Source organism: Streptomyces sp. NPDC006012, from assembly GCF_042871185.1.
Taxonomy (GTDB): Bacteria; Actinomycetota; Actinomycetes; order Streptomycetales; family Streptomycetaceae; genus Streptomyces.
Window position 1 is genome coordinate 57,672 of record NZ_JBIAIE010000001.1, and the last position, 57,671, is coordinate 115,342.

The following is a 57,671-nucleotide window of genomic DNA, read 5'->3' on the forward strand; positions in this document are numbered from 1 at the left end:
GGTCAGGGTGGAGTGGCGGTTGGCGGACAGGACGTAGTCCCAGGTGTCGACGTCGGCCAGGAACGCCGCCGGGTCCGTGCCGCGGGCGGCGGCCGGCCGGTCGTGCAGATCGAGGCCGGTCCGCTTGAGCGGCGTGCCGTGCCGGGTCTGCACCCGGACCTGCCCGCGCCGCTTGACCAGCCGCGGGTCCAGAGCGGAGTTGTCGATCAGGTACTTGGCGCGGGCCAGCGCCGTCCAGTAGGCCGCGGAGCCGGGCCGCAGCCGGCGCGTGCCCGGCGGGACCGTGTGCCGGTGCTCGGGCCGGGCGATCCACGCCGTGCGGACGTGCGGGGCGTACACGCGGAACGCGGCCTCCAGCGCACCCGGGTTGCAGCCGTGACCGCGACCGTCGTACGCGGCGAACACCGCCCGGTCGGCGCGCACGGGCAGACACCGCTGGACGCGGTAGTGCAGCCGCAGGACACCGGTGCGCACCGCCTCGCGGAGCCCGGCGGCGAGCCCACGCGTACGCCGGTACAGGGCCGCCGCCGCCCGGAGCGTGCGCCAGGTGCGGTGCGCACCCAGCCGGACCAGGGCGTGGCGCAGCCGGGAGCCCGGCGGCACCGGGGCGCCGGCCGGACGGTATCGGCGGTAGTGGGCGCCGGCCCGGCGCAGGAACTCGGCCCGGGCGCCGCGCGGCAGCCGGTCCGGCCTGCGGTACACCGTCGCCAGGTGGTCCACCATGCGCTGCCACAACACCGGCTGCCAGCGGGCGAGTCGGGGCCGCTCGGCGACGTACGCGAAGACCCGGTCGTACTGCTCGAAGACGTCGAAGTGCCGGCGGCTGGTGGTGGAGAGGATATTGCCGGTGCGGCGCTGCCGGTAGTGCACGCAGACCAGGTCCAGGGTCGCGATCGACCGTGCCGACATCAGCACCGGGAACGTCCAGGGCGTGTCCTCGTAGTAGCCCGGCGGGAACGCGAATCCCGCGGCCTCGACGAACTCCCTGCGGCACGCCTTGTTCCAGGCGACCATCAGGACGTTCAGCAGCCCCGGCCGGTCCGTCAGCCGGAAGGGCGCCGGGCCGTCCTCGGTGAGTTCGGCGGCGGTCCGGTTGCGGACCGTCTCGCCCGTCCAGTGGGTGCGCGCGTAGTCGTAGACCAGGACGTCCGGTTCGCCGGTCTGCTCGATCCGGTCGGCGATCGAGCCGAGCGCGCCCGGGGTGAGGGTGTCGTCGCCGTCCAGGAAGACCAGGTAGTCGCCCCGCGCGCACTCCATGCCCGCGTTGCGGGCGCCGCCCAGCCCCCGGTTCTCGGACAGGTGCACCGGCCGGACCCGCGCGTCCCGGGCCGCGTACTCGTCGATGACCGCCCCGCTCGCGTCGGGTGAGCAGTCGTCCACGACGATCAGTTCGAGATCCGGGTACGACTGCGCGAGCACCGAGTCCAGGCACGCGTGGAGGTACGCCTGGACCTGGTACGCGGGGACAATGACACTGAACCTGGGCACGGCACATCCATGGGTCGCTCGGCGCGGGCGTTCTGCCCGGGAACGGCCGGTGGAGTGACGTGGTTACGGCCCGTACGGCATACGGGGGACCTCCGCACGCACGGGGAGGCGGGCCGGCACCGGCCCGCCTCCCACAGGATCTCCGTCCGCCGTCGCCCGGCGGCTACTTGACCGCGCCCGCCATGACCCCGGACACGAACTGCCGCTGGAACGCGAAGAACACCGCCAGCGGGATCACCATCGACAGGAACGCACCGGGCGCCAGCACGTCGATGTTGTTGCCGAACTGCCGTACCTGGGTCTGCAGGGCGACCGTGATCGGCTGCGAACCGGAATCGCTGAACACCAGCGCCACCAGCATGTCGTTCCACACCCACAGGAACTGGAAGATGCCCAGGCTGGCGACCGCGGGCCCGCCGAGCGGCAGCACCACCCGGGCGAACAGCCGCAGTTCACCCGCGCCGTCCAGCCGGGCCGCCTCCAGCAGTTCCCGCGGGATCTCCGCGAAGAAGTTCCGCAGCAGGAACACCGCGAACGGCAGACCGAAGCCGACGTGGAACAGCACCACCCCGAAGATCGACCCGAACAGCCCCACCTTGCCGAAGAGTTCGGCGATCGGGATCAGCGCCACCTGCACGGGCACCACCAGCAGGCTGACCACGGTCAGGAACCACCAGTCGCGGCCCGGGAACTCCATCCACGCGAAGGCATAGCCCGCGAGCGCGCCGATGACGACGACCAGGACCGTCGCCGGGACCGTGATCAGCGCCGTGTTCACCAGGGAGCCCGTGATGTCGCCGTTCTCCAGCAACTTCTGGTAGCTGTCGAGGGTGAGCCGGGACGGCTGGGCGAACACGTTCCACCAGCCGTCCGCGCTCATGTCCTCGGGCGAGCGCAGGGACGAGACGAGCAGCCCGATGGTCGGCATCAGCCAGAACAGGCCGACCACGATCAGGACCGCGCGGACCAGCCCGCCGCTCAGCCGCTCGGCGATCCGCGAGCCGAGCGAGGGCCTGGCCCGCACCGCCGGGCCGGGGACCGCCTTGCCGACACCTGCCGCATCCGTCGTCATCGCCGCCCCTCCCGCCGCAGCCGCCGAATGTTGAACCACATCACCGGAATCACCAGCAGCAGCAGGAACACCGCGATGGCACTCGCGACGCCGGGCCGGTCCTCCGCGAAGCCCTTCCGGTACAGCTCCAGGGCCAGCACGTTCGCGTCGTCCTGGGACGAACCGGGCGCGATGATGAAGACCAGGTCGAACACCTTCAGCACATTGATCATCAAGGTGACGACGACCACGCCGAGGACCGGCGCGAGCAGCGGCACAGTGACCCTGCGGAACACCTGCCACTCATTGGCCCCGTCGACCCGCGCGGCCTCCAGCAGCTCCCGGGGCATCCCCGCGAGCCCGGCCGCGATCAGCACCATCGCGAAACCCGCCCACATCCATACGTACGACCCGATGACGGCCGGGGTCACCAGCGACGGGCCCAGCCAGTCGACGCCGTTGTAGGGCTCCTCGAAGTTGTCCGCCGGGAGCCGCAGCAGGGCGCCGTCGGCCGCCGCGGGCAGCGTGAACGTGCCGTCCGCCGCGGCCTTCGTGGCGGCCACCACCTTGCCGTCCTTCACCGCCTCGATCTTCATCCCGGCGTAGCCGAGTTCGGACGGGTCGGGGGCGCCCAGCCTGCCGACGCCCTTGCCGCGGGTGAAGTCCTGCCAGGTCGTGCCGGTGACCTTCCCCGGTTCGGGCCCGGCGGCCACCGCTCTGCGCGCGTCGCCGGGCATCCGGTCGGGGGCGACACCCACCATCGGCAGGGTGACCGGCGTACCGGCGCGGACCGCCGCCGACGTGACGAAGCCGCCGTCGTCCGGCCTGAGCGGCGACTCACGGCCCGGGTGCGCCTTCGGGAACGCCGACGACTGGGCGAAGGTGTCGTGGACACCCACCCACACGGCGTTGGCGACGCCCTTGTCCGGGTCCTGGTCGTACACCAGCCGGAAGATGATCCCGGCCGCCAGCATCGAGATCGCCATCGGCATGAAGACGACCAGCTTGAACGCCGTTGCCCAGCGCACCCGTTCGGTCAGCACCGCGAAGACCAGCCCGAGGGCGGTGGAGACGGCCGGCGCGAACACCACCCAGATGATGTTGTTCTTCAGGGCGGTGCGGATGCCGTCGTCGGTGAACAGGGCCCGGTAGTTGTCGAATCCGGTGAAACGGGCCGATCCGCCGCCCGAGGAGTCGTAGAAGCTGCGGACGAGCGAGTACCCGATCGGGTAGACCACGAGCGCGCCGAGCAGCACCAGGGCGGGCAGCAGGAAGAGGACTGCCACGGCCCTGCGGGTGCCGGTCACGCTCTTACGGCTGCGGGGAGCGGCGGGGGCCGGTGGGCCGCCCGCCGCCGTGGCCGACGCCATCGCCGGCTCAGCCGCCGTTCCCGTAGGCGGCCGCCGCGCCCTTTTCCAACTGCGCCTGGGCGCCCGCGACATCCGACGGGTTCTTCAGGAAGTCCTGGAGGGCCTTCCACTCGCCCTTGCCGGGCGTGCCGCCGAACGCCTGCGGGGCCTGGTCGGACATGTCGAAGCGGAAGTCGTCGCCGGAGGCGATCAGCGCCTTGGCGATGGTGCGCTGCACCTCGTTCGGATACGCCGAGTCCGGCACGTTCTTGTTCGGGGAGAGGTAGCCGCCGAGCTTCGCCTGGATCGTCGCCGCGTCCGCCGAGGCCAGGAAGGTGACCAGGGCCTGCGCCGCCTTCGAGTCCTTCAGGACGACGGCCGCGTCGCCGCCGGAGACCACCGGCGTGGCGTCCCCCACCGCCGGGAACGGGAACACCTTCGCGTCCGTGCCCACCTTCGCCTTGGTCTCACCGATGTTGACCTGCGCGAAGTCGCCCTCGTAGACCATCGCCGCCTTCGGCTGGTCGCCGCCGGTGAAGGTCTGGGTGACGGAGGCCGGGAACTCGGTCTGCAACGCGCCGTTCGCGCCGCCCGCGATGTAGTCCTTCTTGCCCCAGATCTGGGCGAGCGTGGTCAGCGCCTCCTTGACGGAGGGATCCGTCCACTTGATCTTGTGCTGGGCCAGTTCGTCGTACTTCTGGGGGCCCGCCTGGGAGAGGTAGACGTTCTCGAACCAGTCGGTGAGCGTCCAGCCGTCGGCACCGCCGACCGAGAACGGCGTGACCCCGGAGTCGTACACCGCCCGGGCCGCCGTCAGCAGGTCCTGCCAGGTCTTCGGCTCCTGGGCGCCCGCGTTCTCGAACGCCTTGGCGTTGTACCAGATCAGCGACTTGTTGGCGGCCTTGTAGTAGGCGCCGTACTGCTTGCCGCCGACCTTGCCGATGTCCTGCCAGCCCTGCGCGTAGTTCTTGGCCAGCTGCGCCTGCGCCTCGGCGCCCAGCGGCTTGGCCCACCCCTTGTCCACCGCCTGCTTGATCGCGCCGGGCTGCGGCAGCAGCGCGACGTCCGGCGGCTTCCCGCCCGCGATCTTCGAGCCGAGGAAGTTGATGATCGGGTCCTGCGCCGGTACGAAGGTGACCTTGGCGCCCGTGCGCTTCTCGAACTCCGCGAGGACCTGCTTGAAGTTCTTCTGCTCGCCGCCGGTCCACACGGCGGCGACCTCCAGGCTCGCGCCGTTCAGCTTCGGCAGGGTGACGGTGCTCCCGGTCCCGGCGGAACCGCCGCCGGCGCCGCCGCTTTTCTTGTCGTCGCCGCCCCCGCAGGCGGTGAGCGCGAGCGCCCCCGCGAGAAGGGCGGCGAGTGTGCTGACGGCCCGGTGTGTCCGGACGGTGCTGCTCCTGTTGCGCATCACTACCCCGTTCTTCGTGCTGCCGTTGAACGTCCGAGCGCTGTCCCGTGCCGTACGGTCTACGCCCGGCCGCTCGGGGGCGGCAAGAGCGCCTGCGGCGTCAACGGGCTGATCGTGACCGGCTCGTGATCTTGCGCCTACACACGGTTCCCGGTGTCGGGGCATCCGGGACGGATCGGCTGCGGGGCCCGTCTCCGGGGCGGCGGCGTCTGGAGCTTGGGGGTTCAGGAGGGCTCAGGGTGGCGGTTCAGGGCAGGGGTGGCCACGGCCGGTGGCGGTTCAGGGCAGCGGCGGTCAAAGGCCGTAGTGGTCCAGGGCCGTGGCGGTCAAGGCCCGTGGCGCCACGGGCGAGGGCGGCCGGAGTCACAGCAGTGACGGGACCTCCGCGGCCGACACCTCCCGGGCCGCCCGCTCCACCGCACTCGCCAGCAGCGCCAGGTCCGTGGGCCCGTTGCCCAGTTCACGCACCGGACGGCGGGCCGGCGGGTCGCCCATGCGGTGCCACTCCAGCGGGACGACCGTGGGCCGCTGGGTCGCCGTCCGCGGGATGCGCCCCGTCACCCGGCCCGCCTGGAACGCGGTGACGCGGCCGTCCGCCGTGGCCAACCGCCCGCGTCCCGGAGCCGGTTCGTCCGGTCCCGCGGACGGGGCGTCCAGGGCGACCCGGAGGGCCGCCCGCCGGGCCGGCTCCGTCTCCGCCGTACGACCGCCGGGGGCGGTCGCCGCCACCAGGTGGACGCCGAGCCGTTCGCCCTCCCGTGCCACCGCCTCCAGCGCCCGCAGCACCGAGCCCGCCGCGGGGCGGCCCGGCGCACCGAGCGCCGGGGAGACCAGTGCGTCCAGGTCGTCCACGACCACCACGAGCCGGGGCAGCGGCGCCGCCGCCCCGGCCGGCTCCCGCCGGGCCGCGGCGGTGCGCAGCCGCATCGTCGTAGTGGGCGGGGGATCGAGGTCACCGCCGTCGGGTGCGGGCCGGCCGGGCGGCGTGCGCTGGGCGACGATCCGGCCGGCCGCCCCGCCGTGGGCGTGCCACTCGGCGAACCCCGTCCGCCCCAGCAACTCGGCCCGCCGCTTCAGCTCGGCGCTCAGCGACTGCGCGAACTCCCGCATGCGCACCGGGTCGTTGGCGGTCAGATGGGTGGTGACATGCGGTATGTCGGTGCACACGCGCAGCCCTTCGCCGCCCGTTCCGGCGCCGTCCCGCCCGTCTATCAGGACGATGCCCAGCCGGTCCGGGCGTTCGGCGGCGGCCAGCGAGGCGACGAGGGCGCGCAGCAACTCCGTACGGCCGCTGCCGGGCGGGCCCTCGACCAGCAGGTGCGGGCCCTCGGCGACCAGGTCCGTGCCGAGCGGGCCGCGCGGGCCGGCGCCGAGCACCGCCCAGGCCCGGCCGCCCCGGGACTCCGTGTCGTCCGCCGCGTCCGCCCAGCGCGCCATCAACGACGCCGGGGTGGCCCGGGCGAGCCCCAACTCGTCCAGCAGCCGCGCTGATTGGGGCAGCGGCGCCGCCACCCGCGCGCGGTGCCCGTCGACGGCGCCGTCCGTCCGCAGCGGCGCCAGCGCCCGCGCGAACCGCTCCGCCCAGGCGAGCGAAACGGCGTCGACCGCGGCGAACGCGCCGGGGCCGACCGGGACGGGTGAGCTGTGCTGCGGTGGAGCGGGTGAGCTGTGGTGGGGCGGGGCGGGCGCGGCGTGGTTCAGGGGGGCGGCCGTGCTGGTGGGGGCGGGCGCGGCGGTCGGCTGGGCGACCCGCATCAGGTGCAGCGCCGTCGCGACGTCACCGCCGAGCAGCGCTATGGCCCCGCACGCGCGAAACGCCGGCGCGACCTCGCACGCCGCCTCGTAGGCCGCCCGGTTCACCGCCTCGTTCGCCCCGGCCGCCGGGAGGGCGGTGTGCGCCGGAGCGGGCGGCGTCTCGGCCAGGCACATCACGTGCACCCCGGCCCGCGGCCCCGCCAGCGCCAGCCGCGTCACCACCTCGCGCAGGCCCGCGCCGCCCGGATCGCCGTCCACGACGACGACCGTGTACGGACCCGGGAAGCCGCCCGCCGCCTCTCCGCCGTGGCCGGAGGGAGAGGAAGAGTACGGCGCCGCCGGTCCGGCTGCGGAGGGGTGGGATCCCGCGGGGGTGTCGCCGGTACGGCTCTCCAGGCGGCGCAGCAACTCCTCCGTGCGGGCCGCGGCCTGCTCGCGGTCGTAGGCCAGCAGCAGGCGGCAGTCCTGGCCGTGGCCGGGGCGTACGTGGGGAAGCCAGCCGAGCCAGGACCACTCGGCGGTGCGCTCCGCCAGGGGGCGCGAGTGGTCCGCGCTGATCAGGACGATTTCGAGGTCGTCGGGGGAGTGCAGCGCGACGAGCTGGGCCAGTACCGCGCGGGCCAGCCCGGACAGCCGCGGGCGCGGTCCGGCCAGGCCCAGCGCCCCGGCCTCGCGCAGGTCGGCGGTGACCGGGACGGCGGGCAGCAGCGGCCCCGAGCCGTTCGGTGCCGTCCGGTCGGCCGTGCCCAGCCGGACCGTGAGCGCCTGCGGGTGGCCCGGCCCGCGCTCCCACAGCCGCGGACCGGGGCCCAGCGCGGTCAGCAGCAGCGCCGCCGGGTCCGGCCAGGTCTCCGGGCGCTGCGGGCCGCCGGGCGAGGGGTCGTCGGCGGGGCCGGGCCGCTGCGTGTCGTACGGCCCCGGGCCGCCGTCCGCCGGTTCGGGGCGCCCCCCGGCCAGCCGCCGCGCCCAGGCGCCGAGGCCGCCGCGCCTGCGCCCGCCCTGCGGCAGGTCGGTGCCGTGCACCGGGGTGCCGGTGCGGCCGTCGGCCTGCGGGGCGTCGGCGCCCGGAGCACCGGGTGCGTACGCCGCGTCCGGGCCGGTCTCCGGGTGGCCCCCGCGCGGGCGCGTGCCCGGGGCGCCTTCGGTGTGCCCGGCCCGCGCGCGCGGGTCCGGGGCCAGGCCGTCCGGTCCGCCGTGCGCCGCGGCGTACGGGTCGGGCGCCGGCCCGGATCCCGGGTCCGGGTGGCCCGGGCCGCCGGGACCGCCGAAACCGAAGCGGCCGACGTGGGTGTCCGGGCTGCGCGTCGTGCGCGCCCCGCCCCGGTTCTCGATCCGCGGTGCGCCGGCCTGCCCGGGCACGACCGGCATGTCCGCCGGGTGGTGCTCCTGGGCCCGGGGAGCCGCGCCCGGGGCACCCATGCCTGCGGTGCCGTAGGCATGCTGGGTGGCCCCGGAGGACGCGCCCGCCCCGCCGTACGCCGCACCGGCCCCGCCCGCGCGTCCCGCTCCGCTTCCGCCCCCGTGCGCCGAGCCGCCCCCGTATCCGCCGCTTACGCCGTCCGCACCACTCCCGTGCGTCGCCGCGCTCCCCGTCCGCCCGCCCGGGCCGCCCTGGCCGTTCCCCGGGAGCCCCGTACCCTCGCCGCCCGCGGTGCTGCCCGTGCGCGGGGTCACCCGTACGCAGCCCTCGCCGTCGGGTGCCGTCCGGATCCGGGCGCCCGGCCCTGCGGACGGCGTAAGCCGCAGGGCGGATTCACCGATCCGCAGCAGCGCGCCCGGCGGGAAGCCGGCCGGCCGGCCGTCCACCCGCGTGCCGCCCAGCACCGTGCCGTTCGTGGAGTCGAGGTCGGCGACGGAGACACGGCCGTCCGCGCCGACCGTGACGGCGCAGTGCAGGCGGGAGACGTCAGGGTCGTCGAGCGGGACGTCGGCGTCGGCGGAGCGGCCCACGGTGATCCGGCCGCCGTGCAGCAGATGGACCCCGCCCGCGTCCGGCCCGGCGACCACGTGCAACTGCGTCGGGGCGTCGTCCAGCTCCGGGTGGGGCTCCGGCTCGGCCGGTGTGCCCAGGGCCAGCACGGCGCCGTCGACCAGCGGCGGTTCGCCGAGGGTGCTGCGCCGGGCGTCCAGCCGCTCGGCACCGGCGTACAGCACGACCAGGGTGTTCGACGGGTCCCGGCCCGGGCCTCCGTCGCCCGCGACCGTCGCGGCCAGGGCCGACGTCACCGCGGCCAGGGCGGTGCCGGCGGGCGCCGTGACCAGCACGTCGCGGCTCGCGGCGCGGCCCCGGCGCGGAGACGGGCCCAACGGGTCTACGACGGTCAGCCGGATCTGCATCGCCGTCAGCGGTCCCTTCTGCGCGGGCGCGGACTTCCCCCCACCCCACACGAGCACATCGGCCAGTACTGCAGGCATCCTCGCACCTGCCACTGACAGCTCGCCCGCGGCCCGGCGCCAAGTGATCTTGATTGGTCGGCTCTGCCCCTAAAAGTGCCTGACCATTACTGCGCCGGAGTTCACTTGGGACCGGGTGAGATCGGCCATGTCGTGCTTCAGCGACCTTTCGGCAACCTGGAGAGCGAGAGGAGCGTCTTTCCTTCGGACCGTCGGGTCTTCGAGCTGTCGAAAATCGTTGAACCGTTGAACCGTCGGACCGTCGCATCCTCAAATCGTCGAGCCATCGAACCCACGAACCCACGAACCCTCGAACATGGTCGAGAACGCTTATGTGGCGCCTCGGTGGGCGGCACTACAGTGGTTCGGAACACCCGCAAGCAACAGGGAGCGCATGACGTGCGGCCGGTAGGCAGCAAGTACTTGCTTGAGGAGCCGCTCGGACGCGGCGCCACGGGCACGGTCTGGCGAGCCCGCCAGAGGGAGGCGGCGGGCGCTGAGGCGGCCGTGCCCGGCCAGCCCGGCGAGACCGTCGCGATCAAGGTCCTCAAGGAGGAGCTGGCGAGCGACGCCGATGTCGTGATGCGGTTCCTGCGGGAGCGCTCCGTCCTGCTCCGGCTCACCCACCCGAACATCGTCCGGGTCCGCGACCTCGTCGTCGAGGGTGATCTGCTCGCCCTGGTCATGGACCTGGTCGAGGGCCCCGACCTGCACCGCTACCTGCGCGAGAACGGCCCCTTCACACCCGTGGCGGCGGCGCTGCTGACCGCCCAGATCGCCGACGCGCTCGCGGCCAGCCACGCCGACGGGGTCGTCCACCGGGATCTGAAACCGGCCAACGTCCTGCTCCAGCAGTCCGACGGCCAGATGCACCCGCTGCTGACCGACTTCGGCATCGCGCGCCTCGCCGACTCCCCGGGCCTCACCCGTACGCAGGAGTTCGTCGGCACGCCCGCGTACATCGCGCCGGAGTCCGCCGAGGGCCGCCCGCAGACCTCCGCCGTCGACATCTACGGCGCCGGCATCCTGCTGTACGAGCTGGTCACCGGCCACCCGCCGTTCTCCGGCGGCTCCGCCCTCGAAGTCCTGCACCAGCACCTGAGCGCCGAACCGCGCCGCCCGTCCACCGTGCCCGACCCGCTGTGGACGGTCATCGAGCGCTGCCTGCGCAAGAACCCCGACGAACGCCCCAGCGCCGAGAACCTCGCGCGCGGCCTGCGGGTCGTCGCCGAGGGCGTCGGCGTGCACGCCAACTCCGCCCAGATCGCCGCCGCCGAGGGCGTCGGCGCGCTGCTTGCCGCCGACCCGTCGCCCACCGTCGTGACGGGCGTGCCCGGGGCGGCCGACCCGACCCAGGTGCTGCCGACGGGCTCGCCGGCCGGTGGGTTCGACCCGAACGGCGCGACCAGCGTCCTGCCGCACTCCGGCGGCCCGGCCGGCGCGGCCGACCCCACCGCGGTCCTGCCGAGCACCGGCGCGGCCGACCCGACCGCCGTCATGCCGCCGGTGCCCCCGGGACAACCGGGGCAACCGGGCCGGCCCGACGAGCCGCACCCCTGGCAGAACCAGCTGCGCGCGGCCCGCGACCGCAACGAGCAGACGCAGGTCCAGTACCTCGACCCGGACCAGGACCCGCTGCGCCGCCGCCCGCAGCGGCAGGTGTCCCGTCCGCAGCAGCCGCCCGGCGGCTATCAGCAGCAGCCGTACCAGCAGCCGCAGCAGTACCAGCCGCAGCCGCACGCCGCGCCGCGCCACCAGCAGTACGCGCCGCCCGCCCCGCCCGCCCCGGCCGCGCCGCAGCGCCCGGCGCCGGAGCCCCGGCAGCCGCGCCGGCGCGGCGCCAACCCGATGCGGATCCCCGGACTCGGCTGTCTGAAGGGCTGTCTGTTCACGATCATCATCCTGTTCGTGGCGGGCTGGCTGGTGTGGGAGCTGAGCCCCTTGCAGGAATGGATCGGGACCGGCAAGAGCTACTGGGGGCAGCTCACCGACTGGTTCAACACCGTCACCGGGTGGTTCAAGGATCTGGGCGGCAGCTCCGGCGGCACCTGACCGGACCGGGCGAGGCCACCGCGCTCCACGGGCGCGCATGGGGGCGCGGGAAACCGCCCGGCCGTCCACGGGTCGCACATGGACGGACAGAAGGACGACGGCACGGCACGGACGACGGCCCGGTCGGCGGCACGGCCCGGTCGGCGGAGCGTTCGGCTCTCAGTCTGGAGATTTGTCGACACCTCGCGGGTGATTTGGGCCTTCACGGTGAACACGGGCTCCGCGGACGCGTAGTTTTGTCGGCAACACGCGTCTGTAGGAGCAGTCTTGACACGGAAGATCGGCAGCCGGTACACCGCGAACCAGATCCTGGGACGGGGCAGCGCCGGCACGGTGTGGCTGGGCGAGGGACCGGACGGGCCCGTCGCCGTCAAGCTGCTGCGCGAGGATCTCGCCTCCGACCAGGAACTCGTCGGACGCTTCGTGCAGGAGCGCACGGCGCTGCTCGGCCTGAGCCACCCGAACGTGGTGTCGGTGCGCGACCTCGTCGTCGACGGCACCGACCTGGCCCTCGTCATGGACCTGGTGCGCGGCACCGACCTGCGCACCCGCCTGGAGCGGGAGCGGCGGCTCGCCCCCGAGGCGGCGGTGGCCATCGTCGCGGACGTCGCGGAGGGACTGGCCGCGGCCCACGCGGCCGGAGTCGTGCACCGCGACGTCAAACCGGAGAACGTGCTGCTGGACATGCAGGGGCCGCTCGGCCCCGGCGGTTCGCACCGCGCGCTGCTCACCGACTTCGGGGTCGCGAAGCTGATCGACTCCCCGAAGCGGACCCGCGCGACGAAGATCATCGGAACCCCGGACTATCTGGCGCCGGAGATCGTGGAGGGGCTGCCGCCGCGCGCGGCCGTCGACATCTACGCCCTCGCGACGGTGCTGTACGAGCTGCTGGCCGGGTTCACGCCGTTCGGCGGCGGCCACTCGGGAGCGGTGCTGCGCCGGCACGTGACCGAGACGGTCGCGCCGCTGCCGGGGATCCCGGACGAGCTGTGGCAGCTGATCGTGCAGTGCCTGGCGAAGGCGCCCGCCTCGCGGCTGCGCGCGTCCGAGCTGGCGGCGCGGCTGCGGGAGCAGCTGCCGCTGCTGGCCGGCATGCCGCCGCTGGAGGTGGACGAGCCGGACCAGGTGGCGCCGCCCGAGGCCGCGGAGCCCTCGCAGGAGCCACCGGCGTCCGGCGAGCGGACCCGGCGGCGCGGCTCGGTGTCGCTCGTCCCCGGCGCTCAGCCGGACTCCAACCGGGACACCCACACCTCGATGCGGGTGCCGGGGCCGGACGAGCTGGCGGGTGGCGCCCGGGGCACCGCGCGGGTACCCCGGGCCGCGGGTGCCCCGCGCCCCGGCTCGGCCCGGCACCGGGTGGCGGCCCGGCGCCGACGGGTGACGCTGGGGGTGGCGGGCGTGGTGCTCGCGGCGGCCGTCGGCGTCGGCGCCTGGCTCGCGACCTCGGGCGACGGCGCGGAGGGGACCCCCGGGAGCACCCAGACGTCAACGGCGCCGTGACCTTCCCCACCCCGGCCGATCGCCCGGCCCGCCGCGCGCCGACCGGGCGGCGGGCGGACGCGCGGCCGAGGTCGGTTGCCACAGCGGTTACGCTGGGGGCGTGGCAGTCGTCGATGTATCCGAAGAGCTCAAGTCCCTCTCCTCGACCATGGAGTCGATCGAGGCCGTTCTGGACCTCGACCGGATGAGGGCAGACATCGCCGCGCTTGAGGAGCAGGCGGCGGCGCCGTCCCTGTGGGACAACCCGGACGAGGCGCAGAAGGTCACCAGCAAGCTCTCCCACCTCCAGGCCGAGGTCAGGAAGGCGGAGGCGCTGCGCGGTCGGATCGACGACCTCGGTGTGCTGTTCGAGCTGGCCGAGGCCGAGGACGACCCCGAGACCCGGGCCGAGGCCGAGGCCGAGCTGAGCGACGTCCGCAAGGCGCTGGACGAGATGGAGGTCCGCACGCTGCTCAGCGGGGAGTACGACGCGCGTGAGGCGCTCGTCAACATCCGCGCCGAGGCCGGCGGTGTCGACGCCGCCGACTTCGCCGAGAAGCTGCAGCGCATGTATCTGCGCTGGGCCGAGCAGCGCGGCTACAAGACCGAGGTCTACGAGACGTCGTACGCCGAAGAGGCCGGCATCAAGTCGACCACCTTCGTCGTGCAGGTGCCGTACGCCTACGGCACCCTCTCCGTGGAGCAGGGCACGCACCGGCTGGTGCGCATCTCGCCCTTCGACAACCAGGGGCGCCGTCAGACCTCCTTCGCCGGTGTCGAGGTGCTGCCCGTCGTCGAGCAGTCCGACCACGTCGAGATCGACGAGTCCGAGCTGCGCATCGACGTCTACCGCTCCTCAGGCCCGGGCGGCCAGGGCGTCAACACCACCGACTCCGCGGTCCGCATCACCCACCTGCCGACCGGCATCGTGGTCTCCTGCCAGAACGAGCGGTCGCAGATCCAGAACAAGGCCACCGCCATGAACGTCCTCCAGGCCAAGCTGCTGGAGCGGCGCCGGCAGGAGGAACGGGCCAAGATGGACGCCCTCAAGGGCGACGGCGGCAACTCCTGGGGCAACCAGATGCGTTCGTACGTGCTGCACCCCTACCAGATGGTCAAGGATCTGCGCACCGACTTCGAGGTCGGCAACCCGGAGGCCGTGTTCAACGGCGAGATCGACGGCTTCCTGGAGGCCGGGATCCGCTGGCGCAAGCAGCAGGAGAAGTAGCAGCGGCAGAGACGTCGGTCTGTGCCTGTCAACTGCCGCCCATGAGGCGGCAGTTGGCTTTTGGCCGGGCTTTCGATAACGATCGCGGGCTGCAACTCCCCGTAAATGCCGTGTCCTGGGACATTGTCCACGCAGTGGCCTTGACGGTTCCTTGGAAAATAGGAAGGGTGAAGCGTGGCATGCGTATCTCTGGGGCGCATGTGAACCGGGGGGCGTGCAGGACTCGAAGGACAGTTGAAGGACGCTGACTTCACCGGCTACCTCCGTCGATCACGGCTGGCCCCATGCGCCGCACACTGACGATCAGCTACTGGGGGTAGCAACTACATGACCAAGAAGACGCGGGTCCGGGTCGCGCGGGTCGCCGCAGGTGCGGTGATCGCGGCCGGCGCCTCGCTGACCGCCGCGGGCGCGGCATCGGCGCTGGACATCGGTATCCAGGCCGGCCCGATCAAGGCCCATGTGAGCACGGACACCATCGGCGGTGCCAGCTCCGGTACGTCCGAGGGGACCAGCACGGGCACGTCCGAAGGGACGAGCACGGGCACCTCCGAGGGGACCAGCATCGGTGCGTCCGAGGGGACGAGCACCGGTACGTCCGAGGGGACGAGCACGGGCACCTCCGAGGGGACCAGCACGGGCACGTCCGAAGGGACGAGCACCGGTACGTCCGAGGGGACGAGCACGGGCACCTCCGAGGGGACCAGCACCGGTACGTCCGAGGGGACGAGCACGGGCACCTCCGAGGGGACCAGCACCGGTACGTCCGAGGGGACCAGCACCGGTACCTCCGAGGGCGGCAACGGCAACGGCGGCGGTAACGGCGGCGGCGGTAACAACGGCGGCGGCAATGGCGGCGGTGACAACGGCGGCGGTAACAACGGCGGCGGTAACAACGGCGGCGGTGGCAACGGCGGCAACGGCAACGGCGGCGGTAACAACGGCGGCGGCGGTAACGGCGGCAACGGTAACGGCGGCGGCAACGGCGGCGGCTCCAGCACCTCCGGCGGCACCACCCCCGACGGTGGCAACGACAACGTGTCCCAGGACGAGGGCTCCTCGTCCCTCACCGACACGGGCTCGGACACCACGGCCCAGGGCGGCGGCGACCAGCTGGCCGAGACCGGTGCCGGGCAGACCGCGTTCCTGCTTCTGGGCGCCGCGACGATGATCGCCGGCGGTATCGCCTTCCGCGTCCTGCCGCGGCTGGCGGGCGGCCGGGGCGGCACCGCCGCCTGACGGTGACGGAACGTAGTCACCGCCGTACGTTTCGTACGTACTGTGCATGACGAAGGGCCCGGAGCCTGGCGCTCCGGGCCCTTCGGCCGTCCTCAGCCGCGCTGCGGGCCGCTCACACGGTCTGGTGCGCCACCAGTGCCACCGCGGCGATCAGCACCACCAGGAGCGCGATCAGCGCCATCGGGTTCAGCCCCGCGAAGAAGCCGTCCTGGAAGAAGCCCTGCTGCTGCAGCCGCTCGCGGTTGGCCCGGCACACCGGGCACCGGCCCTCGCTCACAGGCGCAGCGCAGTTCGCGCACACCAACCGGTCGTACGTCATGCGCTCGCCCTCCTTGCACCGGCCGTCATCCGAACAACGCCCACGGGAACGGGAACGTTCCCCCACCACTGTGCCAGGTTCCCGCGGAGCCTGCGCGGGCCACCGCCACGGCTCGGTACGCACGGCGCCCCCCTTTTCCAGGCACAAAGCAGGAACAAAGATGTACAAGCTCCGCACAACCTCGGCGGGCGACTGCGCTTGCCCGCCGGGTTCGCGTATGGTCACGCACATCTACCCCCGGCTACCCGTGGTGCATCCGTGATCCGATTCGACAATGTCTCCAAGGTCTACCCCAAGCAGACCCGCCCCGCGCTCAGGGATGTCTCCCTGGAAGTGGAGAAGGGCGAGTTCGTCTTCCTCGTGGGATCCTCCGGCTCCGGAAAGTCCACTTTCCTGCGGCTGATCCTCCGGGAGGAGCGGTGCAGCCATGGTCAGGTGCACGTCCTGGGCAAGGACCTCGCGCGCGTCTCCAACTGGAAGGTGCCGCAGATCCGGCGCCAGCTCGGCACGGTCTTCCAGGACTTCCGCCTCCTGCCGAACAAGACCGTCGCGGAGAACGTGGCCTTCGCGCAGGAGGTCATCGGCAAGTCGCGCGGCGAGATCCGCAAGTCCGTGCCGCAGGTGCTCGACCTCGTCGGGCTCGGCGGCAAGGAGGACCGGATGCCCGGCGAGCTGTCCGGCGGTGAGCAGCAGCGCGTGGCCATCGCGCGGGCCTTCGTCAACCGGCCCAAGCTGCTCATCTGCGACGAGCCCACCGGCAACCTCGACCCGCAGACCTCCGTCGGCATCATGAAACTGCTCGACCGGATCAACCGGACCGGTACGACCGTGGTGATGGCGACGCACGACCAGAACATCGTCGACCAGATGCGCAAGCGCGTCATCGAGCTGGAGAAGGGGCGCCTCGTCCGCGACCAGGCCCGCGGCGTCTACGGCTACCAGCACTGACCCGCACGAGATCCACGGAAAGGCTTGATCCGACGCCATGCGCGCCCAGTTCGTACTGTCGGAGATCAGTGTCGGTCTCCGCCGCAATCTGACGATGACCTTCGCCGTCATCGTCTCCGTCGCCCTCTCCCTGGCCCTCTTCGGCGGTTCGCTGCTGATGAGCGACCAGGTGACCACCATGAAGGGCTTCTGGTACGACAAGATCAACGTCTCGATCTTCCTCTGCAACAAGAGCGAGGCCGAGTCGGACCCCACCTGTGCCAAGGGCGCGGTGACCGACGACCAGAAGAAGCAGATCGTCGCCGACCTGAAGAAGATGTCGGTCGTGGAGACGGTCAGCCACGAGTCGCAGGACGAGGCCTACAAGCACTACAAGCAGCAGTTCGGCGACTCTCCGCTGGCCAGTTCGCTCACCCCGGACCAGATGCAGGAGTCGTACCGGATCAAGCTGAAGGACCCGGAGAAGTACAAGGTCATCGACTCCGCCTTCTCGGGACGGGACGGCGTGCAGTCGGTCCAGGACCAGAAGGGCATCCTGGACAACCTCTTCGGACTGCTCAACCTGCTGAACCGGGCGGCGCTCGGTGTCATGGCGCTGATGCTGATCATCGCGCTGATGCTGATCGTCAACACCGTGCGGGTCTCCGCGTTCAGCCGGCGGCGCGAGACCGGGATCATGCGGCTGGTCGGCGCGTCCGGTTTCTACATCCAGGCGCCGTTCATCATGGAGGCCGCGGTCGCCGGGCTCATCGGCGGTTTCCTCGCCTGCGTCTTCCTGATCGTCGGGCGTTACTTCACCGTCGACCACGGCATGGAGCTGTCCTCGAAGCTGAGCCTGATCAACTTCGTCGGCTGGGACGCCGTGTTGACCAAGCTCCCGCTGATTCTCGCCGCGAGCGTACTGATGCCCGCGTTGGCAGGGTTCTTCGCGCTGCGCAAGTACCTGAAGGTGTGACGCACGCCAAGAGGGCCGTACGGTCAACCGGCCGTACGGCCCTTCGCGTTGTCCTAGACTCACCGGCATGTCAGGCCGTGACCCGTTCTGTCAGCCCCGCCGCTTCCGCCGCGGGGCGGCCCTGACATTGGTCTTCGCCGGTGTGCTCGTCACCGGCGCCGCGACCGGATCCTTCCCCGACCCGGACCACTCCGGCCGCAGGACCCTGCGCGACGCGGCCCGCACGGCCACCCGGTACGACGACGTCCAGGAGGCCGCCGCCGAGGCCATGGCCGACGGCAAGTCCCCCATGGAGGCCGCCGAACGAGCCGTGAGCCGCAGCGGGAACCGCTGGGACGCCGTCTACTCCGAGGGCGAGTACCAGGAATTCGAGGAAGCCCTCGACGGCGAGTACACCGGGGTCGGCCTGTGGGCGCGGCGCGAGAGCGACGGCCGGGTCGAGGTGACCAAGGTGCGGGCCGGATCACCCGCGGCGGCCGCCGGGATCCGCGAGGGAGATCTGCTGCGCAGCGTCGACGGCACCGAGGTCGACGGACGCCCGGTCACCGAGGTGGTCGCCCTGCTGCGCGGCGACGCACAGGGCGCCGCCGCCGGCACCACCGTCCGGCTCGGCCTGGAACGCGGCACGCGCGCGTGGAGCGAGACGCTGCGCCGGGCCCGGCTGTCCACCGACTCCGTGACCGTCCGCAGGCTCGCCCGGGGCGTCACGGTGATCAAGGTCGACGCCTTCACCAAGGGGGTGGGCGACGCCGTCCGCACCGCCGTACGGCAGGCCCTGGCCGGCGCCGGGATCATCCTCGACCTGCGCGGCAACTCCGGCGGCCTGGTCACCGAGGCCGTCACCGCCGCCTCCGCCTTCCTGGACGGGGGCCTGGTGGCCACCTACGACGTCGAGGGCGAGCAGCGCGCCCTGCACGCCGCGTCCGGCGGCGACACCACCAGACCCCTGGTCGCGCTCGTCGACGGCGGGACGATGAGCGCGGCCGAAATGCTCACCGGCGCCCTCCAGGACCGGGGCCGCGCGGTCGTCGTCGGCTCCCGCACCTTCGGCAAGGGCTCGGTCCAGATGCCGACCGACCTGCCCGACGGCTCCGTGGCCGAACTGACCGTCGGCCACTACCGCACCCCCTCCGGGCACGCCGTCGACGGCCGTGGCATCACTCCCGACCTCTCGGCCGGCCGGCAGGCGCTGGAGCGGGCGGAGACCGTCCTGAGCGGGCTGGGCGACCCGCCGTAGCGGGCCCCGTTTTATCGACTTCCGCCAGACCCCCTCCCTAGTGCGAAAATGGTCGGCACTATGGCTAAGGAAACAGGGCGCAAGCTGATCGCGCAGAACAAGAAGGCGCGGCACGACTACCAGATCCTCGATGTCTACGAGGCCGGTCTGGTCCTCACCGGTACCGAGGTGAAGTCGCTGCGCCAGGGACGTGCCTCACTGGTCGACGGCTTCGTACAACTCGACGCGCACGAGGCGTGGCTGTACAACGTGCACGTGCCCGAGTACAGCCAGGGCACCTGGACCAACCACACCGCCCGGCGTAAGCGGAAGCTGCTGCTGCACCGCGTGGAGATCGAGAAGCTGGAGTCCAAGGCCCAGGAGACGGGCCACACGATCGTGCCGCTCGCGCTGTACTTCAAGGACGGCCGGGCCAAGATCGAGATCGCGTTGGCGCGAGGAAAGAAGGAGTACGACAAGCGGCAGACCCTACGGGAGAAGCAGGACCGCCGCGAGGCGGATCGCGCGATCTCGGCGGTCCGGCGCCAGCAGCGCGCCTGACCGGTCCGCGGGCCGTGCGGCGCAGACAATGCGCGCCGCCTGACGGCGCCGAGGGCCGACCGGTGCAGGCAGCGTGCCTACCGCTTGGGGTCGGTGCGGCGCCGCCGAGCACCTGCCGGAGGCCCCGAGGCCGTTTGCCCCGTCGGCGGCGGTAATGCGCTGGCATGTGGGCGCGTCGGTCACGTAAGATGTCACCGCACCCCGAGGCGGGTGCACGGATTGAAAAATCAACATGGGGATGATCGGTTTCGACAGCGGTTGTCGAAGCAGGGGAAGCGTGTCGAGGAAGCGGCCATGATCTCGTAAACCACAGGCCGAAAAAAATAATCGCCAATACCAAGCGCGATTCCTCCCAGCAGGCCTTCGCCCTCGCTGCCTGATAGGCAGCAAGAGCGAGCCTCCTACTAAGGGAGTGTCAGCCCGGGGCTGTTCCCGACCCGGATCCTGGCATCAGCTAGGGGACTAAACCTTGATCCCGGTCACGGGGTGAAGAGGGAAACCAAACAGTGACTGAGCCCGTCGGAGACTTGTCCGCGTGATCTCCGGGGCTGAGAAAATCGCAGCGGACTGCACACGGAGAAGCCCTGATTCCGCACCGTTGGACGCGGGTTCGATTCCCGCCATCTCCACTCATCCCATACGGCCGAGGCCCCGTCGCTGCGAGCGACGGGGCCTTCGTCATGCGCGGCCGGGGACCGGCCCACCGGGTCAGCGCAGGTGATGGCCGAGGTTCCCGACCATGTGAAGGGTGATCCGGCGCTGAGCGAACCGCCAGGTGCCGTCCCGTCGTACGAAGCGGTCCTGGTAGCGGCCCGCGGCGATCGGCTGGAGCGGCAGTCCGTCCACCGCCTGGAAAATCGTCAGGTAGGACCGTGCGGTCGCCGTGCCGGCCTGCTCGTCGACCTCGATGCGGATATTGGTGGTGACGTGGTGGGTGCGTGGTGTGCCGTCGTCATGGATGATCACATGCTCCCGGAGCATGTTCTCGACGGCCGCACTTCCCTCGAACCGGACGCCGTCACTACCGGTGAAAACACCGTCGGCGAAAAGCCGGCCCAGACCGGCCAGGTCGCCGGTGTCGACCAGCTCTGCGTACTCGGCGATCAGATTCTCGATCTCCCGGGCTGCGGCAACTGCTGTCATGGGAAACCCTTTCGTGTTGTTCTCCGCTGCATTCCGGCACCCGCCACGTGACGCGGAGAGGCCAACCCGCCGGAACTCCGGAAGACGCTCGACTCACTTGGTTCGGGGTACATCCACGAGTTTCGCGGCGTTCTCGTGCGCCGTCTCCTCGTTCCGGCCCGCACCGGCCGGTCCCGCCGAGATGAAGAGGCAGGAGACGAGCCCGACCACGGCAGCCCCGGCCAGCAGCAGGAACGCCACCGTATAGCCGCTCTCGCCGGGGAACTGCCCGGACGTCGTGTGGGCGGCGAGGACGGCGGCGACGACGGCGGCGCCGACCGCTCCTCCGATGGTGCGGATGTTCGCGTTCATCCCGCTCGCCGCGCCCGTGTGCTCCGCGGGGACGGCGTGCACGATCGCCGCGGACAGCGCCGACAGTCCGATGCCAAAACCCACGCCGCCGATCGCGGCGGCCAGGGAGACGAGCCGGGCACTGCCGTGGAAGCCCGCGAGCAGGAGGAAACAGACGACGATCGGCACGGTGCCGATGACCAGGAGGATCTTCGTCGGCACCCTGCGCGACAGCGGGCCCGCGGCGAGGCCGCCGAGGAACTGGGTGACCGAGACCGGAAGGAAGATCAGGCCGGTCATCACGATGGATTCACCGAGGCCGTAGCCGGTACTGGTGGGCGTCTGGAGGAAGGAGGGGATGAACCCGAGGGCGGAGTACAGGGTGACTCCGAACAGGAACGACGCGAGATTCGCCGTCCACACCGGCCGCAGGCGGAACACCCGCATGTCGATCAGCGGGAACCTGGACCGCGCCTCGACGGCCACCCACACCACGCCCGCCACCACCGCGGCGGCGAACAGGCCCAGCGTCCTGCCCGAACCCCAGCCCCACTCCTGCCCCAGGCTCAGCGGCAGCAGAAGCAGCACCAGAGTCGCCGCGAGCAGGAGGCCCGCAAGCCAGTTCATCCGGCCCGTGGCCGCGGCCCCGGTGTCCGGAACGAGTGCGAGCACGGCGAGCACCATGATCCCGTTGGCCAGGGCGGGCACCCAGAACAGCCACGGCACGCCGAGATCGTCGATGATCGGGCCGGCGACGAGGACGCCGACCGCACCGCCCACGGCGCTGACGGCGGCAATCGTGCCGATCTTGGAACCGACCTGCTCAGTGGGCAGCAGGTCGCGGACGATGCCGAAGGCCAGCGGCAGGGTGGCGCCTCCCGCACCTTGCAGCAGGCGTCCCAGCACCAGCACGGGCAGGCTGGTCGCGAGCGCGGCGACCACACTGCCGATGGTCAGCAGCAACAGGACCGCGACGAGGATGCGGCGTTTGCCGACCTGATCGCCGAGCCGGCCGAGCAGGGGCGTCAGCACGGCGCTGGAAAGCAGGAACGCCGTGAGAACCCAGCTCACTCCGAGGCGGCTGGTGTGCACCTGCTCGCGCAGCGCCTCCAGCCCCGGGTTCACCATGGACTGCACCAGGGCGTAGGACACCGAGGAAACCGACAGGATCGCCACCACCGCACCGGCGCCCCGCGACGCGCGGGACTGCTGTGTCACGGTGTGGCCCGAGAAAGGTATATCGGACTTCACGGTCCAATCTTGGGTGGCCGAAATAGGACTGTCAAGTCCAGTCTTGAGTGGGGGGATGCCGGACCTCGGCGGAGAGGGGGCCCCACGTGGATCCCCTTGGTCCACTTTCAATCCCGTCAGCTCGTACGCCAGGGGGTGTGGCGGGTTGCCGTCAACCGGTAGATCCGAACCATCCGCACCACCTGAACCACCCCAACCGCCGAGAGCCCGGCCGCCGTTCGTCATGCGCGGCCGGGCTTCGGGCGGGGCCGGGTCAGCAGCCGCCGCAGTTGTAGTAGAGGACGTCCCAGTGGTTGCCCTCGTCCGCGTAGATGTTGCCGGCGCCGGACTTGTACTGGGGGGCGCCGTCGCCGCGCAGGCCGATGTAGGTGAAGGTGCCCTTGATGTAGTTGGTGACGCAGGTGTTCTTGCCGTAGTCGAGCTTGTAGCCGTTCCAGTGGGAGTACGTGCCGCTGGCGTGGCCGGTCTCGGTGCCGCCCGTGATGTTCAGCGCGCAGCCGGAGGACTGCTTGAGGGTCTGGGCGCCCTGCGCGGTGGCGAGGTTGACCTGTTCGAAGGACGTGCAGGTCGAGACGTTGCGGTTGGAGCAGTTGCCGGAGGATGACCAGGTGATGCCGACCGAGCTGAACATCGAGGTGGCGGTCGCGTGGGAGATCTTGGTGACGGCGACCGTCTGGGCACCGTCCTGGGCGGCGAGAGCGTCCCCGGCGCCGGCGAGGACGGCGAGCCCGGGGGTGAGGGTGAGCGCGAGGGCCGTGAGGGCGGAGCGGATCTTCATGGGGACCTTCCTGCTGTAGGGCCGTTCTTCCTGTGGGGCGGCTGTGCAGGTGGCGCACGGAGATGGTGCCCGAGAGCTACGCGTGTCTGCCAGGGGGCGTCACGGCCGGTGATTCCGGCGACATGTTCGAGTCGGCAGTGCGCCGCCTTTCGCTTCCCTCTACGCCGGCGGGCCGTTGCCGTTGCCGGGGCACCGGCCGGCTATGGCCTGCCGCAGCCGGGGCCGTGCGGGGTCGGGCCGCAGGCCGGTGGCCATTCTCGGCAGGCATCTGGTCCCTACGCCTACACCCAGCCTTCGGGCCCGTACGCCGCCGCCCGGCAGCCGATTCCTCCGCAGCCGTATCCCCCTCAGCCGCATCTCCAGGCCTGTCCCTGCCAGCCGCATCCTCGGCACCAGGAGGACCCGCGCCAGCAGCATCCGCAGCAGTGACCGGGCTGGCCGTCCTCGACATTCGGTGGTCGCCATGTCACCCGAATGGTCATCAACATCTATGATCGCGGGGCTTATTGACCCGCCCCGTGCCGTTATGCGCGATCCGCGCGGGCGGTGCGACTCTTTGCGCTCTGGTGTGGCCGCAGCCGATCCGGCTAGCGTATCGGCTGCTCTACCCACCCCAATCGCTGAACCAGGAGCCTGCCGTGACTCGCCGCCATCCAGACGGAACCTTCGGTGCCACTCAGGATGTCGTCGTGCAGGAGATCCAGGCCGTCAACAGGTAGAGCAGGCCCAGCGCCTCGGCTGCCGCGTCTGGTCCGCCGGGTGTACCGGAGCGGGGTGCGGGTCGCCTGTGCGGTACGGCAATTTCAAGCATTGGTGTCTTGCCGCGACAGCGGATAACGTGATGTTTCATTTGGGAAACATCGGGGGAGCGGAGCGCATGGCAGATCGACTGGCCGTCGACGATGATGAGTTGGAGCACTTCATGAAGTTGCTGAACAAGTCGAGCGACTCCCTGAAGGGCCTGCGTAAAGCGCTCAGCGATGCGACGGTCACCGGCCTCGGCGCCGACGACCTCGACTCCGCCTGCCAGGATTTCCAGGAGGACTGGAAGTACGGCACCGAGCAGATCGGTCAGCAGACCGAATCCCTCGCGAAGATCGTCGGCCAGAGCAAGGACAGTTACCAGGAGGTTGACAAGGCTCTGGAAGCCGCGCTGAGGAAAGGCGGACACGGCACGGAAGGGGCGGCACGGTGACCTTGGCTCCCGGGGTCGAGCCCGACCCGTACCCGGATTCTGCCGCGCGTCGCAGCGGCGACCCCCGCAGGGGCTGAAACCCGTGTCGTACGGTGCCAGTCTCCCGAACCCTTACACCCACCTCGGCTTCAACCCGGCTCCGGGCGACATCGACTCGGTGCGCGACCTGCACAAGAAGCTCGCCTCCTGCGTCAAGGTCTTGGAGGAGACGCACGGGCTGGTCACGAAGCTGATGGATGGCAGCTACTGGAAGGGCGACGCGGCAGTCGCCTTCCGTGAGGAACTGCAGGGCGGACCGTTGGCCCTCAACCTGAAGAACGCCGCGCGCTCGATCGGCAAGGCCGCCGTTCAACTGGATTGCTGGGAAGGCGAACTCGATGATTTCCAGGGCCAGGCCCGACGTCTGAACGAGGAAGCGCGGGACGCCCAGGACATCCTTGACAAGGCAAAGGGCGCCGCGACCAAGGCGAAGAACGACCGCGACCTGGACAAGAAGGGTTCCGCGCACGACGAGGCCCACAAGACGTTGACCCATGCCAACATCGCCGTGGAGAACGCCCGGGCCGACCTCGACCAGATCATCGGCAGGGCAAGGAAGCTGGCCGAGGAACATGAGGAGAAGGCCCGCTACCGGGCGGTGAAGATCCGCGACGCGACGAAGAAGCTGGCGCCGCATGAGCCGGGGTTCTTCGACAGCGCCTTGGACTGGATTACCGACAATCTGCCGGACATTCTCAGTTGGACGGCTGCGGCCCTCGGTGTCATCGCCCTGTTCGTGCTCTCGGGTGGAACCGCCGCGGCGGTTCTTCTGCTGGTCGCAGCGGCGTTGAGTGCGGGTGCCGTCGCGGGGCGACTGGCAGATCCGGAAGTGCGTGCATCTCTGTGGGACGGCGTCCGCCATGGAGAGTTCGACGCAGACTTCTGGAGCAATGCGCTCAGTGTTACGGCAGATGGGCTCGGGATGCTGCCTGGGCTCGGAGCGGCGGCGAAGGGAGTGCCTGCGCTGCTGCGGGGGGTCGGGGAGGCGGGGGAGGCGCTCACAGCGGCTCAGCGGCTGGCCGCCGCAGGGAGCAAGACCGTGACGAGCGCCAGGGAGTACTCCGAACTGAGTAATCCCTTCACCTCTTGGGTAGTGGAGAAAGCGCCTCGGCTGGCCAAGTCTGTTGAAGTCGTGGAGAAGGCCGCTCCCTGGGCAGGGTTTACCACAGCGTCCTACGGAGTCGCCGCGAATCTGGTTGACGCAATCGACAACCACGCAGTGGCGAACGTCGGTACGGCCGTAGACGGCTTTTTCCTCGGCCCGGTCGATGTGAGCGAAACTGTCGACTTGGCCCGCAGGGTTTTCCAATGATCGTTGATCAGGCGGTATCATCTGCCTGAACGAAACTCGAAGGCAATCTCCTATGCATTCCGCAACACATACCATGGCGTGGGAGCAAGCTCCGACACGTAACGCGTGGACGCGGCACATGATCATGAACGTTCTGGGACTCATCGGCTGGCCCGGAGTGTGGGTCGCCCTGCTGGGAATTTCGACCTACACGCCGAACTGGGTCGTGTGGATTTTCATGCCGTACTTCCTCTATGGCTTCTACCGGTTTTTCAACCAGCTCACATATTTCCGGCCTGCTTTCCGGATGCGTCGTATTCTGCGTACATATCCCTGGCAGATCCTCGAAGAAGTGCCCAGCGGGCTTGGTAAATACTCGGAAGCTCGGGACGACGGGATGTGGTTCGAATTCCTTAATCCAGCCGACTCGGACGAAAAGATCCCCTTGGTGTTCATCAAGCACCAGCGGTCTTACTGGTGGCTGAGGCGGCTTGACGGCCCTCGCACCACACCCGAACGTAGAGCCCAGATCGAACCACTTTGGTTCGCGGGTGACCCACGCTTTCTCGCTGTCGTTGCCGCCCCAGCCCGTAGCGGCAAGGCGCCCAAACGACTGCACCTTCTCTATCAACGCCCTGTCTTCGACCGGAACTGTGTACCCGAAACCTGGAAGGCCAGCGCTGCCGACATCAACCGCGCCCGCCGCGCAGGTGCCGCGTACACCGGCGACGATCCACAGCCCACGCATAGTCACGAACCCTCGAACATCTCGGACACATGACGCCGACGACACGGAATCCGGCCACTCATCCGAACACGAAGGCAGACGGGGAAAGCATCTGGTTCGCCAGCCCTCCCGGATTCACCTCGCTTCCTCTCGATGTGCTGTTGGCCCCGCCATCCTCCCCGGAGGGTGATCGGCTCCGAGAGATAGTGGAGCCGCTCCTCGCATCCGCGCCGGACGACGGGATCCGCAGGCAGTTCGCCGCCAACCTGGCCGACGTCCTGCGGATGTTCCATGTTCTGAGCAGGGAGGGCATGGTCCATTGCTCGCTGGGCCTGCACCGTGACGACACCGGTCAGGGCGATGGCGGCGGCGTGCTCCTGTCCCTGTTCACCATCGCGTGGATGGGTACGGCCTGGGGTCCGCGGGGTGTCACGGCTGCCCGGGCGGTCGCGTCGGCCGAGGGCCACACCCACATCGACTACGCCGAACTACCCTGCGGTCCTGCCACGTTCAGCGAGACCGTGCGGACTCCCACCCTGGAGTCCGGCCTGCCCGGCCGGCCGCTGCTCCAGATCCACGCTCACCTTCCACACCCGGACGGCACGAGCCTGGCGCTCCTCACGTTGAGCACGACTGCCGTGGTGCTCCGCGAGAGTTATCGGCTGGTTCTTCGTCAGATGGCAGAACTGGTCAGTTTCGACGATCCCTTCGGGCAGACCAGTAGAGAGCACGATGAGGACGGCGGACCACGGTGACCGAAGCGGCGGCGCGGTTGCCCTGAGCCGCACACCCTGCCATCAGGCACCCGCCCACTCGCCGGGCCATGCGATGGCGGCTCCTCCGGCAGGGGGCACTCCTCTTCGTGGTGTGGCCGGTGCCCATCCTGGTCGCGCCGCTCTCGGGCGACGACCGGCTCATACCGCTGTTCGCCAGGGTGGTCTTCGTCGGTATACCCGTCCTGCTGCCTCTGAACGTGTGGGCCGCAGTCACCGCTCTCCGTATCCACCGCACGCTCAGCGCGCACCCCTGGCGACGCGTCGACTGTGAGGTCGTGCCGGTCAGTTCCCATGGGTGGCGCCTCAGAGCTCACGAGGCACAGCCCGACGGCCGTGAGGTCAAGGTGCCGGCGGTCCTGCGATTCGGTGACGAGGTCCTGACGGCGGCGCCCTTCAAGAGGTACGTGGGTGTGACGGTCACCCAGGTCTGGTGTGCGAGCCATCCGCGTCACGGCGGCGTGGTGGCCGAGCCGGGCGGCGCTCGACCGTTCAGGCTTGTCCGGTACAAGGGGCGCGTCCACTGACGAGCCGGGCTCCCCTCAAAATCCGGTGAACGGGGGAGGGGGGTGCGCCACCCCCGCCGCGATGCGTCCGCTCGCGCTGTGGGGCTGCTGTGGTTCGAGATGGGCGGGCGACGGAACGGGGGTCGATGGGGGAGGGGGAGCTGAGTGACCACTGTCCGCTCCGTGACCGCTCACCCCCTCCCGCCCACGGGATCTCTCACCCGGCTCCCGCCCACGGTGAGAGCAACGTTCCTCGCCGGTCACCCGTGGCCACAGCGAGGAAACGCGTCCTCCCTACCTTCGGGACTCATCTCCGCAGCAAGGAGCACCCGAGTCCTGGAGCACCCTGGAGGCGCCATGGCAGACGCTGGTACCGCCACCGATACCGTCAGTGACACAACCAGTGACACAACCAGTGACATGAACAGTCACGTAACCAGTGACATGACCAGTGACACGGCTACTGGCACAGCCGTCGGCGGGGACGGGCCCGCCCCGACCCCCAGGCCAGGCCCCTGGATCCAAACCTGGGACCCCGAGGACGAGACCTTCTGGGCGACCACCGGCGAGCGGATCGCGCGGCGCAACCTGTTCTTCTCCGTCCTCTCCGAACACGTCGGCTTCTCGGTCTGGACGCTCTGGTCCGTCCTGGTCCTCTTCATGGGCCCGGAGTACGGCCTGACTCCCGCCGACAAGTTCCTGCTGACCTCGGTGGTCACCCTGGTCGGCGCCGTCGCCCGGGTGCCGTACACCTTCGCCGTCGCGGTCTTCGGCGGGCGGAACTGGACGATCGTCTCCGCCGGGCTGCTGCTGGTCCCGACGCTCGCCGCGTTCGCCGTGATGCGGCCGGGCACCTCCTTCGCCACCTTCCTGTGGATCGGCCTGCTGGCCGGTATCGGCGGTGGGAACTTCGCCTCCTCCATGACCAACATCAACGCCTTCTTCCCGATGCGGCACAAGGGCTGGGCGCTCGGGCTCAACGCGGGTGGCGGCAACATCGGCGTGCCGGTCATCCAGCTCGTCGCGCTCGCGATCATCGGTGCCGGCGGCGGGCCGCGCCTGCTGCTCGGGATCTACATCCCGCTGATCGTCGTCGTCGCCGTCCTCGCCGCCCTCTTCATGGACAACCTCGCCTCGGTGAAGAACGACACCGGCGCGGCCAGGGACGCCGTGCGGGAGGGGCACACCTGGATCATGTCCTTCCTGTACGTCGGCACGTTCGGATCGTTCATCGGGTACAGCTTCGCCTTCGGACAGGTGCTCACCACCCAGTTCGGCCGTACGCCGTTGCAGGCCGCTTATCTCACCTTCATCGGACCGCTGCTCGGCTCCCTCGTCCGGCCGCTGGGCGGGCGGCTCGCCGACCGGTACGGCGGCGCACGGATCACCCTGTGGACCTACGTGGCCATGGCGGCGGCCACCGCCGTGCTCATCGTCGCGGGTCAGCTGCGGTCGTTCGCCCTGTTCACGGTCACGTTCGTCGTCCTGTTCGCGCTCACCGGGCTCGGCAACGGGTCGACGTACAAGATGATCCCGGGCATCTTCCAGGCCAGGGCGCTGGCCGCGGGGCTGACCGGCGAGGCGGCCGTGCGGTACGGACGGCGGCTCTCCGGGGCCTCGATGGGGCTGATCGGAGCGGTCGGCGCGCTCGGCGGGGTCGGCATCAACCTCGCCTTCCGGCAGTCGTTCCTCAGCTCCGGCACCGGGACCGGCGCGTTCGCCGCCTTCCTCGCCTTCTACGCCGTCTGTCTCGTGGTCACCTGGGCCGTATACCTTCGCCGGCCGGCCGCCCCGGTCGCCGCCGGGGCCGCCACCGAGGAGAAGCAGCAGCTCAGCCATGCCCGGGTGTGACGTAACAATGGTGACATCGAGTCGATCCGAGCCCGTCATACGCCGTTGACAGGCTCGCTCGACAGGCAGGTACCGCACCGTCGAAACCGCCGGTCCGGCGCCTTCGCCTCCGGCACGACGAACCGATTGCGGGACGAGAGCGATGGACGAGGCAGAGCAGCGACCGGAACCCGGGCCCCCGGGATCCGGGCCGCCGGAACCCGGGCCCCTCGCGGGGTTCACCGTGGGGGTGACGGCCGCGCGCCGCGCCGACGAACTCGGGGCGCTGCTGCGGCGGCGCGGTGCCGTCGTCGTCCATGCGCCCGCGCTGCGCATCGTGCCGCTGGCGGACGACGGCGAACTGCTCGCCGCCACCAAGGAGATCATCGAGCGGGCGCCGGACGTCGTGGTGGCCGCCACCGCCATCGGCTTCCGCGGCTGGATCGAGGCCGCCGACGGGTGGGGCCTCGGCGAGCAGTTGCTCGGGCGGCTGCGGGGCGTCGAGCTGCTGGCCCGCGGACCCAAGGTGAAGGGCGCGATCCGGGCCGCGGGGCTCACGGAGAAGTGGTCGCCGTCGAGCGAGTCGATGGCCGAGGTCCTCGACCGGCTGCTGGCGGAGGGCGTCGAGGGGCGCGTGGTCGCCGTGCAGTTGCACGGGGAGCCGCTGCCCGGGTTCGTGGAGGCGCTGCGGGCCGGGGGTGCGGAGGTGATCCCGGTGCCGGTGTACCGGTGGATGCCGCCCGAGGACATCGGCCCGCTGGACCGGCTGCTGGACACTGCCGTCTCGCACGGACTGGACGCGCTCACCTTCACCAGCGCGCCCGCCGCCGCGTCGCTGCTGTCCCGGGCGGAGGAACGGGGCCTGACGGACGCGTTGCTCGGCGTGCTCCACCACGCCGTACTCGCGGCCTGCGTCGGGCCGGTGACCGCGCTGCCGTTGCAGGCGCGGGGGGTGGCCACCCTGCAGCCGGAGCGCTTCCGGCTCGGGCCGCTCGTCCAGTTGCTGTGCCAGGAACTGCCGCTGCGCGCACGGACGTTGCCGATCGCCGGCCACCGGGTGGAGATCCGGGGGCACGCGGTGCTGGTGGACGGGGACCTCAGACCGGTGCCGCCGGCCGGGATGGCGCTGCTGCGGGCGCTGACGCGGCACCCGGGGTGGGTGGTCGCCCGCTCCGAACTGCTGCGCGCGCTGCCCGGTGCCGGGCGGGACGAGCACGCGGTGGAGACGGCGATGGCCCGGCTCCGCACCGCCCTGGGCACGCCCAGACTGATCCAGACGGTGGTCAAACGGGGCTACCGGCTGGCCCTGGACCCGTCGGTGGACACCAAGTACGGCGACGGATGAACCTTCTGCCATCCGCACATATGTGTAAGCACCCGTCCACAAATGCCAATGAACATCACTGAATAACACTGAATGTCGCCGAGTGCCGCTGAGCGTTCGTCACGGCGTCCGATGTGCGCCGAGTTCGCCCGCCGCGCCGCGCGGCGGTGTCGCGCCACACCCTGCCCCCGGCCGCGCCCACGGCTTCGGCGGTGTGAGGGGTTCCGGTCGCGCCGCCGGGCAGGCACTGTGGGAGAGAGAACGGTTTCCCTGCCGCAAGCGAATCACGGCCCTTCCAGCGGAGCGCATAGGCGGTGACAGGCACATGGCACTGGGTACGGCCCCCAATGAGCTGCGGTTCCACGCCGGACGGAGTTGCCTGGATCTCCTGGCGACCGCCCATCCGGAGGAACGGCTGGCGGCGGTCGAGCCGCTGCGGGCCTGGATCGGCGGATCAGGGCTCGTTCCGCCCGGCACCCCGCTGGCCCACGTCGACGCCTCCTGGCTGGCGGGCTTCCGTGAACTGCGCTGGTCCATAGGGCAGTTGGTGCGCGGCGGGCTCGCCGGTGACGGGCGGCCGTACGATCTCGCGCTGGCCCGGGTCAACGCGGTCGCGCAGGCCGCGCCCCCGGCGCCGCGCGCGGTGCGCCGCCCGGACGGCACGCTCGTGCGGGAACTGACCGGTCCGCCCGGGTGCGCGGCGCTGCTCGCGGCCCTCGCGCGGGACGCCGTGGAACTGCTCACCGACCCCGTGGCGCGGGCGGCGGTCCGGGAGTGCGAGGGGGACAACTGCTCCATCGTGTACCTGGACACCTCCCGCGGGCGGCGCAGGCGCTGGTGCTCCAGCGAGGTCTGCGGGAACCGGGAACGGGTGGCCCGGCACCGTCGGCGAGCGGCGCTGGCCCGGGCCTGACCGCCCCGCCGCCCGGCACCCGGAGTGATGTCCGCGACAGGCCCTCCGCCCGCACCGCCGCACGGAGCCATCCGTCCGCACGCTCGCCCGGAGGGCCCGGCCGCCGCGATATGCCGGAAATGCAAAGAAGATGCGGGGGTAATGTGTGCGGATGTCCCCTCGCGGTGGCGCTCGGCGGAAATCCGCCACCGGAGGTTTGAACACGCCCCACCCGGCATCCGTACCCGTGCACGAGCGACCGGTTGGGGGAACCCCCGGACATCGGAGGTGGGCGTGCGCAAGGATCCCGTCGTGGCGAATGAACGCGGATCGAGGGCCTGGCACCGCATGTCCCGATCCTCGGAGCCCGACGAGGAGCTGATGCGTGCGCTGTACCGCGAGCACGCCGGCCCCCTCACTGCCTTCGTCCTCCGGCTGGTCGCGGGGGACCGGCAGCGCGCCGAGGACGTGGTGCAGGAGACGTTCATCCGTGCCTGGAAGAACGCCGGTCAGCTCAACCGGGCGACCGGATCGGTACGCCCCTGGCTGGTGACGGTCGCGCGGCGCATCGTCATCGACGGCCACCGCAGCCGGCAGTCCCGGCCGCAGGAGGTCGATCCGTCGCCGCTGGAGGTCATCCCCGCGGAGGACGAGATCGACAAGGCGCTGTGGCTGATGACGCTGTCCGACGCGCTCGACGACCTGACCCCGGCCCACCGGGAGGTCCTCGTCGAGACCTACTTCAAGGGGCGTACCGTCAACGAGGCGGCCGAGACGCTGGGTATCCCCAGCGGTACGGTCCGCTCACGGGTGTTCTACGCGCTGCGGTCGATGAAGCTGGCGCTTGAGGAGCGGGGGGTGACCGCGTGATGCGCGGGTACGGGGGACGCGACGGGTTCGGCACGGGTGGTCCGGGTAGGTCCGGTCCGATGAGTCCCGGCCAGAGAACTCCGGCGTCCGGCGAGCACGAGACGGTCGGCGCCTACGCGCTCGGCATCCTCGAAGAGGCCGAGGCCACCGCCTTTGAGGCGCACCTCGCCGGGTGCGAATGGTGCGCGGGGCAGCTCGACGAACTCGCCGGGATGGAGCCCGTGCTGGCCGCGCTCGCGGACCTGCCGGGAGCCGGCACACCCGGGCCCGGGGCGTCGCTGCCGGCCGGGCCCGGCCTGCGGTCGGCGGAGCAACTGCTCGACGAGGTCGCCGAGCGCCGCGCCCGGAAGCGGCGGTGGAGCATCGGCCTGGTCGCCGCGGCGGTCGCGCTGATCATCGGCGGTCCGCTGACCGTGCTGGCCGCGACCGGCGGCCCGGACAGCCCCGCGGTGGCCGCCCCGCCCGCCGGCGCCGCGTTCACGACCATGGCGGACAAGGTCACGGCGACCGACCCGGCGACACACGTCACCGCGACGGTCGCGGTGGAGAGGACGCCCTGGGGTTCGGACACCGTCCTGCAGCTGAAAAACGTCCCAGGACCGGAGAAGTGCTCGCTGATCGCCGTCGGCCGCAACGGCGAACGCGAGACGGTGACCTCCTGGTCCGTGCCGGTCCGGGGCTACGGCCTGCCGGGCGCCGGGAACGACGACGCGAAGGCCCCCCTCTACGTCCGCGGCGGGGCGGCCCTGCAACCGGACCAGATCGACCACTTCGAGGTCATGACCTTCAGCGGCAGGAAACTCGTCCAGGTCGACACGTGAGACCGTCCGGCGGGATCCCCCGGCCGGGCCCGTAGCCTCCATGGGTCCCCTTCGCGTACGGTTGACGGCTGCCCAGCACGTCAGAAGGGGGCCAGGTGGCCGCTCAGGCTCAGCAATCCGCGGTCGGTTCGGTGCACGATTCCGTACGTGACCGAGAGATCAGCGTCGAACAGGAACACCTCGACCGGGTGTACCGGCGCCTTGCGGAGAAGATCCACGAAGCCGAGTTCCTCATGGACGACGCGGCCCGGCGCGGCCAGGTCGGCACGCCCGGCGCGCTCGCCGAACGCGATGCGCAGGTCTTCCGGGCGGGTATCCACCTCAACCGGCTGAACAACGAGTTCGAGGACTTCCTGTTCGGCCGGATCGACCTGCTCCGCGGCAAGGACGGGAAGAAGGGCCCCGACGGCGCCTACACCGCCGTCGAGCCCGCCGAGGGCGCGGTGCGCGCCGACAACACCGCCGACATCGCCGAGACCCTGCACATCGGGCGCATCGGCGTACTGGACGAGGACTACGCGCCGCTGGTCATCGACTGGCGGGCCCCCGCGGCGGCCCCGTTCTACCGCTCCACGCCGGTCGACCCCGGACGGGTCGTGCGTCGGCGCGTCATCCGCTCCAAGGGGCGCCGGGTGCTGGGCGTCGAGGACGACCTGATGCGCCCCGAGCTGACCGCCTACCTGGACGGCCGGCAGCTGCCCGTGATCGGCGACGGCGCCCTGATGGCCGCGCTGAGCCAGGCCCGCGGCCACACCATGCGGGACATCGTCTCCTCCATCCAGGCCGAACAGGACCTGGTCATCCGCGCCCCCGCCGGCACGGTGACCTACGTCGAGGGCGGCCCGGGCACGGGCAAGACGGCCGTCGCGCTGCACCGGGCGGCCTACCTGCTCTACCAGGACCGGCGCCGGTACTCGGGCGGCATCCTGATCGTCTCGCCGACGCCGCTGCTGGTGGCGTACACCGAGGGCGTACTGCCCTCGCTCGGCGAGGAGGGCCAGGTCGCCATCCGGGCGATCGGCTCGCTCGTCGACGGCGCCGAGGCCACGCTGTACGACGCGCCGGCGGTGGCCCGGGCCAAGGGCTCGTACCGGATGCTGAAGGTGCTGCGCAAGGCCGCGCGCGGGGCGCTGGAGCTGGGGCCGGGCGGCGCCGCGGCGGCTCCCGCGGGACAGCTCGCCTTCGGTGAGGACGACGACGACACCGACACCCTGCCGGTCCCGTCCGGCCCGCTCGACCGCCTCCGGGTCGTCGCCTTCGGCCGGCGGCTGGAGCTGACGGCCGCCGACCTCGACCATGTCCGCCGTACCGCCCTGGGCGGCACGGCCCCGGTGAACCTGCTGCGCCCGCGCGCCCGCAGGCTGCTGCTGGACGCCCTGTACGAGCAGTCCGGCGCCGCCGCACGGCACACCGACCCGGAACTGGCCGCCGAACTGCGCTCCTCCTTCGACGAGGACGTGGCGGGCGAGGACGCCTTCATCGCCTTCCTGGACGCGTGGTGGCCCGAGCTGACCCCGAAGGCCGTCCTCGACGCGATGGCCGACGAGCGCCGGCTCGGCCGCTGGGCCCGGCGCATCCTCAACCCCGGCGAGATCCGCAAGGTGGCCCGTTCCCTGAAGCGGGACGGGTACTCCGTGCACGACATCGCGCTGCTCGACGAGTTGCAGGCGATCCTCGGGACCCCGGCCCGCCCCCGCAAGAAGCGCGACCTGGATCCGCTGGACCAGCTCACCGGCCTGGAGGAGCTGATGCCGACCCGCGAGGAGTCGCAGCGCGAGCGGGCCGAGCGCCTGGCCCAGGAGCGCACCGAGTACGCGCACGTCATCGTCGACGAGGCGCAGGACGTCACGCCGCTGCAGTGGCGGATGATCGGCCGCCGCGGCCGGCACGCCAGCTGGACCGTCGTCGGCGACCCGGCGCAGTCCTCCTGGTCCGACCCGGACGAGGCGGCCGAGGCCCGCGACGAGGCGCTGGGCACCCGCGTGCCCGGTCACCACCACCGTCCCGGCGGCGACGGCGCGACGGGCCGCTCCGCACGCGCCCGCCGCTTCCGGCTCACCGTGAACTACCGCAACCCGGCCGAGATCGCCGACCTGGCGTCGAAGGTGCTGGCCCTCGCGATGCCGGGCTCCGAGTCCCCGACCGCGGTCCGCTCCACCGGGGTCGAGCCGCACTTCACGGTCGCCCGGGACTCCCTGGAGAAGACCGTGCGGGCGGCGGCCGAGCGGTTGCTCGGCCTGGTCGACGGCACGGTCGGCGTCGTCGTCGCGATGAACCGGCGCACGGAGGCCGCGCGCTGGCTCGCCGGGCTCGGCGACCGGGTGGTGGCGCTCGGCAGCCTGGAGGCCAAGGGCCTGGAGTACGACGCGACCGTCGTCGTCTCGCCGGCGGAGATCGCCGACGAGAGCCCGGCCGGCCTGCGGGTGCTGTACGTCGCCATGACCCGTGCGACCCAACAGCTGACGGTCGTCTCCGCGGACCGCGACGAGCCGGACGAGGCCGGGGTGCCGGACCTGCTGCGGGACTGAATGCGGGATGAACTCTCCCGACGGGAATGGCAGTCGGGGATCCGTTTGTTAGCCTTGCTGTGACACCGGCTCGATCCAAGCCCCCGGGCCCAACCTTAGTCGCTACGAGCGACCACTTGCCGCGAGGCGAGCATGGCGGGTCGGTGTCATGAACGACGAGAGAGGCCCACGTCATTCGCTGACGTGGGCCTCTCTCATTGCCGGATCCCCCTGCCCGATCCCATGGCCGGATCCCCTCGCCGGATCGCTCTGCCTGAGTCGACTCCCGTATGGTGGAAGTCGTTTTCCGAACTCGCAGCACATCTGTGAACAATACGTCCGTATCCCAGGGCGGCTGGCACTTTGTCAGGGGTTGGTGCGACGATCGGACGGCACAACTTCGCGACAGTGAAAGCAGAGGAAGTCGGCCATGGCAACGGCGCCCAGCGTCTCCTACTCGATGACCATCCGGCTGGAGGTGCCCGCGAGCGGAACCGCCGTCTCGCAGCTCACCACCGCGGTGGAGTCCTCCGGAGGCTCGGTGACCGGCCTCGACGTCACGGCGTCCGGCCACGAGACGCTCCGTATCGACGTCACCATCGCCGCCACCTCCACCGCGCACGCCGACGAGATCGTGAAGAAGCTGCGCGGCATCGACGGCGTCACGCTCGGCAAGGTCTCCGACCGTACGTTCCTCATGCACCTCGGCGGCAAGATCGAGATGCAGTCCAAGCACCCCATCCGCAACCGTGACGACCTGTCCATGGTCTACACGCCCGGCGTGGCCCGGGTGTGCATGGCGATCGCCGAGAACCCCGAGGACGCCCGCCGCCTCACCATCAAGCGCAACTCGGTTGCGGTCGTGACGGACGGCTCCGCCGTGCTGGGCCTCGGCAACATCGGCCCCAAGGCCGCGCTGCCCGTCATGGAGGGCAAGGCGGCCCTCTTCAAGCGTTTCGCGGGCATCGACGCCTGGCCGCTGTGCCTGGACACCCAGGACACCGACGCGATCGTCGAGATCGTCAAGGCGATCGCCCCCGGCTTCGCCGGCATCAACCTGGAGGACATCTCCGCGCCCCGCTGCTTCGAGATCGAGGCCCGGCTGCGCGAGGCCCTGGACATCCCCGTCTTCCACGACGACCAGCACGGCACCGCGATCGTCGTCCTCGCGGCCCTCACCAATGCGCTGCGCGTGGTGGGCAAGGCGATCGAGAACGTCCGGGTCGTCATGTCGGGGGCCGGCGCGGCGGGCACGGCCATCCTCAAGCTGCTGATCGCGGCGGGCATCAAGAACGCGGTCGTCGCCGACATCCACGGCGTGGTGCACGCCGGCCGCGCGGACCTGGTGACCGCGTCCGCCGACTCGCCGCTGCGCTGGATCGCCGACAACACCAACCACGAGGGCCTCACCGGCACCCTGAAGGAGGCCGTGCACAGCGCGGACGTCTTCATCGGCGTCTCGGCCCCGAACCTCCTCGACGGGGACGACGTGGCGGCCATGGCGGACGACGCGATCGTATTCGCACTCGCGAATCCGGACCCCGAGGTCGACCCGGCAATCGCTCGTCAGACGGCCGCAGTTGTGGCCACCGGCCGGTCCGACTTCCCGAACCAGATCAACAACGTGCTGGTCTTCCCGGGTGTCTTCCGCGGCCTGCTGGACGCCCAGTCCCGCACCGTCAGCACGGACATGATGCTGGCCGCGGCGCAGGCGCTGGCCGGCGTGGTCACCGAGGACGAGCTGAACCCGAACTACATCGTGCCGAGCGTCTTCAACGAGAAGGTCGCGGGCGCGGTGGCCGGCGCGGTCCGGGACGCCGCCAGGTCGGCAGCGGGGGCGGTGTAGAGCTTCGTACCGTAGTGTGCACAGGCGTGACGTTCGACACGGCGGGCTCCGCACCGGCGCGTCGCGGAACCTCTTGGCGCCGGGCGCCCTCTAGGGTGACGGCCGAGCAGGCGCTTTTCGTGTGACTCCCTAGGGTGTTCTCACGACTCCTACGGGTGCCGGATTGGCTTTCCCGCCGCAGGTGGGGGCAGGATGCGTCTCTGGGCGCGAGCGCATCGGCTTCGCTGTGCCTGATCTGCGGCTCCGCCGCTTGGCACGCCCCAACAGTAAGAAGAACACGGGAGTAACAAAATGAATCGCAGTGAGCTGGTGGCCGCGCTGGCCGACCGCGCCGAAGTGACCCGCAAGGACGCCGACGCTGTGCTGGCCGCGTTCGCCGAGGTCGTCGGTGACGTCGTCTCCAAGGGCGACGAGAAGGTCACCATCCCCGGCTTCCTGACCTTCGAGCGCACCCACCGTGCCGCTCGCACCGCCCGCAACCCGCAGACCGGTGAGCCCATCAACATCCCCGCCGGTTACAGCGTGAAGGTCTCCGCGGGCAGCAAGCTCAAGGAATCGGCGAAGGGCAAGTAGCCCCCAGCCGTTCGTACGCCACGGGACGGCGTACGGCACACACAGTGACACGAGAGGGGCGGCCCCCGGACCGGGTGGCCGCCCCTCTCGTCGTCCCCGTGCGCGCCGTGGTCGTCCTACTCGTAGCCGTATGGACCGGTACGGGCCGGTAGCGCCCTCTGGCGCTGGTAAGGACCACTCGCCCCGCGTCAGCCGAATGCCGGCGTCAGCCGAGTGGCCCCCCGCCGGCCGCTCGTCTGCGCCGGCCGAGTGGCCCTCGTCAGCGGCTCGCTCCCGTCAGCCGAGTGGCCCCGTCAGCCGAGCGCCTTGCCGGGCAGCTCCACCTTGGCGCCGAGACCCATGAGCTTCTCCATGAAGTTCTCGTAGCCGCGGTTGATCAGGTCGATACCGTGGACCCGGGAGGTGCCCTGGGCGGCCAGCGCGGCGATCAGATAGGAGAAGCCGCCCCGCAGGTCGGGGATGACCAGATCGGCGCCCTGGAGGCGGGTGGGACCCGAGACGACCGCGGAGTGCAGGAAGTTGCGCTGGCCGAAGCGGCAGTCGGAGCCGCCGAGGCATTCGCGGTAGAGCTGGATGTGTGCGCCCATCTGGTTCAGCGCGGAGGTGAAGCCCAGCCGGGACTCGTAGACCGTCTCGTGGATGATGGACAGGCCGGTGGCCTGGGTCAGGGCGACGACCAGCGGCTGCTGCCAGTCGGTCTGGAAGCCCGGGTGCACGTCCGTCTCCAGCGCGATGGACTTCAGCTGGCCGCCGGGGTGCCAGAAGCGGATGCCCTCGTCGTCGATCTCGAACGCGCCGCCCACCTTCCGGTAGGTGTTCAGGAACGTCATCATCGAACGCTGCTGGGCGCCGCGGACATAGATGTTGCCCTCGGTCGCCAGCGCCGCCGACGCCCAGGACGCGGCCTCAAGACGGTCCGACAGCGCCCGGTGGGCGTAGCCGTCGAGCCGGTCCACGCCGGTGATGCGGATGGTGCGGTCGGTGTCCAGCGCGATGATGGCGCCCATCTTCTGCAGGACGCAGATCAGGTCCTCGATCTCCGGTTCGACGGCCGCGTTGGACAACTCCGTGACGCCCTCGGCGAGTACGGCCGTCAGCAGCACCTGCTCGGTCGCGCCGACCGACGGGTAGGGCAGCCGGATCTTCGTGCCGCGCAGCCCCTTGGGCGCCTCCAGGTACTGGCCGTCGGCGCGTTTCTCGATGACCGCGCCGAACTGCCGCAGCACGTCGAAGTGGAAGTCGATGGGCCGGCCGCCGATGTCGCAGCCGCCCAGGCCGGGGATGAACGCGTGCCCGAGCCGGTGCAGCAGCGGGCCGCAGAACAGGATCGGAATGCGCGAGGAGCCCGCGTGGGCGTCGATGTCGGCGACGTTCGCGCTCTCCACGTGTGTGGGGTCCAGCACCAACTCGCCGGGTTCCTCACCCGGACGGACCGTCACCCCGTGCAACTGGAGCAGTCCGCGGACGACCCGGACGTCCCGGATGTCCGGAACATTGCCCAGCCTGCTCGGCGCACTGCCCAGCAGGGCGGCGACCATGGCCTTCGGCACGAGGTTCTTCGCACCGCGGAGACGGATCTCGCCCTCCAGCGGGGTTCCGCCGTGGACAAGGAGGACATCGTCGGTGACGGTCATGTAACTCGCGTTCCGTGGAGTGGGTCAGGGCCAGGGGAGACAGACTAATCGCCGTACGCCCCCCTCCCGTAAGCCCGATGGGGGCCCAGTCGCGTCATAGCTGTGTCACAACACGAACCGTCCCCCGTCGGGCACATGGGGTCACCGGCCGCCGGGCGGCACCGCCGAGGCCCCGGAGAACGCCCTCACCAGGGCCGCTCCTCGGTCCCGGCGGTGATTCCCGCCCCATTCACTCGCCTACCCCCGCCCGCTCCCCACTCGGCCGGAAGATGCGGGATCATGTCTGGCATGACCGAGGTGTCCTCGCTCACAGGGCGGTTGCTCGTGGCAACACCCGCTCTGGCGGACCCGAACTTCGACCGCGCGGTGGTGCTTCTTCTCGACCACGACGAGGAGGGCTCGCTCGGCGTCGTCCTCAACCGTCCGACCCCGGTGGATGTGAGCGACATCCTGGAGGGCTGGGCCGACCTCGCCGGCGAGCCCGGTGTGGTCTTCCAGGGCGGCCCGGTGTCCCTGGACTCGGCACTCGGCGTCGCCGTCATCCCAGGTGGCAGCGGAGGCGACCGCGCCCCGCTGGGCTGGCGCCGGGTGCACGGCGCGATCGGCCTCGTCGACCTGGAGGCCCCGCCCGAACTGCTCGCCCCGGCCCTCGGCTCGCTCAGGATCTTCGCCGGATACGCCGGCTGGGGGCCCGGCCAGTTGGAGGACGAACTGGTGGAAGGCGCCTGGTACGTCGTGGAGTCCGAGCCCGGTGACGTCTCCTCGCCCTCCCCGGAGGGACTGTGGCGCGAGGTGCTGCGCCGCCAGCGCAGCGAACTGGCGATGGTGGCCACGTATCCGGACGACCCGTCTCTCAACTGATCCGGATGCCACTTCAGTACCCTGGCAGGTATGAGCACTCTTGAGCCCGAGCGCGGGACTGGTACGGGGACCCTCGTAGAGCCGACACCGCAGGTGTCCCACGGCGACGGTGACCACGAGCGCTTCGCCCATTACGTCCAGAAGGACAAGATCATGGCGAGCGCTCTGGACGGCACCCCGGTGGTGGCGCTGTGCGGGAAAGTGTGGGTGCCCGGGCGCGATCCGAAGAAGTACCCCGTGTGCCCCATGTGCAAGGAGATCTACGAGTCCATGAGCGGTGGCGGCGACGAGGGCGGCGACGGCAAGTAACCGGCCCGTCTCCGGCTGAGATCCTCACGGCCTCCGGGTGCGCTCTCGCGTACCGCGGGGGCCTTTGTCGTGTTGTGTGCGTATTTGTTGTGCTGTGGCGGGGCGGGATGTGTGTCCGCCGGTCACAGAGTGGTTCAGACCTCTTGTGGGCGTGTTCGGGTACTTCATAGCCTCCTCCTGTTGTGCAGAGCGAAATCGTCATTGCATATGTTGCAACGCTCCTCCCGGAGGGTCACGATGAAGCTGTCCGCCCGGTACGCCCCCGCAGTACTGACCGCCCTGCTCCTCACCGCCTGCGCCCCGCAGTCCTCCTCCAATTCGGCCTCCGAGAAGGACGACAAGAGCGGCACCGTGCGCGTGTGGCTGTTCCAGGAGGTCGGCAACAAGCCGAAGGAGAAGGTCGTCGACGCCGTCACGGCCGACTTCGAGAAGGACCACGACGGGGTGCGGGTCGACGTCGAGTACATCCCCGTCGAGACCCGTGCCCAGCGCGTCAAGGCCGCCTTCAACGACCCGAAGTCCGCACCGGACGTCATGGAATACGGCAACACCGACACCGCCGGCTACGTCCATGACGGCGGGCTCCTCGACGTCACCAAGGAGTTCGGCGCCTGGAAGGAGGCCAAGGACACCGACCCGATCGCCCGGCAGTCCGTCACCGTGGACGGCAAGGTCTACGGGGCGCCGCTCTACGTCGGCGTACGCGCCCTGTACTACCGCACCGACGTCTTCGACGAACTCGGCCTCGCCGTCCCGAAGACCATGGCCGAACTGGCCACCACGGCCCGCGCCGTCCGGGCCGCGCGGCCGGACCTGTACGGCCTGGCCGTCGGCGGTGTCTACACCTACGGCGCGATGCCCTTCGTCTGGGCCAACGGCGGTGAACTCGCCACCGGCAAGGGAGGCTCGTTCACCTCCGCCCTCGACAGTCCGGCCGCGCAGCAGGGCATCAAGGCGTACACGTCCCTGTTCACCGACGACAACTGCCCCGCCGCCAAGTGCGCGGGCATGGGCGGCAACGACACGATCAGCGTGTTCGCGGCCGGCAAGGCGGGCATGGCGATCGGCGGTGACTTCAGTCACGCGGCCGTGGAGGCCGGGAAGGCGAAGGGCAAGTACGCGGTGGTGCCGCTGCCCGGGGTGACGCCCGGTTCGATCGCCCCGGCGTTCGCGGGCGGCAACAACATCGGTGTGCTCAAGAGCACCGCGCACCGCAGCCTCGCCGTCGACCTGATGCAGCGCCTCGCGTCCAAGGAGACGCAGTCCTCGCTGTTCGACGCGATGGGCTTCCTGCCGACCTTCACCGACGTGCGTGACCAGGCCGCCGCCGAGCGGCCCTACGTGAAGCCGTTCGTGCAGACGCTGTCCGCGGGCGCAAAGTTCGTCCCGGCCTCGCCCGCCTGGTCCCAGATCGACTCCTCGCTGGTCCTGCCGACCATGTTCCAGGAGGTCATCAGCGGCAAGAAGAAGGTGCCGGCCGCCGCCGAAGAAGCGGCGGCGAAGATGAACGACGCGTTCGGCTCCGCCGGGTGAGCCGGCCGAACGGGCGCACCACCCCCGAGCCGGGAACGGGAGACGGCACCCCCGGGGACGGTGCGAGGGAGAGTGCCGTGGGCGGTTCCGGCGCCGGGGACCGTGCGGCACAGGGGGCCGCGGGGGATTCCGGCCCCGGCGACCGTACGGGGCAGGGGGCCGTGCGCCGTCCTGGCCCCGCCGGCGGTGCGGAGCGGGGTGCCGCGGACGGCCGGCGGGGGGATGCCGGGCGCGATGGCGCCGTGGTTCCCGGCCAGGGCGCCCGCGTGCGCACCACCGTCTCCGGCGCCTCCGACCCCTCCGTCATGACCGACATCACCTCAGCGTCCGTACCCACCTCACGCGCATCCGCGGACCACTCCGGCGGCTCCCGCGCCGGCACCCGGAAGGCCCCCGCGGGCTCCGCCGGCGCGCGGGGCCGGCGCGGGGCGCGCGGTGCCGGTGCCTGGACGCCCTGGCTCTATCTCGCCCCCGCCCTCGCCGTCCTCGGCGCGCTGCTCGTCTACCCCATCTACCAGTTGGGCCTGCTCTCCTTCTTCCGGTACACGCAGGCCCAGGTCAGCGGCGGCGAGCCGAGCTCCTTCGAGGGATTCCACAACTACGCGGAACTCTTCGGCGACAGCCAGTTCTGGCAGGTGCTGCTGGCCACGGTCGTCTTCGCCGCGGCCTGTGTCGGCGCCACCCTCGCCGCCGGCTGTGCCCTCGCCGTCCTGCTCACCCGCGTACGCGCCGTGCCCCGGCTGGCGCTGATGCTGGCCGCGCTGGGCGCGTGGGCGACACCCGCGGTGACCGGCTCCACCGTCTGGCTGTTCCTCTTCGACCCGGACTTCGGCCCGGTCAACCGGGTCCTCGGGCTGGGCGACCACTCATGGACGTACGGCCGCTACAGCGCCTTCCTCCTCGTTCTCCTCGAAGTGGTCTGGTGCTCCTTCCCGTTCGTGATGGTCACCGTGTACGCCGGGATCCGTGCCGTGCCCGCCGAGGTCCTGGAGGCCGCCGCCCTGGACGGCGCCTCGCAGTGGCGGGTCTGGCGGTCCGTGCTCGCCCCGATGCTCCGGCCGATCCTCGCGGTCGTCACCATCCAATCGGTCATCTGGGACTTCAAGGTGTTCACACAGATCTATGTCATGACGAACGGCGGCGGCATCGCGGGGCAGAACCTGGTCCTGAACGTGTACGCCTATCAGCAGGCGTTCGCTTCCTCGCAGTACGGGCTCGGCTCAGCGATCGGCGTCGTGATGCTGCTGGTCCTGCTCGCCGTCACGCTCGGATACCTGCGGTCGCTGCGCCGGCAGGGGGAGGAGCTGTGAGCGTCGTGAATCTTGTGCGCGGCTTTCCGCGCCGGCCGCGCCGCGCCGGGCGCGCGATGGCCGAGGCGACGGCCCTCCTGGTCGCCGCGGTGGTCGCCTTCCCGCTGTACTGGATGGTGCTGAGCGCCTTCAAACCGGCCGGCGAGATCGAGTCGGACCGGCCCCGGCCGTGGACGACGACGCCCTCCCTGGACTCCTTCCGACGGGTGTTCGGGCAGCAGGAATTCGGCCGTTACTTCCTCAACAGTCTCGTTGTGGCGTGCAGTGTCGTGATCGTCTCGGCACTGATCGCGTTTCTCGCGGCGACCGCCGTGACGCGATTCCGGTTCCGCTTCCGGACAACGCTGTTGATCATGTTCCTGGTGGCTCAGACGGTGCCGGTCGAGGCCCTGACGATCCCCTTGTTCTTCCTCATGCGGGACTTCGGCCAACTGAACACGCTCGGCTCGCTGATCCTGCCGCACATCGCCTTCTCGCTGCCCTTCGCGATCTGGATGCTGCGGGGGTTCGTCAAAGCGGTGCCCGACGCGCTGGAGGAGGCCGCGTACATCGACGGGGCGAGCCGCGCGCGATTCCTGTGGCAGATCCTTTTCCCGCTCGTCTTCCCGGGCCTGGTGGCCACGAGCGTGTTTTCCTTCATCTCGGCCTGGAACGACTTCCTCTTCGCCAAGTCCTTCATCATCAGTGACACCTCGCAGTCGACCCTGCCGATGGCCCTGCTCGTCTTCTACAAGCCGGACGAGCCGGACTGGGGCGGGGTCATGGCGGCCTCCACGGTGATGACGATTCCGGTGCTGGTCTTCTTCGTACTCGTACAACGGCGCCTGGTCTCCGGACTGGGCGGAGCGGTTAAGGAGTAGAGACGTGAGTGGCGACGTGACTTCCACGACGGAACTGATCCCGGCTCCCCTGACGACCCGTACCGCAGGCCCCGCGGGCGGCTTCGTGCTCGACGGGACGACGGTGATCGACGCGGGCCCCGGTACCGAGGGCACCGCCCGCTGGCTACGCGGCACGCTCGGGGCCGCGACCGGGTTCGCGCTGCCGCCCGGCGACGGAGTGGACGGCGGCGTCCTCCGGCTGCGGATCCGGCCCGACGAGACCGTCCGGCTCGGTCCCGAGGGCTACACGCTGCACGTCGGCCGGGACGCCGTCACCCTGAGCGGCGGCGGCCCTGCCGGTGTGTTCTGGGGCGCGCAGACGCTGCGTCAACTGCTCGGTCCCGATGCCTTCCGGCGTGCCCCGCTCGACCCCGGACGCCGGTGGACCGTGCCCGCCGCCGACGTTGAGGACACCCCGCGGTTCCGCTGGCGCGGCCTCCTGCTGGACGTGGCCCGTCACTTCACGGCCAAGGAAGGCGTCCTGCGCTACCTGGACCTGATGGCCGCGCACAAACTCAACGTCTTCCACTTCCATCTGACGGACGACCAGGGCTGGCGGGTGGAGATCAAGCGCCACCCGAAGCTGACCGAGACCGGCGCCTGGCGGGCACGGACCAAATTCGGTCACCGGCTCTCACCCCTGTGGGAGGAGAAGCCGCACGGTGGCTACTACACCCAGGACGACATCCGGGAGATCGTGGCCTACGCAGCCGAGCGGCATATCTCCGTCATCCCGGAAATCGACGTACCGGGCCACTCGCAGGCCGCCATCGCCGCGTATCCGGAACTCGGCAACACCGACGTCATCGACACCACCGCCCTCTCCGTCTGGGACACCTGGGGGGTCTCTTCGAACGTACTCGCCCCCACTGACAACACCCTGCACTTCTTCGAGGGAGTGCTGGAGGAAGTCCTCGAACTCTTCCCGGCGGACGTCACAGGGTTCTTGCCGTTCTCGGGGTTCATTCACCTCGGGGGCGACGAATGCCCCAAGGAGCAGTGGAAGCGGTCGCCGGTCGCGCAGGCCCGCATCAAGGAACTCGGGCTCGCCGACGAGGACGAGTTGCAGGCCTGGTTCATCGCGCACTTCGACAACTGGCTGAGGGACCGCGGGCGGCGGCTCATCGGCTGGGACGAGATTCTGGAGGGCGGGCTCGCCAAGGGCGCCGCCGTGTCGTCCTGGCGCGGCTACCAGGGCGGGATCGCCGCCGCGCGGGCCGGCCACGATGTCGTCATCTGCCCCGAGCAGCACGTCTACCTCGACCACCGGCAGGCCGCCGGCGAGGACGAACCCGTACCGATCGGCTTCGTGCGCACCCTGGAGGACGTCTACCGTTTTGAGCCCGTTCCCCCGGAACTGGACCAGCGGCAGGCCGAGCACGTGCTCGGCACCCAGGCCAACCTGTGGACCGAGGTGATGGAGAACCACGCGCGCGTGGACTACCAGGCGTTCCCCCGGTTGGCCGCATTCGCCGAGGTGGCCTGGAGCCGGCTGCCCGCACCTACGGAGCGGGACTTCGCCGGATTCGAGCGCCGGATGTCCGCCCACTACCGGCGGCTGGACGCCCTCGGCGTCGACTACCGGCCGCCGTCCGGGCCCCTGCCGTGGCAGCAGCGTCCCGGCGTGCAGGGCCGCCCCATCGACGGGCCGCCCCCGAACCGCTGATCCCCTCGCGGCCGACCGGGCCCGGCGCGGCTGACCGTGACCGGCGTGACGAACCGTCAAGGGCGTGCCCAGCCGCGGGCGGTGCGACGGCCCCGAACGGCCTGACGGTCACGCACGGCGTGGCCGGTCGCCCCTGGTGCGGTCGCCGCCGCCAGGTGCGGGAGCGGTCGGCGGCCGGCGCCGTACGGTCGGCCGCTCCCGCGCCTGGGCCGGCCGCTTCCGCACCGGCCTCGGCTGCTCCCGCGCATGGCCGGTTGTCGTCGTCGGTGTGGCCGCCCGCCGCCGCGGTGCGGCCTGCCGGCGCGGCCGTCCGGCCGGTCCCCGTGTGGCCGATTGCCGCCCCTGCCCACGGAACCCGAACACATGACGGAGAAAGACCTCAGAAATCACCGAAGAGTGTCATTCATCGCGCACCGGTGATGATGGGTGAAAACGGGTCATCTCCCCAGCGAGGCGGGCGAATGTCTCCTAGCGGACCCCTGCGTTCGGGCCCTGCGAAGATGTGCCAGAGTTGCCACGTCCGCCCTGTCAGCACGTACCGTACGGCAGCACAGGTGGGACCAGGTGGGGCAGCGGGAAGGGGCAGCCGGTTTGACCACGCACGCACCGCAGGCGGCGCAGGCCGTCACGCTGCCCACGACGCTGGACGAGGCCGTGGCGGCGCTCACCGCCATGCCGGCCGCCGTGCCCGTGGCGGGCGGCACCGACCTGATGGCCGCCGTCAACTCCGGACAGCTCAGGCCGGCCGCGCTGGTCGGACTGGGCCGGATCAGCGAGATCCGCGGCTGGCAGTACCAGGACGGTCACGCGCTCCTCGGCGCGGGCCTCACGCACGCGCGCATGGGCCGCCCCGACTTCGCGGCCCTGATCCCGGCGCTCGCCGCCGCCGCGCGCGCCGCGGGCCCGCCGCACATCCGCAACGCGGGCACCCTGGGCGGCAACATCGCCTCGGCCGCACCCACCGGGGACGCGCTGCCGGTCCTCGCCGCCCTGGAGGCCATCCTGGTCATCGCGGGCGCCGACGGGGCCCGCCGGGAACTCCCGGTGTCGCATCTGCTCGCGGGCGTGGACATGCTCCGCGGCGGCGAACTCATCGGCTACGTGCGCGTGCCGCTGCTGCACGCCCCGCAGGTCTTCCTGAAGGCGACCGGACGCACCGGACCCGGCCGGGCCGCCGCGTCCGTGGCGCTCGTCCTCGACCCCGCCCGGCGCGGAGTGCGGTGCGCCGTGGGGGCCATAGCGCCGATGCCGCTCAGGCCCCTGGAGGCCGAGCAGTGGGTCGCCGGGCTGATCGACTGGGACAACGACCGCGCGATCGTGCCCGAGGCGCTGAACGCCTTCGGGGAGTACGTCGCCGCGGCCTGCATCCCCGACCCGACCCCCGAGCAGGACGGCTCCGTACCACAGCTTCCGCCTGCCGTACTGCACCTGCGGCGCACCGTCGCCGCGCTGGCCCGGCGAGCACTGGGGAGGGCACTGTCGTGACCGACGACCAGCACGGAGAGAACCCGCCCCAGGCGGGCGGCCGCTGGGATCCGCTGCCCCAGGACGGTTACGACGACGGCGCCACCGCCTTCGTGAAGCTTCCCGAGGGGGGCGTCGACGCCCTCCGGGCCGCCGACAGCCCGCTCGCCGCGCCCGGCCACGGCTATGTGCCGCCGCCGATCACGGTGGCCCCCGCCGTGGACCCCGGCGCCGGTCCTGCGGCCACCGGCGGCTGGTCGATGCCGGCCGACGGCGTCCAGTGGGCCGACCCGAACGCCGTGCCCCAGGAGCCGGGCGCGGGCGACCGGTTCACGTACCACCCGGCGGCCACGCAGCAGTGGACCTACGAAGACCCGACCGCACCGGCCGGTCCGTCGGCGCATGCTTCCGGCCAGGATGTGACCGGCCAGTGGTCCATCCCCGTCGCCGGGGGCGACCTGCCGGACGAATCAGGCGAGTTCACCACATCCTCGCTCGTCGAGCAGTGGGGCGGCACGCCGCCTGCCACGCTCCCCGGCGGCGCCCCCGCGCCCTGGGCGACCGAGGCCGCGGGACAGCCCTGGGGCGCGCAGGCGGCCCCCGCCGACCAGCGGACGGCGCCCCCGCACACGGGCGGACAGCAGGCCGGGGGTGCGCCGCAGACCGCTCCGGAACAGTTCCTGCCCGCCGACACCTACCAGGCCGGACCGGCCCCGGCGGCCCCGCTCGCCGACCGCCCGGCGGACCACGGCCCGACAGACCACGGCCCGACAGACCACGGCCCGGCGGACCACAGCGCAACGGGACATGCCCAGGCAGGACACACCCTGCCCGGACACGGCACCCCGATCCATCCGCTCCATCCGCACGGCGGCCACGCGCCCGAGGCAGTACCCACCGGGCCGGCCGCAGCGCACCCGACTGCCCCCGCCCCCCGGCCCCCGGCCGACCACGGCACCTCCACCGCCGCCCCGGCCGACCACGGCAGCACCGCCGCTGCCCCCGCCGGATCCGGCGTGGACGCCCAGTCCGGCTCCGCTCCCGCCGCCACGGCCGAACACGCCCCCGCCCGGGCCCTGTCCGAGGCCGACGCGCCGGCCTCCCACGAGCCGAACCTGACCGCCGGAGCCGCGGGCGCGGCCGGACCCGCCGTGCTGACCGAGCCGCCCGGAACCGCCGACGCCGCCGAGGAGGCCGCTGACGGGGCCGCTGAGCCCCCCGCGGGTCCCGAGGTGGCCGGCGACACCGGAACCGGCCCGGACGACGGACAGGCGCCCGTGACGGCCGCCGGCTCCGACACCCCGTCCGGCGACGTCGAGGCCGAGGACGCCGAAGCCGCCGTCCCGGCCCCGCACGACGACCACCCCCTCGCCTCGTACGTCCTGCGGGTCAACGGCGCCGACCGCCCCGTCACCGACGCCTGGATCGGCGAGTCCCTGCTGTACGTGCTGCGCGAGCGCCTGGGGCTGGCCGGCGCCAAGGACGGCTGCTCGCAGGGCGAATGCGGCGCCTGCAACGTGCAGGTGGACGGCCGCCTCGTCGCGTCCTGCCTGGTGCCCGCCGCCACCGCGGCCGGCGCCGAGGTCCGCACGGTCGAGGGCCTCGCCACTGACGGCCGGCCCTCCGACGTCCAGCGCGCGCTCGCCGGGCGCGGCGCGGTGCAGTGCGGGTTCTGCGTCCCCGGCATGGCGATGACCGTGCACGACCTGCTGGAGGGCAACCCGGTCCCCACCGAACTGGAGGCGCGTCAGGCGCTGTGCGGCAACCTGTGCCGCTGCTCCGGCTACCGGGGCGTCCTGGACGCCGTCCAGGAGGTCGTCGCGGAACGCGCGGCGCACAACGCGCCGGACGCCGACCCGGACGCGGACGGCGCACGCATTCCGCACCAGGCGGGCCCGGGCGCCGGCGGCGTCCACCCCTCGGCGTTCGACGCCCAGGTCCCGCCCGGACCGCACGAACAGCCCTACGGCCAGGACGGAGGCCAGGCGTGAGCAACGAAGCCGGCACCGCGACCACGGTCCCGGAGGCCGCCGACGCCCCCGAGCAACCGCCGCGCGGCCTCGGCGTGTCGCTGCTGCCGGCCGACGCCCGCGCCAAGACCGAAGGCACCTTCCCGTACGCGGCCGACCTGTGGGCCGAAGGGCTGCTGTGGGCGGCCGTGCTGCGCTCCCCGCACCCGCACGCGCGCATCGTCTCCGTCGACACCTCGCACGCGCGCGCGATGCCCGGCGTACGGGCCGTCATCACCCACGAGGACGTGCCCGGCACCCCGCGCCACGGCCGCGGCACGCCCGACCGCCCGGTGTTCGCCTCCGAGGTCGTGCGGTACCACGGCGAGCCCATCGCGGCCGTCGCCGCCGACCACCCGGACACCGCGCGGATGGCCGCCGCCGCCGTCATCGTCGAGTACGAGGTGCTCGACCCGGTGACCGACCCGGAGCAGGCGTTCGAGGCCGAACCCCTGCACCCCGACGGCAACCTGATCCGCCACATCCCGCTGCGGCACGGCGACCCGGACGCGGCCGGCGAGGTCGTCGTCGAGGGCCTGTACCGCATCGGCCGCCAGGACCCCGCGCCCATCGGCGCGGAGGCGGGCCTCGCGGTGCCCCGCCCCGACGGCGGCGTCGAGCTGTACGTGGCCTCCACCGACCCGCACACCGACCGGGCCACCGCCGCCGCCTGCTACGGCCTGGCCCAGGACCAGGTGAAGATCGTCGTCACCGGCGTCCCCGGGGCCACCGCCGACCGCGAGGACCAGGGCTTCCAACTCCCGCTCGGCCTGCTCGCGCTGAAGACCGGCTGCCCGGTGAAGCTGACGGCGACCCGCGAGGAGTCCTTCCTGGGCCACGCCCACCGGCATCCCACGCTGCTGCGCTACCGCCACCACGCCGACGCCGAGGGCAAGCTGGTCAAGGTCGAGGCGCAGATCCTGCTCGACGCCGGCGCGTACGCGGACACCTCGGCCGAGGCGCTCGCCGCCGCCGTCTCCTTCGCCTGCGGCCCCTACGTCGTGCCCAACGCCTTCATCGAGGGCTGGGCCGTGCGCACCAACAACCCGCCCTCCGGGCACGTGCGCGGCGAAGGCGCGATGCAGGTGTGCGCCGCCTACGAGGCGCAGATGGACAAGCTCGCGAAGAAGCTCGGCACCGAACCGGCGGAGCTGCGCCTGCGCAACGTGCTCGCCACCGGCGACGTGCTCCCCATCGGCCAGACCGTGACCTGCCCGGCACCGGTCGCCGAACTCCTCCAGGCGGTACGGGACTTCCCGCTGCCCGCGCTCCCCAAGGACACCCCCGAGGAGGACTGGCTGCTGCCCGGCGGCCTGGAGGGCGCGGGCGAGCCGGGGGCGGTGCGCCGGGGCGTCGGCTACGGCCTGGGCATGGTGCACATGCTCGGCGCGGAGGGCGCCGACGAGGTCTCGACGGCGACCGTCAAGATCCAGGACGGGGTCGCGACCGTGCTGTGCGCGGCGGTGGAGACCGGCCAGGGCTTCAGCACGCTCGCCCGGCAGATCGTCCAGGAGACCCTGGGCATCGACGAGGTGCATGTGGCGCCCGTCGACACCGACCAGCCCCCGGCGGGCCCGGGCTGCCGCGGCCGGCACACCTGGGTCTCCGGCGGCGCGGTGGAACGCGCCGCGAAGATGGTGCGCACCCAACTGCTCCAGCCGCTGGCGCACAAGTTCGGGATGTCGACCGAACTGCTCCAGATCACCGACGGCAAGATCACCTCGTACGACGGCGTCCTGTCGACCACCGTCACGGAGGCGATGGACGGCAAGGAACTGTGGGCCACCGCCCAGTGCCGCCCGCACCCGACCGAGCCGCTGGACGACGCCGGGCAGGGCGACGCCTTCGTGGGCCTCGCCTTCTGCGCCGTACGCGCGGTGGTGGACGTCGACATCGAACTCGGCTCGGTACGGGTCGTGGAACTCGCCGTCGCCCAGGACGTGGGCCGCGTGCTCAACCCGGCGCAGCTCACCGCCCGGATCGAGGCGGGCGTCACCCAGGGGGTCGGCATCGCCCTCACCGAGAACCTGCGCACCGCCCGCGGCCTGATCCGCCATCCCGACCTCACCGGCTACGCGCTGCCGACCGCCCTGGACACGCCGGACATCCGGATCGTGAAACTGGTCGAGGAGCGGGACGTGGTCGCCCCCTTCGGCGCCAAGGCGGTCAGCGCGGTCCCCGTCGTCACCTCACCGGCGGCCATCGCCTCCGCCGTGCGGGCCGCGACCGGCAGGCCCGTCAACCGCCTCCCGATCCGCCCGCAGGCCGCGGTGGTCACCGACCGGTGAGCACACCCGGGCCCGCCGGGGGATTCGCGCCGGGCGGGGCCGCGGTGTCACCGGAGTGACGTCGGCCGGCGAGTCGGCCGTCGCCCAGGCCCTGGCCGAGCGGCTGCCGCGGGCCGTGTCCGTCCACGGGGACCTGTTCCGCCGGTGATCGTTTTCGGCCGCGAGGAGCACGTCCCCGGCGCGGGCGGCGAGGCCGCGGCCCGACTCCGGCTGCGGCACCGGCTGTCGGCGGCGTCGGTGGAAACGATCACGGCGGGGACGCAACGTGCGAGGGTCGGCTGACGTCCCTTCTCTTGGAGCGTTGTCAGTGGGGCGGCGTACTGTTGCGGTCAGTGGGGACGGCCGCTTCGGACAGCGGACCGGAGGACCGGACGTGCCCGCGTGCCCAGATCTGAACACGACCGCGCTCGCCGCCGTATGACCTGTACGACGGGCGAGGTGCACGACGGCCGAGCGGCACAGCGACCGACCGCACAGCGGTCGACCGGCACGACGACCGACCGGCACGACGACGTACGACGGTTTTTCTCGACACACGACGGCACGACGGCACGACGGCACAATCAGGAATCGCGGGGGAGCGATGACCACGACTGACACCAGGGCCGCAGCGATCACGCTGACCGAGGCCGAGCTCGACCTCTATGTCACCCACGGGCCCACGCGCGGCCTGCTCACCGGACCCGGCCTGCCGGACGACAGCGGCCTGTTGACGTTCGCGCCGCTGCGCACGGCCGGCCTGCGGACCCTCGCGGACGTCACGGACGGCCCGGCCCGCCTCGCCGGGGAGCTGCGGGACCGGCTGGTGATAGGGGAACTCCTTGGCCCGTCCGGTGCCGGGACCGAGTCGATCCTGCTCGACGGCAGCACCGGCGAGGTCACCACCGCCCACCGGTTCGCCCCCACGGACTGCCGTCCGCTCGCGCCCTCCCTGGAGACCCTGCTGCGCTTCGCCGCGGTCACGGAGGAACTGGCCGGCCTGCGCGGCCGGTTCGCCTCCTTCGCGGGCCGGCACGGCACCAAGACGGCGGCCGAGGCGTCCCGTCGCCTGCTCACCCTCTTCGAGGAGGGCACGGACGGCGAGGTGCCGCCGTACTGGAAGGCCGCCGCGCTGATCCGTCCGCTCTCCCTGGTCGCGGGCCCCGGCACGGCTGTCGGCCTCACCCTGGAGCTGCCGGGCCGGCTCCTGGACGAGGAGTTCGGACCGGGCCGGGTGGCCCGCTTCGAGGAGGTCGACTTCCCCGCCGCGCTCGTCCACGAGCCGACCCGTCGCTTCCTGCGCGAGACGGGGCTGCCCGAGGACGCGATCGTCTTCCGTCTCGACACGGACGTACCGCTGCAGACGCTGACGGAGTACTTCCGGGACGAGCGCTTCGGCGAGTACCCCTTGGCAGACCTTCCCGCCCACGCCGGCCGTCTGATACGCCTCGGTCAGCTGGCCGAGGAGCACAGCCTCGTGGTCGACGGCACGACGGGCGCGGTCCTGAACTTCAGCGAACCCGAGGCCGCGCTGTACCCGCTCAACACGGACGTCTCCACCCTCGCCTACACCCTGTGGCTGCTGCACCACGAGCGCTCGATCGACGCCCACCTCGGCCACGAGCTGACGACGGACGCCTACGACCAACTGGCCACGACGATGATCCAGACCCTCACGTCGATCGACCCGACGCCGACGACCTCGGACGCGGACTGGCACTACTGGACCGAACTCTTCCAGGACGAGGCGGGCGGCGTGCTCTGAACAGCACCGCCCGCCGAGGAGAGGCCGTGGCGGGATTCGAACCCACGTAACTCGCTTTGCAGGCGAGCCCCTGAACCACTCGGGCACACGGCCGTGTCGATGTGACGAACGTAGGGCGGGCGGGGGAGGGGAACAAGCGCGGCGTGGGGGCTGCAACGGGACTGCCATACCGCGTTCATGAAGCGGTTCGCCCGGCCCGGGTGCCGGGCCGGGCACGGGACGGCCGGTGAACCCGTTTCCCGCCGCTCGCAGGGGCCGCCGCGCCGCGGGGCCTACGACCAAGGTCGCAGGCGGGAGGCGACTCGCGACAGGGGCCAATGTCGGTGGCGGGTCTTACCCTGGCCGTCATGACCGTCCCTGAGCCGAGCGACACCGGAGTCGCGAACGAACCCGCCGGTGAGCGCGCCGACGAACCCGTGACCGCATCCGTTACGGCGCCCGTGACCGGACCCGCAGCCGAATCCGCGACCGGACTCGCGGACGGGCGCGGGGACGGTGCCGGTGAAGGTGTCCTGGGGCGCACCCACCGGGCGCTGAGCATCGGGATCGTCTCGGTGGTGCTGCTGATCGCCTTCGAGGCGACCGCGGTGGGCACGGCGATGCCGGTCGCCGCACGGGAGCTGGACGGGCTGTCCCTGTACGCGTTCGCGTTCTCCGGCTACTTCACCACGAGCCTGTTCGGCATGGTGCTCGCGGGGCAGTGGTCCGACCGCCGGGGGCCGCTCGGGGCGCTCACCACGGGGATCGCCTCCTTCGCCGTGGGCCTGGTGATCGGCGGGTCCGCCACGTCGATGTGGGTGTTCGTCCTCGGGCGGGCCGTGCAGGGCCTCGGCGGCGGGCTGGTGATCGTCGCGCTGTACGTCGTCGTCGGACGGGCCTATCCGGAGCGGCTGCGTCCGGCGATCATGGCGGCGTTCGCGGCGAGCTGGGTCGTCCCGTCGATCGTCGGCCCGCTCGCGGCGGGCGCGGTCACCGAGCACCTGGGCTGGCGGTGGGTGTTCCTGGCGATACCGGTGCTGGTGGTGCTCCCGCTGGCCCTTGCGCTGCCGCAGATACGGCGGCGCGCGGGCGGCCCCGTGGACCGCGTGGCGCGGGACGGCGACGCGGCCGGCGGTGAGGCGCCGGGCCGCCGTGACCGCCGTATCCGGCTCGCGTTCGCCATCTCCCTGGGTGCCGGGCTGCTCCAGTTCGCCGCGCAGGACCTGCGCTGGATCTCGCTCCTCCCCGCGGTGGCCGGCGCGGCCCTGCTGGTGCCGGCCGTGTTCGGGCTGCTGCCCCGCGGCACCTACCGGGCCGCGCGCGGGCTGCCGTCGGTCGTGCTGCTGCGCGGGCTGGCCGCGGGGTCCTACATCGCGGCCGAGTCGTTCGTCCCGCTGATGCTGGTGACGGAGCGCGGGCTGTCGCCGACGCTGGCCGGGTTCTCGCTGGCGGCGGGCGGCGGCACCTGGGCCCTGGGGTCCTGGGTGCAGTCCCGGCCGCGCGCCGAACCGTACCGGGAACGGCTCATGACGTTCGGCATGGTGCTGACGGCGACCGCGATCGTCACCGCGTCCAGCGTGCTGCTGCCGGCCGTACCCGTGTGGATCGTCGCTGTGGCGTGGGGCTTCGGCTGCTTCGGCATGGGGCTGGTGATCTCCTCCAGCAGCGTGCTCCTGCTGCGGCTGTCCGCCCCGGAGGAGGCGGGCGCCAACTCCGCCGCCCTGCAGATATCCGACGGCCTGTCCAACGTCGTCCTGCTCGCGGCGGCGGGCGCCGCGTTCGCCGCGCTGGGCGGCGGCAGCATGGCCGCCTCCGCGGCCGAGAGCGCCACGACCGGCGCGGCCGGCCACTCGGCCGCGTTCGCCGTGGTGTTCCTGCCGATGGCCGCGGTGGCGCTGGTGGGGGTGTGGGTGACGACGCGGCTGCGCACGGAGTCACGATGACACCAGGTAGTACCACGCGGTACCATCGATGGCATGTCTGGACTCAACCTGCGGTTCACGGATGAAGAACTCGCCGCACTGCGAGAGCGCGCACAGGCGGAGGGGCGCAGCATGCAGGCGTTCGCGCACGACGCGGTGCTGTCGGCCATAAACGAGCACTCGCGGCTGTTCAACGAGGCGGCCGAGCACGTACTCAGGGCGAGCACCGAGCTGAACCGGAGGCTCGCCTGATGCACTACTTGACTCTGCCCGAGCTGCTGAACCTCGCGAAGCGGCTGGGGGCGGACGAGGTGCGCGACTACGGGCTGCTGGATTCCGCCCTCGCCCGCCCGCAGTCGAGCGTTTTCGGGCAGGATGCCTACCCGGACGTCTGGCAGAAGGCCGCCGCACTGATGGAGTCCCTGGCTCGCAATCACGCTCTCATCGACGGGAACAAGCGCCTCGCCTGGTACGCGACCTGGGTCTTCCTGCACATGAACGGGCACCCCCTGGACCCGGACTTCGACGTCGACGAGGCGGAGCGCTTCGTGCTGGACGTCTGCCAGGGCGCCTTGGACGTACCCAAGATCGCAACTCAGCTGCCGCGCTTCGCGGGCTGACTGTGACGTGAGTCCCACCCCGGACCGACCCCACCCGGTCCGCGTACGGCCGCAACCCGGCCGCCGGTAAGGTGGCCGGGTTGTCATACGCGGCCCGGCCCCCGCACGTCACCCGGCACCACCCGGTCCGACGCGGTGGGCGGGGCCGTTCGCACCGACCACCCACCCTCCCCGGAGACCGTGACTACCACCGCCGCCAGTTCCAGCGCGTCGCACTCGCACCACCTGTCACCCGCCTTCCCCGGCCGGGCGCCCTGGGGCACCGCCGGCAAACTGCGTGCCTGGCAGCAGGGGGCGCTGGAGAGATACGTCCAGGAGCAGCCCCGTGACTTCCTCGCCGTCGCCACACCCGGCGCCGGCAAGACGACCTTCGCGCTGACCCTGGCGTCCTGGCTGCTGCACCACCACGTCATCCAGCAGGTGACCGTGGTCGCCCCGACCGAGCACCTGAAGAAGCAGTGGGCGGAAGCGGCCGCGCGGGTCGGGATCAAACTCGACCCCGAGTACAGCGCGGGCCCGCTCGGCAAGGACTACGACGGGATCGCCGTCACCTACGCCGGCGTCGGCGTCCGCCCCATGCTGCACCGCAACCGCGTCGAGCAGCGCAAGACGCTCGTCATCCTGGACGAGATCCACCACGCCGGTGACTCCAAGTCCTGGGGCGAGGCATGCCTCGAAGCATTCGAACCCGCCACGCGACGACTCGCGCTCACCGGTACCCCGTTCCGCTCCGACACCAACCCCATCCCCTTCGTGGCGTACGAGGAGGGACCGGACGGAATCCGCCGCTCCGCCGCCGACTACACGTACGGCTACGGATCCGCGCTCTCGGACGGGGTGGTGCGGCCCGTCATCTTCCTCTCCTACAGCGGCAACATGCGCTGGCGCACGAAGGCCGGTGACGAGGTCGCCGCCCGGCTCGGCGAGCCCATGACCAAGGACGCCGTCAGCCAGGCCTGGCGTACCGCGCTCGACCCGCGCGGCGACTGGATGCCGAGCGTGCTGCGCGCCGCCGACCGGCGGCTGACCGAAGTCCGCAAGGCCGTCCCGGACGCCGGGGCGCTCGTCATCGCCGCCGACCAGGACTCGGCGCGCGCCTACGCCAAGCTCATCCGGGAGATCACCGGCAGCCGGGCGACCGTCGTCCTCTCCGACGACGTGGGCGCCTCGAAGAGGATCGACGAGTTCAGCGAGAACACCGACCGCTGGATGGTCGCGGTCCGCATGGTCTCCGAGGGCGTCGACGTGCCCCGGCTCGCGGTCGGCGTCTACGCCACGACCATCTCCACACCGCTGTTCTTCGCCCAGGCCGT

At 71.6% G+C, this 57,671-nt stretch carries 45 protein-coding genes, 1 tRNA gene and 1 other RNA gene (2 of these 47 cut by a window edge); 36 read left to right on the plus strand and 11 right to left on the minus strand.

The features are described from left to right. The 5 genes from ACFYPJ_RS00230 to ACFYPJ_RS00250 all read right to left on the minus strand — a co-directional run. Positions 1–1,488 carry the 5' portion of a CDP-glycerol glycerophosphotransferase family protein gene (locus ACFYPJ_RS00230; protein WP_389008072.1) on the minus strand. 774 nt of this gene lie to the left of the window's left edge, so the window shows 1,488 of its 2,262 coding nt (coding positions 1–1,488); its start codon is at positions 1,486–1,488; its stop codon lies beyond the left edge, outside the window. Positions 1,489–1,651: 163 nt separating this feature from the next. Then, positions 1,652–2,560 (minus strand): carbohydrate ABC transporter permease, encoded by a 909-nt coding sequence (locus ACFYPJ_RS00235; protein WP_389008075.1) that lies wholly within the window; start codon positions 2,558–2,560, stop codon positions 1,652–1,654. After that, complete coding sequence (locus ACFYPJ_RS00240) at positions 2,557–3,909, minus strand: carbohydrate ABC transporter permease (protein ID WP_389008078.1); 1,353 nt, start codon at positions 3,907–3,909, stop codon at positions 2,557–2,559. Before ACFYPJ_RS00240 ends, ACFYPJ_RS00235 begins: the two co-directional genes overlap by 4 nt. A gap of 7 nt (positions 3,910–3,916) precedes the next feature. Then, positions 3,917–5,296, minus strand: coding sequence for an ABC transporter substrate-binding protein (locus ACFYPJ_RS00245; RefSeq protein ID WP_389008081.1), 1,380 nt, complete (start codon positions 5,294–5,296; stop codon positions 3,917–3,919). Between the two features lie 363 nt (positions 5,297–5,659). Continuing rightward, a complete protein-coding gene (locus ACFYPJ_RS00250) occupies positions 5,660–9,388 on the minus strand; it encodes an FtsK/SpoIIIE domain-containing protein (RefSeq protein ID WP_389010029.1) in 3,729 nt (1,242 codons plus the stop codon). 456 nt (positions 9,389–9,844) lie between these two features. Between ACFYPJ_RS00250 and ACFYPJ_RS00255 the strand changes: the two genes are divergently transcribed. From ACFYPJ_RS00255 to ACFYPJ_RS00270, 4 genes are all read left to right on the plus strand, one after another. Next, complete coding sequence (locus ACFYPJ_RS00255) at positions 9,845–11,497, plus strand: serine/threonine-protein kinase (protein ID WP_389008084.1); 1,653 nt, start codon at positions 9,845–9,847, stop codon at positions 11,495–11,497. A 267-nt stretch (positions 11,498–11,764) separates the two neighbouring features. Further along, complete coding sequence (locus ACFYPJ_RS00260) at positions 11,765–12,997, plus strand: serine/threonine-protein kinase (RefSeq protein ID WP_389008087.1); 1,233 nt, start codon at positions 11,765–11,767, stop codon at positions 12,995–12,997. A gap of 100 nt (positions 12,998–13,097) precedes the next feature. Next, complete coding sequence (gene prfB / locus ACFYPJ_RS00265) at positions 13,098–14,204, plus strand: peptide chain release factor 2 (protein ID WP_389008090.1); 1,107 nt, start codon at positions 13,098–13,100, stop codon at positions 14,202–14,204. 327 nt (positions 14,205–14,531) lie between these two features. Beyond that, on the plus strand, positions 14,532–15,443 hold the full coding sequence (locus ACFYPJ_RS00270; protein ID WP_389008093.1) for a hypothetical protein: 912 nt from the start codon (positions 14,532–14,534) through the stop codon (positions 15,441–15,443). A 112-nt stretch (positions 15,444–15,555) separates the two neighbouring features. Here the strand turns inward: ACFYPJ_RS00270 and ACFYPJ_RS00275 are convergent, their stop codons facing one another. Further along, on the minus strand, positions 15,556–15,762 hold the full coding sequence (locus ACFYPJ_RS00275) for a hypothetical protein (protein WP_389008096.1): 207 nt from the start codon (positions 15,760–15,762) through the stop codon (positions 15,556–15,558). A gap of 258 nt (positions 15,763–16,020) precedes the next feature. On the opposite strand from ACFYPJ_RS00275, the gene ftsE reads away from it, so the two are divergent. From ftsE to ssrA, 5 genes are all read left to right on the plus strand, one after another. Beyond that, positions 16,021–16,710 carry a cell division ATP-binding protein FtsE gene (gene ftsE / locus ACFYPJ_RS00280; protein ID WP_030167209.1) on the plus strand — a complete coding sequence of 230 codons (690 nt, stop codon included), beginning with the start codon at positions 16,021–16,023 and terminating at the stop codon, positions 16,708–16,710. 37 nt (positions 16,711–16,747) lie between these two features. Continuing rightward, entirely contained in the window at positions 16,748–17,665 is a 918-nt protein-coding gene (gene ftsX, locus ACFYPJ_RS00285; RefSeq protein WP_389008099.1) for a permease-like cell division protein FtsX, read from the plus strand. Positions 17,666–17,732: 67 nt separating this feature from the next. Next, complete coding sequence (locus ACFYPJ_RS00290) at positions 17,733–18,902, plus strand: S41 family peptidase (RefSeq protein ID WP_389008102.1); 1,170 nt, start codon at positions 17,733–17,735, stop codon at positions 18,900–18,902. 60 nt (positions 18,903–18,962) lie between these two features. Then, complete coding sequence (gene smpB, locus ACFYPJ_RS00295) at positions 18,963–19,442, plus strand: SsrA-binding protein SmpB (protein WP_389008105.1); 480 nt, start codon at positions 18,963–18,965, stop codon at positions 19,440–19,442. 234 nt (positions 19,443–19,676) lie between these two features. Continuing rightward, positions 19,677–20,074: a transfer-messenger RNA gene (gene ssrA, locus ACFYPJ_RS00300) on the plus strand. A 76-nt stretch (positions 20,075–20,150) separates the two neighbouring features. Here the strand turns inward: ssrA and ACFYPJ_RS00305 are convergent. The 3 genes from ACFYPJ_RS00305 to ACFYPJ_RS00315 all read right to left on the minus strand — a co-directional run bounded on the left by ACFYPJ_RS00305 (position 20,151) and on the right by ACFYPJ_RS00315 (position 22,944). Next, complete coding sequence (locus ACFYPJ_RS00305) at positions 20,151–20,585, minus strand: nuclear transport factor 2 family protein (RefSeq protein WP_389008108.1); 435 nt, start codon at positions 20,583–20,585, stop codon at positions 20,151–20,153. A 93-nt stretch (positions 20,586–20,678) separates the two neighbouring features. Next, positions 20,679–22,166 carry an MFS transporter gene (locus tag ACFYPJ_RS00310; RefSeq protein WP_389008110.1) on the minus strand — a complete coding sequence of 496 codons (1,488 nt, stop codon included), beginning with the start codon at positions 22,164–22,166 and terminating at the stop codon, positions 20,679–20,681. Positions 22,167–22,419: 253 nt separating this feature from the next. Next, positions 22,420–22,944, minus strand: coding sequence for a hypothetical protein (locus ACFYPJ_RS00315; RefSeq protein ID WP_389008113.1), 525 nt, complete (start codon positions 22,942–22,944; stop codon positions 22,420–22,422). Between the two features lie 877 nt (positions 22,945–23,821). Between ACFYPJ_RS00315 and ACFYPJ_RS00320 the strand changes: the two genes are divergently transcribed. The 13 genes from ACFYPJ_RS00320 to ACFYPJ_RS00380 all read left to right on the plus strand — a co-directional run bounded on the left by ACFYPJ_RS00320 (position 23,822) and on the right by ACFYPJ_RS00380 (position 38,138). After that, complete coding sequence (locus tag ACFYPJ_RS00320; protein ID WP_389008116.1) at positions 23,822–24,139, plus strand: hypothetical protein; 318 nt, start codon at positions 23,822–23,824, stop codon at positions 24,137–24,139. 82 nt (positions 24,140–24,221) lie between these two features. Continuing rightward, a complete protein-coding gene (locus tag ACFYPJ_RS00325; protein ID WP_389008119.1) occupies positions 24,222–25,490 on the plus strand; it encodes a hypothetical protein in 1,269 nt (422 codons plus the stop codon). 118 nt (positions 25,491–25,608) lie between these two features. Further along, on the plus strand, positions 25,609–26,250 hold the full coding sequence (locus tag ACFYPJ_RS00330; RefSeq protein WP_389008122.1) for a hypothetical protein: 642 nt from the start codon (positions 25,609–25,611) through the stop codon (positions 26,248–26,250). Positions 26,251–26,402: 152 nt separating this feature from the next. Further along, positions 26,403–26,951: a hypothetical protein gene (locus ACFYPJ_RS00335; RefSeq protein ID WP_389008125.1), complete on the plus strand. Its 549-nt coding sequence runs from the start codon at positions 26,403–26,405 to the stop codon at positions 26,949–26,951. 68 nt (positions 26,952–27,019) lie between these two features. Continuing rightward, positions 27,020–27,496, plus strand: coding sequence for a hypothetical protein (locus ACFYPJ_RS00340; protein ID WP_389008128.1), 477 nt, complete (start codon positions 27,020–27,022; stop codon positions 27,494–27,496). A gap of 423 nt (positions 27,497–27,919) precedes the next feature. After that, the gene (locus ACFYPJ_RS00345) at positions 27,920–29,326 is read left to right on the plus strand and encodes a NarK family nitrate/nitrite MFS transporter (RefSeq protein WP_389010032.1); all 1,407 of its coding nucleotides are present in this window, start codon (positions 27,920–27,922) and stop codon (positions 29,324–29,326) included. Between the two features lie 142 nt (positions 29,327–29,468). Further along, complete coding sequence (locus ACFYPJ_RS00350; protein WP_389008130.1) at positions 29,469–30,650, plus strand: uroporphyrinogen-III synthase; 1,182 nt, start codon at positions 29,469–29,471, stop codon at positions 30,648–30,650. Between the two features lie 304 nt (positions 30,651–30,954). Then, positions 30,955–31,542 carry a CGNR zinc finger domain-containing protein gene (locus ACFYPJ_RS00355; RefSeq protein ID WP_389008132.1) on the plus strand — a complete coding sequence of 196 codons (588 nt, stop codon included), beginning with the start codon at positions 30,955–30,957 and terminating at the stop codon, positions 31,540–31,542. 327 nt (positions 31,543–31,869) lie between these two features. Next, complete coding sequence (locus ACFYPJ_RS00360; protein WP_389008134.1) at positions 31,870–32,391, plus strand: sigma-70 family RNA polymerase sigma factor; 522 nt, start codon at positions 31,870–31,872, stop codon at positions 32,389–32,391. Between the two features lie 59 nt (positions 32,392–32,450). Then, positions 32,451–33,212, plus strand: coding sequence for a zf-HC2 domain-containing protein (locus ACFYPJ_RS00365; protein WP_389008136.1), 762 nt, complete (start codon positions 32,451–32,453; stop codon positions 33,210–33,212). A 95-nt stretch (positions 33,213–33,307) separates the two neighbouring features. Then, positions 33,308–35,740, plus strand: a complete 2,433-nt coding sequence (locus tag ACFYPJ_RS00370; RefSeq protein WP_389008138.1) for a HelD family protein — start codon at positions 33,308–33,310, stop codon at positions 35,738–35,740. Positions 35,741–36,149: 409 nt separating this feature from the next. Next, positions 36,150–37,565, plus strand: coding sequence for an NAD-dependent malic enzyme (locus ACFYPJ_RS00375; protein ID WP_389008140.1), 1,416 nt, complete (start codon positions 36,150–36,152; stop codon positions 37,563–37,565). Between the two features lie 291 nt (positions 37,566–37,856). Next, the gene (locus ACFYPJ_RS00380) at positions 37,857–38,138 is read left to right on the plus strand and encodes an HU family DNA-binding protein (protein WP_351736298.1); all 282 of its coding nucleotides are present in this window, start codon (positions 37,857–37,859) and stop codon (positions 38,136–38,138) included. 293 nt (positions 38,139–38,431) lie between these two features. Here ACFYPJ_RS00380 and murA read toward each other — a convergent pair whose 3' ends face one another. After that, entirely contained in the window at positions 38,432–39,772 is a 1,341-nt protein-coding gene (murA, locus tag ACFYPJ_RS00385) for a UDP-N-acetylglucosamine 1-carboxyvinyltransferase (protein WP_389008142.1), read from the minus strand. 288 nt (positions 39,773–40,060) lie between these two features. Between murA and ACFYPJ_RS00390 the strand changes: the two genes are divergently transcribed. The 10 genes from ACFYPJ_RS00390 (at position 40,061) to ACFYPJ_RS00435 (ending at position 53,837) form a co-directional block, all read left to right on the plus strand. Then, the gene (locus tag ACFYPJ_RS00390) at positions 40,061–40,633 is read left to right on the plus strand and encodes a YqgE/AlgH family protein (RefSeq protein ID WP_389010035.1); all 573 of its coding nucleotides are present in this window, start codon (positions 40,061–40,063) and stop codon (positions 40,631–40,633) included. Between the two features lie 30 nt (positions 40,634–40,663). Next, positions 40,664–40,942: a DUF3039 domain-containing protein gene (locus ACFYPJ_RS00395; RefSeq protein ID WP_389008144.1), complete on the plus strand. Its 279-nt coding sequence runs from the start codon at positions 40,664–40,666 to the stop codon at positions 40,940–40,942. A gap of 237 nt (positions 40,943–41,179) precedes the next feature. Continuing rightward, a complete protein-coding gene (locus ACFYPJ_RS00400; RefSeq protein WP_389008146.1) occupies positions 41,180–42,475 on the plus strand; it encodes an extracellular solute-binding protein in 1,296 nt (431 codons plus the stop codon). Between the two features lie 305 nt (positions 42,476–42,780). Then, positions 42,781–43,785, plus strand: coding sequence for a carbohydrate ABC transporter permease (locus ACFYPJ_RS00405; protein WP_389010039.1), 1,005 nt, complete (start codon positions 42,781–42,783; stop codon positions 43,783–43,785). A 5-nt stretch (positions 43,786–43,790) separates the two neighbouring features. Continuing rightward, complete coding sequence (locus ACFYPJ_RS00410; RefSeq protein WP_389008148.1) at positions 43,791–44,645, plus strand: carbohydrate ABC transporter permease; 855 nt, start codon at positions 43,791–43,793, stop codon at positions 44,643–44,645. A 4-nt stretch (positions 44,646–44,649) separates the two neighbouring features. Next, positions 44,650–46,332 (plus strand): beta-N-acetylhexosaminidase, encoded by a 1,683-nt coding sequence (locus ACFYPJ_RS00415; RefSeq protein ID WP_389008150.1) that lies wholly within the window; start codon positions 44,650–44,652, stop codon positions 46,330–46,332. A gap of 591 nt (positions 46,333–46,923) precedes the next feature. Further along, the gene (locus ACFYPJ_RS00420; protein WP_389008152.1) at positions 46,924–47,817 is read left to right on the plus strand and encodes an FAD binding domain-containing protein; all 894 of its coding nucleotides are present in this window, start codon (positions 46,924–46,926) and stop codon (positions 47,815–47,817) included. Continuing rightward, the gene (locus ACFYPJ_RS00425) at positions 47,814–49,787 is read left to right on the plus strand and encodes a 2Fe-2S iron-sulfur cluster-binding protein (RefSeq protein WP_389008154.1); all 1,974 of its coding nucleotides are present in this window, start codon (positions 47,814–47,816) and stop codon (positions 49,785–49,787) included. The genes ACFYPJ_RS00420 and ACFYPJ_RS00425 overlap by 4 nt, the downstream gene beginning before the upstream one ends. Beyond that, a complete protein-coding gene (locus ACFYPJ_RS00430; RefSeq protein ID WP_389008156.1) occupies positions 49,784–52,093 on the plus strand; it encodes a xanthine dehydrogenase family protein molybdopterin-binding subunit in 2,310 nt (769 codons plus the stop codon). The genes ACFYPJ_RS00425 and ACFYPJ_RS00430 overlap by 4 nt, the downstream gene beginning before the upstream one ends. 583 nt (positions 52,094–52,676) lie before the next feature. After that, a complete protein-coding gene (locus tag ACFYPJ_RS00435; protein WP_389008159.1) occupies positions 52,677–53,837 on the plus strand; it encodes an SUKH-4 family immunity protein in 1,161 nt (386 codons plus the stop codon). Positions 53,838–53,858: 21 nt separating this feature from the next. Here the strand turns inward: ACFYPJ_RS00435 and ACFYPJ_RS00440 are convergent. After that, a tRNA-Cys gene (locus ACFYPJ_RS00440) sits at positions 53,859–53,930 on the minus strand. A gap of 254 nt (positions 53,931–54,184) precedes the next feature. On the opposite strand from ACFYPJ_RS00440, the gene ACFYPJ_RS00445 reads away from it, so the two are divergent. From ACFYPJ_RS00445 to ACFYPJ_RS00460, 4 genes are all read left to right on the plus strand, one after another. Next, positions 54,185–55,759, plus strand: a complete 1,575-nt coding sequence (locus tag ACFYPJ_RS00445) for an MFS transporter (protein ID WP_389008162.1) — start codon at positions 54,185–54,187, stop codon at positions 55,757–55,759. Positions 55,760–55,792: 33 nt separating this feature from the next. Then, the gene (locus ACFYPJ_RS00450) at positions 55,793–55,990 is read left to right on the plus strand and encodes a hypothetical protein (RefSeq protein ID WP_389008165.1); all 198 of its coding nucleotides are present in this window, start codon (positions 55,793–55,795) and stop codon (positions 55,988–55,990) included. After that, positions 55,990–56,358: a type II toxin-antitoxin system death-on-curing family toxin gene (locus ACFYPJ_RS00455; protein ID WP_389008168.1), complete on the plus strand. Its 369-nt coding sequence runs from the start codon at positions 55,990–55,992 to the stop codon at positions 56,356–56,358. Before ACFYPJ_RS00450 ends, ACFYPJ_RS00455 begins: the two co-directional genes overlap by 1 nt. Before the next feature lie 180 nt (positions 56,359–56,538). Continuing rightward, a protein-coding gene (locus ACFYPJ_RS00460; RefSeq protein ID WP_389008171.1) for a DEAD/DEAH box helicase crosses the window boundary here: on the plus strand, positions 56,539–57,671 show its 5' portion. 673 nt of this gene lie beyond the right edge of the window; only the first 1,133 of its 1,806 coding nucleotides appear in the window; its start codon is at positions 56,539–56,541; the stop codon falls past the right edge of the window.

Excerpts from the sequence above, each read along its gene's own strand:
- ACFYPJ_RS00365 (WP_389008136.1), top strand. The coding sequence starts at position 32,451 with ATGAGTCCCGGCCAGAGAACTCCGGCGTCCGGCGAGCACGAGACGGTC.
- ACFYPJ_RS00290 (WP_389008102.1), top strand. The coding sequence starts at position 17,733 with ATGTCAGGCCGTGACCCGTTCTGTCAGCCCCGCCGCTTCCGCCGCGGG.
- ACFYPJ_RS00375 (WP_389008140.1), top strand. The coding sequence starts at position 36,150 with ATGGCAACGGCGCCCAGCGTCTCCTACTCGATGACCATCCGGCTGGAG.
- ACFYPJ_RS00245 (WP_389008081.1), bottom strand. The coding sequence starts at position 5,296 with ATGCGCAACAGGAGCAGCACCGTCCGGACACACCGGGCCGTCAGCACA.
- ACFYPJ_RS00275 (WP_389008096.1), bottom strand. The coding sequence starts at position 15,762 with ATGACGTACGACCGGTTGGTGTGCGCGAACTGCGCTGCGCCTGTGAGC.
- ACFYPJ_RS00315 (WP_389008113.1), bottom strand. The coding sequence starts at position 22,944 with ATGAAGATCCGCTCCGCCCTCACGGCCCTCGCGCTCACCCTCACCCCC.
- ACFYPJ_RS00250 (WP_389010029.1), bottom strand. The coding sequence starts at position 9,388 with ATGCAGATCCGGCTGACCGTCGTAGACCCGTTGGGCCCGTCTCCGCGC.
- ACFYPJ_RS00360 (WP_389008134.1), top strand. The coding sequence starts at position 31,870 with ATGTCCCGATCCTCGGAGCCCGACGAGGAGCTGATGCGTGCGCTGTAC.
- ACFYPJ_RS00235 (WP_389008075.1), bottom strand. The coding sequence starts at position 2,560 with ATGACGACGGATGCGGCAGGTGTCGGCAAGGCGGTCCCCGGCCCGGCG.
- ACFYPJ_RS00345 (WP_389010032.1), top strand. The coding sequence starts at position 27,920 with ATGACCAGTGACACGGCTACTGGCACAGCCGTCGGCGGGGACGGGCCC.
- ACFYPJ_RS00355 (WP_389008132.1), top strand. The coding sequence starts at position 30,955 with ATGGCACTGGGTACGGCCCCCAATGAGCTGCGGTTCCACGCCGGACGG.
- ACFYPJ_RS00305 (WP_389008108.1), bottom strand. The coding sequence starts at position 20,585 with ATGACAGCAGTTGCCGCAGCCCGGGAGATCGAGAATCTGATCGCCGAG.
- ACFYPJ_RS00455 (WP_389008168.1), top strand. The coding sequence starts at position 55,990 with ATGCACTACTTGACTCTGCCCGAGCTGCTGAACCTCGCGAAGCGGCTG.
- ACFYPJ_RS00400 (WP_389008146.1), top strand. The coding sequence starts at position 41,180 with ATGAAGCTGTCCGCCCGGTACGCCCCCGCAGTACTGACCGCCCTGCTC.
- ACFYPJ_RS00445 (WP_389008162.1), top strand. The coding sequence starts at position 54,185 with ATGACCGTCCCTGAGCCGAGCGACACCGGAGTCGCGAACGAACCCGCC.
- ACFYPJ_RS00380 (WP_351736298.1), top strand. The coding sequence starts at position 37,857 with ATGAATCGCAGTGAGCTGGTGGCCGCGCTGGCCGACCGCGCCGAAGTG.
- ACFYPJ_RS00320 (WP_389008116.1), top strand. The coding sequence starts at position 23,822 with ATGGCAGATCGACTGGCCGTCGACGATGATGAGTTGGAGCACTTCATG.
- ACFYPJ_RS00405 (WP_389010039.1), top strand. The coding sequence starts at position 42,781 with ATGACCGACATCACCTCAGCGTCCGTACCCACCTCACGCGCATCCGCG.
- ACFYPJ_RS00340 (WP_389008128.1), top strand. The coding sequence starts at position 27,020 with ATGCGATGGCGGCTCCTCCGGCAGGGGGCACTCCTCTTCGTGGTGTGG.
- ACFYPJ_RS00435 (WP_389008159.1), top strand. The coding sequence starts at position 52,677 with ATGACCACGACTGACACCAGGGCCGCAGCGATCACGCTGACCGAGGCC.
- ACFYPJ_RS00390 (WP_389010035.1), top strand. The coding sequence starts at position 40,061 with ATGACCGAGGTGTCCTCGCTCACAGGGCGGTTGCTCGTGGCAACACCC.
- ACFYPJ_RS00395 (WP_389008144.1), top strand. The coding sequence starts at position 40,664 with ATGAGCACTCTTGAGCCCGAGCGCGGGACTGGTACGGGGACCCTCGTA.
- ACFYPJ_RS00330 (WP_389008122.1), top strand. The coding sequence starts at position 25,609 with ATGATCATGAACGTTCTGGGACTCATCGGCTGGCCCGGAGTGTGGGTC.
- murA (WP_389008142.1), bottom strand. The coding sequence starts at position 39,772 with ATGACCGTCACCGACGATGTCCTCCTTGTCCACGGCGGAACCCCGCTG.
- smpB (WP_389008105.1), top strand. The coding sequence starts at position 18,963 with ATGGCTAAGGAAACAGGGCGCAAGCTGATCGCGCAGAACAAGAAGGCG.
- ftsX (WP_389008099.1), top strand. The coding sequence starts at position 16,748 with ATGCGCGCCCAGTTCGTACTGTCGGAGATCAGTGTCGGTCTCCGCCGC.
- ACFYPJ_RS00350 (WP_389008130.1), top strand. The coding sequence starts at position 29,469 with ATGGACGAGGCAGAGCAGCGACCGGAACCCGGGCCCCCGGGATCCGGG.
- ACFYPJ_RS00450 (WP_389008165.1), top strand. The coding sequence starts at position 55,793 with ATGTCTGGACTCAACCTGCGGTTCACGGATGAAGAACTCGCCGCACTG.
- ACFYPJ_RS00240 (WP_389008078.1), bottom strand. The coding sequence starts at position 3,909 with ATGGCGTCGGCCACGGCGGCGGGCGGCCCACCGGCCCCCGCCGCTCCC.
- ACFYPJ_RS00270 (WP_389008093.1), top strand. The coding sequence starts at position 14,532 with ATGACCAAGAAGACGCGGGTCCGGGTCGCGCGGGTCGCCGCAGGTGCG.